41 protein-coding genes, 1 tRNA gene and 2 pseudogenes (1 of these 44 running past the window's edge) are annotated in these 57,671 nt (G+C 66.4%); 24 read left to right on the top strand and 20 right to left on the bottom strand.

Features of this window, described 5'->3' with window-relative positions; translation table 11 throughout:
* Positions 1-623: the 3' portion of a LacI family DNA-binding transcriptional regulator gene (locus KIH78_RS08500; protein WP_214314725.1), read on the top strand. The gene continues 397 nt to the left of window position 1, outside the view; 623 of the gene's 1,020 nt are visible here — the last part of the coding sequence; its start codon lies beyond the left edge, outside the window; its stop codon occupies positions 621-623.
* A 21-nt stretch (positions 624-644) separates the two neighbouring features.
* Here KIH78_RS08500 and KIH78_RS08495 read toward each other — a convergent pair whose 3' ends face one another.
* The 7 genes from KIH78_RS08495 to KIH78_RS08465 form a co-directional block, all read right to left on the bottom strand.
* Positions 645-2,963, bottom strand: coding sequence for an alpha-galactosidase (locus KIH78_RS08495; protein WP_219132008.1), 2,319 nt, complete (start codon positions 2,961-2,963; stop codon positions 645-647).
* A 276-nt stretch (positions 2,964-3,239) separates the two neighbouring features.
* Entirely contained in the window at positions 3,240-3,689 is a 450-nt protein-coding gene (locus KIH78_RS08490) for a hypothetical protein (RefSeq protein WP_219132007.1), read from the bottom strand.
* 29 nt (positions 3,690-3,718) lie between these two features.
* Positions 3,719-4,171, bottom strand: coding sequence for a nucleoside deaminase (locus KIH78_RS08485; RefSeq protein WP_219132006.1), 453 nt, complete (start codon positions 4,169-4,171; stop codon positions 3,719-3,721).
* A 159-nt stretch (positions 4,172-4,330) separates the two neighbouring features.
* Complete coding sequence (locus KIH78_RS08480) at positions 4,331-6,403, bottom strand: Na+/H+ antiporter (protein WP_214314719.1); 2,073 nt, start codon at positions 6,401-6,403, stop codon at positions 4,331-4,333.
* Positions 6,404-6,595: 192 nt separating this feature from the next.
* On the bottom strand, positions 6,596-7,504 hold the full coding sequence (locus KIH78_RS08475) for a sulfite exporter TauE/SafE family protein (RefSeq protein WP_338024133.1): 909 nt from the start codon (positions 7,502-7,504) through the stop codon (positions 6,596-6,598).
* A gap of 110 nt (positions 7,505-7,614) precedes the next feature.
* Complete coding sequence (locus tag KIH78_RS08470; protein WP_219132005.1) at positions 7,615-8,295, bottom strand: alpha/beta hydrolase; 681 nt, start codon at positions 8,293-8,295, stop codon at positions 7,615-7,617.
* 10 nt (positions 8,296-8,305) lie between these two features.
* Complete coding sequence (locus KIH78_RS08465; protein WP_219132004.1) at positions 8,306-9,178, bottom strand: hypothetical protein; 873 nt, start codon at positions 9,176-9,178, stop codon at positions 8,306-8,308.
* A gap of 421 nt (positions 9,179-9,599) precedes the next feature.
* Between KIH78_RS08465 and dcd the strand changes: the two genes are divergently transcribed.
* Both dcd and KIH78_RS08455 read left to right on the top strand, forming a co-directional pair.
* On the top strand, positions 9,600-10,181 hold the full coding sequence (dcd, locus tag KIH78_RS08460; protein ID WP_214314705.1) for a dCTP deaminase: 582 nt from the start codon (positions 9,600-9,602) through the stop codon (positions 10,179-10,181).
* Between the two features lie 73 nt (positions 10,182-10,254).
* Positions 10,255-12,072 (top strand): FIVAR domain-containing protein, encoded by a 1,818-nt coding sequence (locus KIH78_RS08455; RefSeq protein WP_219132003.1) that lies wholly within the window; start codon positions 10,255-10,257, stop codon positions 12,070-12,072.
* Between the two features lie 208 nt (positions 12,073-12,280).
* Here the strand turns inward: KIH78_RS08455 and KIH78_RS08450 are convergent, their stop codons facing one another.
* On the bottom strand, positions 12,281-15,280 hold the full coding sequence (locus tag KIH78_RS08450; protein ID WP_219132002.1) for a cation-translocating P-type ATPase: 3,000 nt from the start codon (positions 15,278-15,280) through the stop codon (positions 12,281-12,283).
* A gap of 283 nt (positions 15,281-15,563) precedes the next feature.
* Here KIH78_RS08450 and rlmB point away from each other — a divergent pair, with 283 nt between their 5' ends.
* Complete coding sequence (rlmB, locus tag KIH78_RS08445) at positions 15,564-16,580, top strand: 23S rRNA (guanosine(2251)-2'-O)-methyltransferase RlmB (RefSeq protein WP_214314699.1); 1,017 nt, start codon at positions 15,564-15,566, stop codon at positions 16,578-16,580.
* Positions 16,581-16,709: 129 nt separating this feature from the next.
* A complete protein-coding gene (locus tag KIH78_RS08440; protein ID WP_219132001.1) occupies positions 16,710-18,113 on the top strand; it encodes a DUF4032 domain-containing protein in 1,404 nt (467 codons plus the stop codon).
* Between the two features lie 271 nt (positions 18,114-18,384).
* Here the strand turns inward: KIH78_RS08440 and KIH78_RS08435 are convergent, their stop codons facing one another.
* Positions 18,385-19,512: an ABC transporter ATP-binding protein gene (locus KIH78_RS08435; RefSeq protein WP_214314697.1), complete on the bottom strand. Its 1,128-nt coding sequence runs from the start codon at positions 19,510-19,512 to the stop codon at positions 18,385-18,387.
* Between the two features lie 246 nt (positions 19,513-19,758).
* Entirely contained in the window at positions 19,759-20,889 is a 1,131-nt protein-coding gene (locus KIH78_RS08430; protein ID WP_274608288.1) for a glycosyltransferase family 2 protein, read from the bottom strand.
* Between the two features lie 558 nt (positions 20,890-21,447).
* On the opposite strand from KIH78_RS08430, the gene KIH78_RS10665 reads away from it, so the two are divergent.
* From KIH78_RS10665 to KIH78_RS08395, 7 genes are all read left to right on the top strand, one after another.
* A complete protein-coding gene (locus KIH78_RS10665) occupies positions 21,448-23,748 on the top strand; it encodes a serine/threonine-protein kinase (RefSeq protein WP_236034523.1) in 2,301 nt (766 codons plus the stop codon).
* Positions 23,749-23,894: 146 nt separating this feature from the next.
* Complete coding sequence (locus KIH78_RS08420) at positions 23,895-24,866, top strand: DsbA family protein (protein WP_219131999.1); 972 nt, start codon at positions 23,895-23,897, stop codon at positions 24,864-24,866.
* Between the two features lie 82 nt (positions 24,867-24,948).
* Positions 24,949-25,022, top strand: a tRNA-Thr gene (locus KIH78_RS08415).
* 273 nt (positions 25,023-25,295) lie between these two features.
* Positions 25,296-26,828 carry an aggregation-promoting factor C-terminal-like domain-containing protein gene (locus KIH78_RS08410; RefSeq protein ID WP_219131998.1) on the top strand — a complete coding sequence of 511 codons (1,533 nt, stop codon included), beginning with the start codon at positions 25,296-25,298 and terminating at the stop codon, positions 26,826-26,828.
* A gap of 94 nt (positions 26,829-26,922) precedes the next feature.
* Positions 26,923-27,924 (top strand): 16S rRNA (adenine(1518)-N(6)/adenine(1519)-N(6))-dimethyltransferase RsmA, encoded by a 1,002-nt coding sequence (gene rsmA / locus KIH78_RS08405; RefSeq protein WP_219131997.1) that lies wholly within the window; start codon positions 26,923-26,925, stop codon positions 27,922-27,924.
* Complete coding sequence (locus KIH78_RS08400; RefSeq protein ID WP_219131996.1) at positions 27,921-28,964, top strand: 4-(cytidine 5'-diphospho)-2-C-methyl-D-erythritol kinase; 1,044 nt, start codon at positions 27,921-27,923, stop codon at positions 28,962-28,964. The genes rsmA and KIH78_RS08400 overlap by 4 nt, the downstream gene beginning before the upstream one ends.
* Before the next feature lie 36 nt (positions 28,965-29,000).
* Positions 29,001-29,633 (top strand): LytR C-terminal domain-containing protein, encoded by a 633-nt coding sequence (locus tag KIH78_RS08395; protein WP_214314691.1) that lies wholly within the window; start codon positions 29,001-29,003, stop codon positions 29,631-29,633.
* Positions 29,634-29,843: 210 nt separating this feature from the next.
* Here the strand turns inward: KIH78_RS08395 and KIH78_RS08390 are convergent.
* Positions 29,844-31,250 (bottom strand): annotated as a pseudogene (locus KIH78_RS08390) (CCA tRNA nucleotidyltransferase); the annotation flags it as partial.
* A gap of 84 nt (positions 31,251-31,334) precedes the next feature.
* On the opposite strand from KIH78_RS08390, the gene KIH78_RS10770 reads away from it, so the two are divergent.
* From KIH78_RS10770 to KIH78_RS08370, 4 genes are all read left to right on the top strand, one after another.
* A complete protein-coding gene (locus KIH78_RS10770; protein WP_214314689.1) occupies positions 31,335-32,216 on the top strand; it encodes an NUDIX hydrolase in 882 nt (293 codons plus the stop codon).
* Between the two features lie 44 nt (positions 32,217-32,260).
* Positions 32,261-34,525, top strand: coding sequence for a DUF6049 family protein (locus tag KIH78_RS08380; protein WP_219131994.1), 2,265 nt, complete (start codon positions 32,261-32,263; stop codon positions 34,523-34,525).
* A complete protein-coding gene (gene murJ / locus KIH78_RS08375; protein WP_219131993.1) occupies positions 34,522-36,345 on the top strand; it encodes a murein biosynthesis integral membrane protein MurJ in 1,824 nt (607 codons plus the stop codon). The genes KIH78_RS08380 and murJ overlap by 4 nt, the downstream gene beginning before the upstream one ends.
* Before the next feature lie 122 nt (positions 36,346-36,467).
* Positions 36,468-38,360: a hypothetical protein gene (locus tag KIH78_RS08370; RefSeq protein ID WP_219131992.1), complete on the top strand. Its 1,893-nt coding sequence runs from the start codon at positions 36,468-36,470 to the stop codon at positions 38,358-38,360.
* A gap of 154 nt (positions 38,361-38,514) precedes the next feature.
* On the opposite strand, the gene KIH78_RS08365 is transcribed toward KIH78_RS08370, so the two are convergent.
* From KIH78_RS08365 to rpmH, 9 genes are all read right to left on the bottom strand, one after another.
* Positions 38,515-39,609, bottom strand: a complete 1,095-nt coding sequence (locus KIH78_RS08365; RefSeq protein WP_219131991.1) for an NAD(P)/FAD-dependent oxidoreductase — start codon at positions 39,607-39,609, stop codon at positions 38,515-38,517.
* A gap of 188 nt (positions 39,610-39,797) precedes the next feature.
* On the bottom strand, positions 39,798-41,138 hold the full coding sequence (locus KIH78_RS08360) for a ParB/RepB/Spo0J family partition protein (protein WP_219131990.1): 1,341 nt from the start codon (positions 41,136-41,138) through the stop codon (positions 39,798-39,800).
* Between the two features lie 5 nt (positions 41,139-41,143).
* The gene (locus KIH78_RS08355; protein ID WP_219132020.1) at positions 41,144-42,088 is read right to left on the bottom strand and encodes a ParA family protein; all 945 of its coding nucleotides are present in this window, start codon (positions 42,086-42,088) and stop codon (positions 41,144-41,146) included.
* A gap of 311 nt (positions 42,089-42,399) precedes the next feature.
* Positions 42,400-43,068: a 16S rRNA (guanine(527)-N(7))-methyltransferase RsmG gene (rsmG, locus tag KIH78_RS08350; RefSeq protein WP_219131989.1), complete on the bottom strand. Its 669-nt coding sequence runs from the start codon at positions 43,066-43,068 to the stop codon at positions 42,400-42,402.
* An 83-nt stretch (positions 43,069-43,151) separates the two neighbouring features.
* A complete protein-coding gene (locus KIH78_RS08345; protein WP_219131988.1) occupies positions 43,152-43,682 on the bottom strand; it encodes a Jag family protein in 531 nt (176 codons plus the stop codon).
* Between the two features lie 121 nt (positions 43,683-43,803).
* Positions 43,804-44,814, bottom strand: a complete 1,011-nt coding sequence (yidC, locus tag KIH78_RS08340) for a membrane protein insertase YidC (protein WP_219131987.1) — start codon at positions 44,812-44,814, stop codon at positions 43,804-43,806.
* A gap of 14 nt (positions 44,815-44,828) precedes the next feature.
* Positions 44,829-45,110, bottom strand: coding sequence for a membrane protein insertion efficiency factor YidD (gene yidD / locus KIH78_RS08335; RefSeq protein WP_219132019.1), 282 nt, complete (start codon positions 45,108-45,110; stop codon positions 44,829-44,831).
* A 17-nt stretch (positions 45,111-45,127) separates the two neighbouring features.
* Positions 45,128-45,493, bottom strand: coding sequence for a ribonuclease P protein component (gene rnpA / locus KIH78_RS08330; RefSeq protein ID WP_219131986.1), 366 nt, complete (start codon positions 45,491-45,493; stop codon positions 45,128-45,130).
* Positions 45,494-45,521: 28 nt separating this feature from the next.
* Positions 45,522-45,656: a 50S ribosomal protein L34 gene (gene rpmH / locus KIH78_RS08325; protein WP_214314673.1), complete on the bottom strand. Its 135-nt coding sequence runs from the start codon at positions 45,654-45,656 to the stop codon at positions 45,522-45,524.
* A gap of 312 nt (positions 45,657-45,968) precedes the next feature.
* On the opposite strand from rpmH, the gene dnaA reads away from it, so the two are divergent.
* The 8 genes and pseudogenes from dnaA to KIH78_RS08285 form a co-directional block, all read left to right on the top strand.
* Complete coding sequence (gene dnaA / locus KIH78_RS08320; protein ID WP_219131985.1) at positions 45,969-47,531, top strand: chromosomal replication initiator protein DnaA; 1,563 nt, start codon at positions 45,969-45,971, stop codon at positions 47,529-47,531.
* Positions 47,532-48,307: 776 nt separating this feature from the next.
* Positions 48,308-49,432, top strand: a complete 1,125-nt coding sequence (dnaN, locus tag KIH78_RS08315; RefSeq protein WP_219131984.1) for a DNA polymerase III subunit beta — start codon at positions 48,308-48,310, stop codon at positions 49,430-49,432.
* Between the two features lie 100 nt (positions 49,433-49,532).
* Entirely contained in the window at positions 49,533-50,714 is a 1,182-nt protein-coding gene (recF, locus tag KIH78_RS08310; protein WP_219131983.1) for a DNA replication/repair protein RecF, read from the top strand.
* Complete coding sequence (locus tag KIH78_RS08305; RefSeq protein ID WP_219131982.1) at positions 50,711-51,181, top strand: DciA family protein; 471 nt, start codon at positions 50,711-50,713, stop codon at positions 51,179-51,181. The genes recF and KIH78_RS08305 overlap by 4 nt, the downstream gene beginning before the upstream one ends.
* Before the next feature lie 194 nt (positions 51,182-51,375).
* A complete protein-coding gene (gene gyrB / locus KIH78_RS08300; RefSeq protein ID WP_420830144.1) occupies positions 51,376-53,478 on the top strand; it encodes a DNA topoisomerase (ATP-hydrolyzing) subunit B in 2,103 nt (700 codons plus the stop codon).
* 82 nt (positions 53,479-53,560) lie between these two features.
* The gene (gene gyrA, locus KIH78_RS08295) at positions 53,561-56,239 is read left to right on the top strand and encodes a DNA gyrase subunit A (protein WP_219131981.1); all 2,679 of its coding nucleotides are present in this window, start codon (positions 53,561-53,563) and stop codon (positions 56,237-56,239) included.
* 73 nt (positions 56,240-56,312) lie between these two features.
* Positions 56,313-56,924 (top strand): DUF3566 domain-containing protein, encoded by a 612-nt coding sequence (locus tag KIH78_RS08290; RefSeq protein WP_219131980.1) that lies wholly within the window; start codon positions 56,313-56,315, stop codon positions 56,922-56,924.
* Positions 56,925-57,488: 564 nt separating this feature from the next.
* Positions 57,489-57,671: pseudogene (locus KIH78_RS08285) on the top strand (carbohydrate ABC transporter permease); the annotation flags it as partial.

Below are 57,671 nucleotides of genomic sequence, written 5' to 3'. Positions count from 1 at the left end.
AGGCCGACACGCTGGCCGGCATGGACATGCCCATCGTCTCCGTGAACTCGCCGTACATCAGCTGCTGCCAGGCGTCCATCGCCATCGACGACGAGGCGGCGGAGGCGATGGCCGTACGCTACCTCGCCGCGATGGGGCATCGCCGCTTCTGCTACATCGGACGCGTGGACCCGCTCAACGGCACCGCATGGGGCTTCGACGCGCGCGCCCGCGGATACAAGGACGAGATCGTCTCGCTGGGACTGACCGACTGCGGCATCCACTACATCGACCCGCACGAACCGCAATCGGCCAAACGGGTCATCGCCACGATGCTCACGCAACCGGAACGCCCCACCGCCATCTGCGTGTGGTCGGACCACTACGCGCTGCGGGTGATCCACGAACTGCGGCAGGCCGGCGCGCGCGTGCCGGACGACGTGTCCGTGTTCGGATTCGACGGCTCCGACGTGGCCGATGCCATCGACCTGAGCACGATGGTGCCCACTCCCCCGCGCGAGATGGGACGCATCGCGGCGCGCAAGGCGCTCGACCTCATCGAAGGGAAGACGCTCGAGGAGCCGCACACCACCGTGCCGGTGGAGGTCCAGCCCGGCGCGACCAGCGCGCCGGTGCGGGAGTAGGGGCGACGTCCTACCGACGGCCTACTGACGGACCGCGGTGAACAGGACCGCCTGGGCCGGGTGCAGGCTCGGCGGGCGCAGGCCGTAGGTCTCCAGCGCACGGCCGGTCATGAGCACGCCGTCGGCGGTCCACCAGCCGAGCGGCGACTGACCATTGCCGAGGCCGAGCGCCGCAAGGTCAAGGTCGAGGTGCAGCGGCTGCACGCGGTAGACGGCGTCCGGGTCGAGGCCGGGCAGGCGGACCGGCGCGGCCGGATAGGTCTGGCCGGTGGTCAGCTGCGTGAAGCGGTAGAACGCGGCGGAACCGTCCGGCTTGACCATGCCGTCGAGACGCACGGCCGGGTCGGGGGTGTCCGCATGGACGCACGAGTCCACGGCGAACCATGCACGGTGCTTCTTGAACTCGGCGGTCCACTCGCCCAACTTGGCGAGGGCCTCCGCCGGCTCCTTGAGCAGATTCCATTCGATGCCCATGTGCCCGAAGAACGCGGTGGCCATGCGCATCTCCTGGCTGGTGGCGCGCTGCGTGGAATGCGCGGGGCTCGCGCCCACATGCTCGCCCATCATGCACGGCGGCACGAGCAGGGACGTGTAGCGCTGGATGTCGGTGCGCTCGACCGGATCGACGCAGTCGGACACCCAGATGCGGCTCGCGAACTCGAGGATGCCGAGGTCGACGCGGCCACCGCCCGACGAGCAGCTTTCGATCTCAAGCCCCGGATGGGCCTCGCGCAGGTCGTGGAAGATGCGGTAGACGGCGAGGGTCTGCGCGTGCACGGCGGGGCGGCCGGTGCGCGGGGAAACGGCCTCAGTGACGAGCTTGTTGTGGTCCCATTTGATGTAGTCGATGCCAAGCTCGCCGACGAGCGCGTCCATGGCCTCGTACAGGTAGGCGTACGCGTCCGGGTTGGTCAGGTCGAGCACCTGCTGGGAGCGGCCCTGCATCGGCAGACGGTCCAGCGTGGGCTTCAGCACCCAATCCGGGTGGGCGCGGTACAGGTCGGAATCAGGGTTGACCATCTCCGGCTCGAACCACAGGCCGAACTCCATGCCTTTGCCGTGGACGTAGTCGGCGAGCGCCTTGAGGCTCTTCGGGCCTTCGGGCCACACCTCGGGCGAGATCTGCCAGTCGCCCAGACCGGACGTGTCGTCGCGACGTGAGCCGAACCATCCGTCGTCCACCACGAAGCGTTCGACGCCGGACTCGACGGCCTTGTCGGCGAGCGCCTTGAGGGTGTCGTAGTCGTGCTGGAAGTAGACGGCCTCCCACGTGTTGAGGATGACGGGGCGCGGCTTGGACGCGAGTTCGGGGTGACGGTCGCGCAGGTACGTGTGGAAGCGCGCGGCGACCTGGTTGAGGCCGTCGCCGGTCGCACCGTACACCCACGGCGTCGTGTACGCGGGTCCGGAGGAGAGGATGACCTCGCCGCCGAACAGGACCTCGCCGCCGCCGATCACGCCGTCCGTGTACGGCTGGCGTTCCGCGGACAGCACGCTGTTGCCGCTCCAGCCGACGTGCACGGCGTACGCCTCGCCGTGTTCGAAGCCGAAGCCGGGCACGCCCGCGGTGAGGAGAAGGCTTGCGTCGAAGTCGGGACGCCCGGCCATCGCGACCTTCTCGAAGCGGCCGACGGTGAGCGGCTGGCGCTGCGGGCTGCGTTCACGCAGATGATGTCCGGTGGTGGTGAGGATCTCGGTGGCGATGGCCGGCAGCGGGAAACCGAGTTCGACACGGCCGATTTCGAGCGCGTCGGCCGCCGCGTCGGTCGTGTCGGTGACGGTGGCACGCTGGCGGACGAGGCCGCCGTGCAGCAGTTCCGCGGTCCAGACGATCCGCACGCCCAGTTCGGCGTCTTCGGCGGTGACGGTGACGACCGGGGTGTCGACGGTCACGACCGGCGCGTTCACGCGCGCTTCCGCCGGCGTGGATTCGGGGGCGTCGACGGCCTGCGTCACGTCGAGCGCGGGACGCGCGTCGAACGCCGTTGCGATGCCAATGACGGTGAAGCGCGGGAACAGTTCGACGCCGTCGCGGCGCACCTCGAAGCGCTTCTGTCCGATCCACGATTCGCTCTGCGTGGGCAGGATGGACGGCCATGCGGTCTCGTCGAGCGCGCCGGACACGCGTTGCGGCTTCAAGGCGTCGACTTGGGAGAGCAGGGTCTCGGGTGCGGTGACCGGCTTGCCCCAGTGCACAAAGCGCGGCAGGTCGTCGCCGGGGAAGGCGAGCGCGAACGCGACGGCGGCGTCCGGGCGTACGGCGGCGTCCTGTTCGGCGTAGATGAGGGTGATTGGCGTGCCGTCGGCTGCGGCGCCGGTGAATCGTTCGATGCGCGTCATTGCTGACCTCCTGGGGATTCGATTCGCGTCGGGGTCTGTATCGGTTCCGATGGTAGGGCAACAGGCCGTCCTTCAGAGGAATCTCGTGTGTTTTCCCGCTTGTGCATGACGATCACGCGGATAAGAGCCCCTCGGCGAAGCAAGTCGGCAGCATACCGCCGGACCGATTCGCGAACACCCCTCCTAGCGAAACGACCAGTCGTAGCCCCGCCTAACCGATTCACGGAGAGCGCATCCAGAACGAGGAACAGTCCGTCGGCGACACCACCGACAGCATCATCCATTGCCATGATCGACCGTCAGCCATCCGGTCCCATCCGTTGAATCGGATGGCTGATACATCAATCTGTACTCATACGAACCGTTTTGAGGAATCGACTTCTGTTCGTGCCCGCAATGGTAATACATCATGAATGTCGTCTGAGTCCCGGGTTTGTCTCTTCCATCTCTGCCGGCCACCATAGGATGCGGCTCGTGATACACAATCCTGTCTATACTGCATCCGCGGAAATCCGAAGCATCATTCTCGATATGCTTCGCTCCATCCAGAAGCGTCTCACGGGAGAATAACCGGGATTGCGATATCTCGATGACCGTTGAACTCGTATCGACCGTGAATTCCTTCCTGACAACCATTCCGAGACCGAACAGGATAACCGCAATCACGAGAACGACCGCAATCAGCCACACCACTGATAATCGAGTCCGACGAACCTTCATAGCCATCCCCCTCACCCCACCAAATCGTACTCATATCACCGCCGACCGGCGAAAAAGGCGGCGAGAAGCGCGGCGCACTCCCCCTCGCGCACGCCGCCATGCACCTCCGGCACATGCCCCACGTGCGGATCGCGCGGAATATCCCAAATCGAACCGCAGGCGCCGAGCTTCGCATCCCACGCGCCGAACACGATGCGCCCGATACGCGTCTGCAGGCACGCGCCCGCACACATCGGACACGGCTCCAACGTGACGACGAGCGTGCAATCGGCGAGATTCCAGTCGCCACGCGCGGCGGCGGCCTCGCGCATCGCGACGATCTCCGCATGGGCGAGCGGATCGCCGTCCGCCTCACGCGTGTTGTAGCCGCGGCCGATCACGGTGCCGGTCGCATCGTCGACCACGAGCGCACCCACCGGCACGTCGCCGGCGGCCGCCGCACGTCGGGCCAGCGCCAACGCCTCACCCATCTCCTCGTCGTATCGCATACCGACCAATGTACCGGTGGCCGGGTCCGTGAAGCCGGAACCCGACGCCTTTCCGCAGGGACATCACTCCGCAGGGATGCCTTCCGCAGCTTTCGGGCCTGCCGACCGGCAAACCCCGGAAAGCAGACACCGGAACCGACAGCCGACCCGGACGTGCCGTCAGATGCCGGAATCGGCATCCACCTGCATGACGTAGATGTTGCGCCTCAGCTCCTTGGCCTGGGAGCGGGAGATGTCGCCGGCCTCGAGCATGTCCTGCACCACGCCGAGCTCGATGGCGTAGCTTTGCTTCTTGACCTCCTCGGCCTGGCTGGCGGCCACGGCGCTGCCGGCCACGTTGGGCCGCGACTTGAGCGAGGCTTCGGCGCGACGGTAGTCGAGGATCAGGGCGGAGCAGAATTCGGTGTCGTACCTGTCGTACGTCATCTCCTCCTCGAGCATGGCGATCACGTGCTCGATGGCTTCGACCTGCAGCACGCGCGTGTGCGCGAAGATCTGGTCCTCGCTCACCAGCGGCGTGGTGCGGCGGATGCGGTTGACGGTGCGTTTCACGAGGTTCATGGTGCGGTGCCGCCATCCGCGCATGCGGCCGCTGATCTGCCATCCGAGCCTGCCGGAGTCCGGTCCGGCGGTGGTGTGGCGCAGCGTGTTCATGATCTGGTCGAGCATGCGTTCGCACGCCTCCACGTTGAGTTCCTGCGTGGCCTTGTCCATGCTGGGGTGCGCTTTGACGTCGAGGAGCCTGTCGTGCACGAATTCCTTCTCCCAGTTGAGCGCGCGGATCTGGAGGCGTCCGTAGCCCTGCGGGTCGAGTGCGCCGATGCGGTGCTTGAGCCGTCCGATGCGTTTCGTGTACGAGTCGATGACCATGAGCACGGCACGTCGGTTGTCCGGCGTGATGCGTCCGGTGAGTTCCTCGATGGTGCGTCGCAGCACTTCGATGGTGATTTCGGTGAGTTCGCCCACGTCGTCCTTGTGACGGTTGGGTGCGAGCAGCGGGAGCATGAAGTTGGCGAGCAGCAGCGTCATGACGATGACGCCGGAGGCGATGAAGATGAGTTCGTCGCGCATGGGGAACGGCGTTCCCGCGGCCAGATAGTAGGGGATGGTGAACATCAGCGACAAGGTGATGGTGCCTTTGGCGCCGCCGAACGTCATGACGGCGGCGGAGCGGAGGCGTTCGACGGTCATCTTGCGTCGTTTGCCGGTGTTCACGTCTCGTGCGATGCGCAGCATGGCCGTCACCCAGATGAACCGCAGCGCGATGACCACGCCGGTGACGAGCAGGATGACGCCGATGAGCAGCTGGTTGCTCACCCACGGATCGGACCAGCTGGCGGTCATGGCGCCGGGCAGCAGCATGCCGAGGAGGATGAACACGGCGCCGTTGAGCGTGAATGAGAGCACGCCCCACACGCTGGTGGCGACGATGTTGGTGCGCGCCACGTTGGGGCCGATGCCGGTGCGGTCGAAGCGGACCAGCAGGCCGGCGGCCACGACGGACAGGATGCCGGAGACGTGCACCTCCTCCGCGCCGAGGTACAGCAGGAACGGCAGGAACAGTTCCATGAGGATGCGCGTGGTGGTGGTCTCCCAGCCGAGCGAGCGGATGGTCTCGAACAGCCAGTTCGCGGCCAGTCCCACGACCACTCCGAACAGGGATCCGCCGATGAACGAGACGATGAAGTCGCCGGTGGCCTCGCCCACGGCGAATTCGCCGGTGACGGCGGCGGCGATGGCGAACTGGAAGCCGACGATGCCGGATGCGTCGTTGAACAACGATTCGCCTTTGAGCACGCCGCGTTGGCGCAGCGTGAGCGACGCCTCCTTGCCGAGCGAGCTGACGGCCACGGCGTCGGTGGGGCCGAGGGCCGCGCCCAACGCGAGCGCGGCGGCCAGCGGCATCGCGGGCCATATCGCGTGCAGCGCGAACCCGACGGCGGCCATCGTGGCGATGGCGAGGCCGATAGCGAGGGACAAACTGAGCTTGAGCGTCTTAAGCAGCGCGGACTTGTCAATCTCGTGCGCTTCGAGGTACAGCAGCGGCGCGATGAACAGCACCATGAACACTTCAGGGTTGAGGCTCACGTTGGGGAAGAACGGCAGCTGCGCCATGATCGCGCCCAACGCGATCTGCACGAGCGGCGTGGACACCTTGGGGATGAACCGGCTGAGGAACGACGACAGCACGACCGCCGCGATGATGCACAATATGAGTTCGACAACAGCCATGACGCTCTTTCCGGTTTCCTCGTCCCTCTCGTCGCCCGCTCTCCTCGGGCGTCGGCCAATGGTCCAGAGTATAGGAAACGGGTTAGGAAATCGTTAAGCACACGGCGTACGCGAGACGCGCTATGCATCCGCACCATGCACCCGGGCGGCGCACCCGCGCGGCGAACGTACGGTGCACCTGCGCGGAGCGCCTCACCGCGCGCGACGCGTGGCCTTCATCGCCACGAACACGGAACGCACGAGCAGCACGGACAGGTACACGGTGAACATGATCGCGCCGGTGCGCGGGGTGACCGCGGCGGCGAGCCAGGTGCCGAGCGGCGCGGTGACGGCGGCGACGACGCCGATGATGGCGGCCGCCTTGACATGCACCATATGCCGGCGCACGTTCGCCACGGACGTGGTGATGGAGTTGGGGAACATGGCGAGCAGCGAGGTGCCGCGCGCGATGAGGTCGCTCGCGCCGAACAGGATGGACAGCGCGGGCACGCAGATCGCGCCGCCGCCGATGCCGAGCAGTCCGGCCAGCACGCCGGCGACCAGGCCGAACGCGATGAGTCCGATCACGGTGCCGGCGTGCATGGCGATCTCGGAATCGCGCGACGGGTTCGACATGGCCTGGTTGACGATGACGAACGCGAGGAACACGACGAACACCCATCGCAGCACCACTTCCGGCAGCTTGGAGAGCAGCCACGAGCCGATCTGCCCACCGGCGAACATGCCGCCGAACACGAGCGCCGCGGCGATCCAGTCGACGTCGCCTTCGATCGCGTAGGAGATGACGCCGGAGACGGCGGTGGGCACGATGGCCATCATCGAGGTCGCGGCCGCATGCCGTTGGGTGAGACCGAGCCAGACCAGCGCAGGCACGATGACGGTGCCGCCACCGATGCCGAACAGGCCGGACAGGATGCCGACGAACACGCCGACGACGCCCATGATGATGAGGCCGCGCGGCGATTCGTCTAGATGGTTCTCGTCAAGGGTCCCGTCCCGGCTCTCCCGGTCCGCCCGGTTCTCACGGCTCTCCCGGTTCTCCCGGTTCTCGTCCCGGCCGTTGTCGTGTTTCTCGTCGATTGCTGCGATTGCTGCGTTCACGGCTTCAGTCTAAACGCGCCGTATGCGCCCGGCCCGTCCGGTTTCCACTTGTTGTCCGCCGGCCGCCCGCGACGCCGCCCGCGATACCGCACGCGACGCCGTCACCCCCGTCACAGGATGCCGGACGTGATGTCGTGGTCGAGCAGCCACTGCCGCAGGTCGGTGAGCTCCTCGAGGCTCACGTTGTGGTCGAGCGCGCGATAGCTCTTCGTGGTGAGCCACGTGTGCTCGTTCAGCCATGCCTGCGCGGCGAACAGCTCGTACTTGGGCACGACGTCGTCGTTCTTGCCGTACGTGTAGAAGACGGGGATGTTGTAGTTGTCGAGGATGCCGTCGGCCGGTGCGGTGCCGGGCACGGCCCCCGGCGCGAGATAGCCGGATAGGGAGACGGCGGCGCAGTACCGGCGCGGGTTGACGCGCAGCAGGTGCGTGGCGAGCAGGCCTCCTTGAGAGAAGCCGAGCGGCACGACCTGGCGTTCGTCGGCGAGGTTGTTGCCGACCCACCGGTCGATGGACCGGGCCATCTCGTAGGCATCGCGGTCGAGGTCCTCGCCCATGGGCACGCGTTCGGTGAACCATGCGTAGGCGCCGGGCGAGAACGCGTCGCCGCCGGACAGCCGGATGGGCCCGCGCAGGGAGGCGTAGTCGTTGTACGGCGCGATCTGGCGCATGAGGTCGGACATCTCCATCTCGTTCGATCCCCAGCCGTGCAGGCAGAGGAACAACGGGTGCGTGGGGTGGGTGGCCCCGCCGCCCCGCGAGTATTGGGCGATGGTCAGGTCGATGCTCATGGCGTCCACTCTATTCCTGTTGGCCTTGTTGCGTGCCTGTGGTGTCGGTTGTTCCGACGGTGTCGAGTTTGCCGCCCCACTCCTGTTCCAGCAGGGTCATCGCGTCCTTGCCGCCGAACGCCACCCACCTGCCGCCGGCGAGGAGGCTCCAGTCACCCTGCGCCTGCGTATCGTCGGCGTGCTCGTCGAGCAGTTCGACGACCTTCGTCTCGAGCGGCGTGCGGTACAGTCCGGCGGCGGTGTCCGATTCGAACAGCGCGTAGGCCACGCGCGTGGTGGGGCAGACGGCCACGACCTGCACGCCCGGGTAGGCGTGCACGTCCACGTCGGTCCAGCCGCCTTCGCAGGTTCCGGTGACGCGTTCGATGCTGTACCGCATGCCGTCCTCGCTGCCGACCGGCGCTTCGTCGCGCATGGCGGGACGGATCAGTCCGGCCGGAAAGAGGATGCCGACGACCACGCCGAGTGCGAGCAGCAGCACGGCGAGGAACATGGCGACGAGTCCCGTCGCCCCGGTGCCGCGGCGACTCGTGTTGCGCGGTCGGCTGGCTTTGGCCGCGATGACGAGGATGAGGGTCACGCCGATGAGGGTGGCGCAGGCGATGGCGATGAACCGTCCGGGGACGGTGCCGTTCGGGTCGAGGTAGGCGGGGGCGAGTTCGTGGGCCGCGGAGGCGCCTCCCAGCGCGATGGAGCCGAGGCCGGTGAGCAGGGCGAGTGCGGAGCATACGCGACTGCCGGTGTCGGCCCGCTCTCCCACGCGGTAGATGGTTTCGTGGGGCCGGATGCCGGGCGATGCGGTTGCAGGACGTGTCCGTCCGCGTGCGGGCACGCGTCCGGCCTGTTCGTAGTCGTCTTCCAGGTGGTCGAAATCGTCCGCCATCTATCGTCCCCTTCGTTCGTATGCCACATCGCCTTCCGCGTCCAGTCTAGCCCGGGGGCGCGGTTCCTCCATAGGTCTGCGGGATGAATGTCCGATGGAGAGGAGGCGACGATGGCGGAAACGGAAAACCCCGGCGGGGTCACCGCCGGGGCCAGAGAAAGGAGAGAGAAGAAGAAAGGTTCAGTTGTCGGGAACTTGCGCTCCGGGCCGGCGCTCTTGCCGACATGTCCTAGATAACCATACGTTCCTGTGCTTCCCTCCACCGTTGCCTGTGGATTTCCTGAAAGTCTCGGGCGCCCGGACGCCCGCCGCATGCGGGGAGGCCCGTGAATCCCGGGAAGCTGATGGGCCCATAGTTCCGGGTGGGCGTTAGACTGGCTGGTTAGGTGTATCCCGTCCATCGATTCGTTGAGGTGAGTTCATGCTGCTGTCCGACCGCGACATTCTGGCCGCGCAGGCCGAAGGTCATATCTCGCTTGAGCCGTGGACCCCCGAGATGGTGCAGCCCGCATCCATCGACGTGCGTCTCGATCGTTTCTTCCGCCTGTTCAACAACCACGCGTACACGTATGTGGATCCGGCGGAGAACCAGGGTGCGCTCACCGAGCAGTTCGAAGTGCAGCCGGACGAGCCGTGGATCCTGCATCCCGGCGAATTCGCCCTCGGCTCCACGTGGGAGTATGTCAAGCTCGATCCGACGATCGCCGCCCGTCTGGAGGGCAAGAGCTCGCTGGGCCGTCTCGGCATCCTCACCCACTCCACCGCCGGGTTCATCGATCCGGGCTTCGAGGGGCATATCACGTTGGAGCTGAGCAACGTCTCGACGCTGCCGGTGAAGCTGTGGCCGGGCATGAAGATCGGCCAGATGTGCTTCTTCCAGCTCAGCTCCCCCGCCGAGCATCCGTACGGCTCCAACGGCGTGGGATCGCATTATCAGGGCCAGCGCGGGCCCACCCCCAGCCGTTCGTACGTGAATTTCTACCGCGCTCACATCGACGACTGACCGCCGCCACCGGCATTCCGCCGCAGCGGCCGTCGCACGGGCCGCCGCCACGCATTCCAAGCATTGAGGAGACATGATGACCGACCCCACGATGGGTGAGTTCCACTTCGATTTCCAGAACAAGAACCCGCAGGACAAGACCGGGCGGGACGACCCGCAGGCCACGCAGGCGTTCACGCCCGATTGGCAGCAGTCCGCGGGAGCCGGTGCCGCCGCGCAGCAGTCACCGGTGACGCCGGCCGTCCAGCCCACGCCCGTCGCGCCGACCGCCGGCACGGATCCGCAGGCGACGCAGGCATTCACCCCGCAGTTCGACGTGTCGTTCGACATGCCCGGCGCCGTGTCCGCGCAGTCGCCTTTCGTCTCCTCCCCCGTCACACCGGTCACTCCCGTCACGCCGGTCACTCCCGTTGCTCCGTCGACGCCCGTCGTGCCGGCGTCGATGACCGCTCCGACCGCTCCCGCTCCGGCCTCCCTGCCCACGCCGTCGCTGCCGCCGGTACCGCTGCCCACGCCGCAGGAACGGCAGGAACAGGCCACGCAGGCCGTGCCGGTCCCGCAACCGACCACCGACCCCGGCCAGGAGACCCAGGCGTTCGTGCCGGACTTCGTCCAGGCGGTGAACGACGCCGCACAACGGCAGGCCGCGCAGCCCACGCAGGCCATCACGCCGACGCCCGCCACGGAACAGCCCACGCAGGCGTTCACCCCGGCCGACCAGCCCACCATGGCGTTCACGCCGGCGCAGACGCCGCAGCAGCCCCAGGCCGCACCGGCCGCCGGCCCCCAGCCGGGCGAGACTGTCGTCTTCAGCCCGCTGGAAGGTGCCACCACCGCCATGCCCACAACCGTCGAACCGGCGGAGCCCGCCGCCAGCGAGGCGGCCACCCAGGTGTTCCAGCCGGGCATGATGGACCGGATCGCGGCGGAGAACGCGGCGAAGCCGGTCTCCATGCCGCCGTCCATCGCCCCGGAGGACTTCTACGAGGACGACGACTCCGCCAACAACGGCGACGACGACGGACGCGACGGCGCCGAAGGCAACGGCAAGAACGGCGGCAAGCGCAAGCTGTCCAAGGGACAGATCGCCGGCATCGTGGCGGCGGTCATCGTCGTCATCGCGCTCATCGTGGGCGGCGTCCTCTGGTTCCGCTCCAACAGCGGCGACCTGACGGTCGCGGTGTGCAACAGCGCGAAGTCGAAGTACGAGAAGTCGTCCAAGGCGCTGACGGACGAGGCGGCGAAGGCCAAGCAGACCGCCGACGGCACCACGTCCACGCAGGTGAGCGACGTGAACACGCTCACCACCCTCAACCAGGCCATCACCGACGCGGGCTCCATCACCACGGACGCCAGCTGCAGCGCCGACATGAGCCAGTCGGACCTCAAGACGAACGTGCAGAAGTTCAAGGACGCCAAGAAGCAGGCCGACGACCAGCTCGACACCCTCAAGCAGGCCGAAAGCGCGGTGACCAAGAGCAAGACCACCAAGACCACCGATTCGCTGAAGAACGACCTCAACAGCACGATCTCCAGCGCGCAGAACCTGCTCACCTCCTCCGACGGCCAGGTGCAGGACGACAGCACGCGCACCGCGCTGCAGACCGCCATCACCAACGCGAACAACGTGGTGAACAACTCGAAGTCGTCCGACGACGACATCACCAACGCCAAGACGCAGCTGCAGACCGCCATCGACAACGTGAACAACTCCATCACCGCCAAGCAGGAAGCGGACAAGCAGGCCGAACTGCAGCGCCAGCAGGAGGAGGAGCAGCGCCGCCAGCAGGAGGAGCAGCAACAGCAGGACAGCCAGGACCAGTCCGGCGACGGCACTTCGGACGGCACCGCGGACAACGGCGGCGGCACCACCTACAGCGACGGCCAGTGAGCCGGCGTTGACGCGGGTGGGCGGCCTGCGCGGGCACCTGCCCACCCGCGCAGGCCGCATCGCGTCGGACCACGCGAACCGCAATCGCACGCATAGATCGCACGCTTAGCGTGCATGCCAACGAACGCGCATACGAAAAGGGGGAGGTCCCATACGGCACACGCCGTATGGGACCTCCCCCTTATGCGATGGCCCTACCACCGGGCGCTCACTTGCGCGCCATCGCCCGCAGCACGCACTTGCGCAGCTCGGAGGCGACGAGCACGAACGCGGCCAGACCGATGCATTCGAGCCATGCCATCGGCGAGAGCGGGGTCGTGCCGAACGCGCCGTTGAGGAACGGCACGTAGATCACGACGAGCTGCAGCACCACGGACAGGCCGATCGCACCCCACAGCCACTTGTTCGAGAACAGGCCCACGAATGCGGACTGCGCGTGGGAGCGGGAGGCGATCGCGTTGAACAGCTGCGCGAACACGAGGATGGTGAAGCCCATCGTGCGGGCCTCGACCATCTGCGCCTCATGGCCGAGCGCGTCGACGGAACGGTCGGTGAACAGGCCTCCGGCCAGGTGCATGTCCATGCCGATCAGCGTGACGGCGGCCATGATGACGCCGATGTAGATGATGTCGCCCCACATCGAGGCGTCGATGACGCGGTCGGTGACCTTGCGCGGGCCGCGGTTCATCACGTCCTCGGTCTGCGGGTCGACGCCCATCGCGAGCGCCGGGGCGGCGTCGGTGAGCAGGTTGATCCACAGCAGCTGGGTGGCGAGCAGCGGCACGGTGACGCCCTGCGTGCCCGGCTGGGTGATGCCGAGGAAGCCAGCGAGCACCACGCCGAAGAACACGGTGAACACCTCGCCCACGTTGCTCGAGAGCAGGTAGCGCAGGAACTTGCGGATGTTGTCGAAGATCACGCGGCCTTCGCGCACGGCGGCCACGATGGTGGAGAAGTTGTCGTCGGCGAGAATCATCTTCGCGCTCTGCTTGGTGACCTCGGTGCCGGTGATGCCCATCGCGACGCCGATGTCGGCGGTCTTGACGGCCGGGGCGTCGTTGACGCCGTCGCCGGTCATCGCGACGATGTTGCCTTGGCGCTGCAGCGATTCGACGATGCGCAGCTTGTGTTCCGGCGCCACGCGCGCGTACACGGACACCTCGGAGGTGGCCTTGTCGAACGCCTTCGTGCCCTTGCCGTCGCCGGTCGCGGCGTCGCGGGCGGCGAGCTCGTCGAGCTGGTCGCCGGTGAGGGCCTTGCCGCCCTTCTCGATGATGCCGAGGTCGGAGGCGATGCGGGCCGCGGTAAGCGGGTGGTCGCCGGTGATCATGACGGCGCGGATGCCGGCGCGGTGCGCTTCGGCCACGGAGTCGCGGACCTCGGTGCGCGGCGGGTCGATGATGCCGACCATGCCGTTCCAGATGAGGTCGGTCTCGATTGCCTCGGACTGGTCGGCGATGTCGGTCACCTGGCCGGCGGCGTTGGCGCGCACGCCGGGCACCTCGGACAGGTTGGCGGTGCCGAGCGGACGGTACGCCTCGCCCAGCGTGCGGTACGCCTCGGAGGAGAGGCGTTCGACGGTGGCGAGGATGGTCTGCCGGTCGCCTTCGGTGAGCGGACGCACCTGTCCGCCGACGGCGATGCGCGAGCAGTAGCCGAGCAGCACGTCCGGCGCGCCCTTGGCGAATACGGTGAGCTTGCCGCCTTCGGTGGCGTCCTTCGCGATGATCGACATGCGCTTGCGCTCCGACGTGAACGGCACTTCGGCGACGCGCGCGAACTGTTCGTAGCCCTTCATCGCGCCGGTTTTGCGGGCGGCGACGATGAGGGACACCTCGGTGGGGTCGCCGACGATCTCCCACGTGCCGTGCTCCTCGCGCAGGTCGCCGTCGTTCGCGAGCGTGCCGACGGCGAGCGTCGCGAGCGCCTCGGCCTTGAGGGCCGGGCTGTCAGCGAGCGGGGAGCCGTCCGCGGCGACCATCTTGCCTTCCGGCGCGTAGCCGGTGCCGGTGATCTGCACTTCGCCGCTCGGGGTGACGACGCGTTCGACGGTCATCTCGTTGCGGGTGAGCGTGCCGGTCTTGTCGGAGCAGATGACGGACGCGGAACCGAGCGTCTCGACGGAGTGCAGCTTCTTGACGATGGCGTTGTGCATGGCCATGCGCTGCACGCCGAGCGCGAGCACGACGGTGAGGATGGCGGCCAGGCCCTCGGGCACGGCGGCCACGGCGAGGGAGACGGCGAGCAGCAGGGAGTCGATGACGTCCTGCGTGGTGTGGAAGCCCTCAAGCAGGGCCAGGGCGGCGAGCACGACGGCCGCGATGATGCACACGGCGATGCCGAGAATCTTGGAGACGTAGTCCATCTCCTTCTGCAGCGGCGTCTGCTCGTCGTCGGTGGCGGACAGGAGGTCGGCGATCTTGCCGACCTGCGTGTTCATGCCGGTGCCGGTGACGATGGCGCGGCCGGTGCCCTGCGTGACGGACGTGCCGTTGAAGATCATGTTGGTGCGGTCGCCCAGCGCCTTGGCTTCGGGCAGCGTGTCCGGCTTCTTGCCGACGGGCACGGATTCGCCGGTGAGGCTCGCCTCCGCGATGCGCAGGCTTGCGGCGGAGACGAGTCGGCCGTCGGCGGAGACGGAGTCGCCTTCCGCGAGCACGATGATGTCGCCGGGGACGACGTCGGCGGTGTTGGTGCGCACGACCTTGCCGTCACGCAGCACGGACGTCTGGGGCGCGGTCATCTGGGCGAGCGCCTCGACGGCGGCCTCGGCCTTCGCCTCCTGGATGTAGCCGAGCACGGCGTTGACGATGAGGATGAGGACGATGACGAGGGCGTCGAACGGGAGCGGCTCACCGCCCTCGGCGCCCGCGTGGCCACGCTCGATGAACCACGCGATCACGGAGATGACGGTGGCGGCGAGCAGCAGGTAGACGAGCGGGTCCTGGAACTGGGCCAGGAACTTCTTCCACTTGGGCACGGGCGGCGCGCTGGCCAGCTCGTTGGGGCCGAAACGTTCCAGACGCCGCTTGGCCTCGGCCGAACTCAGGCCCCGGGCCGGGTCCACATCCAGCGCCTTGGCGACCGCGGCCGCGTCGGTCAGGCTCGGGTCGATGTCGTTGAGCAGCGCCTGCTGGGCGCGGGTTTCCTCTGATATGGCGCTCTCGTTCGTTGCGAGCGCTGCGGATTGATCCTTCTGATCAACCATGGTGTTCTCCTTGGTATAGCCGCGGAGTAGTCAGCCCGTCTCTCGTCTGCCGGTTGTCTCTCCGGTGCGCGACGGACTGCGCGGTTATGGGCACCGGCGCGACTGCCGCCGATGCATACGGTTGCCATTATTCCACATGGTCGATTCCCACCGGCGAAACATGGCGGGCCGCGTTGTCGAATAAGCCGCCGGACGGTCGCCGAATCAACCGCCGGGCGACCGGCCCGCACCCCGCGTTCCCCGTATGTTCCCTTAGGTTGGGCCTTGTGAGACAATGGCCCTTATGGTTACGAAGAAAGGACCGACCAAGGGGTCGGGTGGCAAGCATCGCAACGCGCTCCGCGGCAGGGGACCGACGCCCAAGGCCGAGGACCGCGTCTACCACAAGGCGTACGCGGCGAAGAAGGCGGCGGAACGCCGCAGGATGGCCGATCCGCGGCTGGCGGCCCGCCGTCGCGTCGACAAGTTCGCCTCGGCGGACACCACTGATCTGGTGTTCGGCCGCAACTCCGTGCTCGAGGCGCTGCGCGTGGGCGTGCCCAGCTCCACGCTGTACGTGCTCTCCCGCATCGAGCATGACGACCGCACGCGCGAGATCGTGAAGCTCGCCGGCACGCACAACGTGCACATGCTCGAGGCCGATCGCCTGGAGATGGACCGCATCGCCCGCTCCGGCAACCATCAGGGTGTGATCCTCAAGGTGGAGCCGTACCAGTACGCCTCGCTCGCCGAGCTGGCGGATCGTGCGGACCGCAGGTCGAAGGCCATGGAGGCCGCGAACTCCGAAGCCGCGCGTCTCGCCGCGCGTCCGCTGTTCATCGCGTTGGACGGCGTCACCGACCCGCAGAACCTCGGCGCGGTGATCCGTTCCGCGGCCGCGTTCGGCGCGAACGGCGTCATCCTGCCGGAGCGTCGTTCCGCCTCGGTGAACGCGGCGGCGTGGAAGGTGTCGGCCGGAGCGGCCGCGCACCTGCCGGTGTGCCGCGTGGTGAACCTCACGAAGGCCATCGAAAGCCTCAAGGAACGCGGCTACTACGCGGTGGCGCTGGACGGCGGCGGCAGCAGCCTTGTCGGCGGGACCGGCTTCGAGACCGACCCGCTGGTGGTCGTGCTCGGATCGGAAGGCAAGGGCGTGAGCCGTCTCGTGCGCGAGACGTGCGACGCCGTCGCCGGCATCCCGATCTCCAGCCAGGTCGAATCACTCAACGCATCCGTGGCGGCGGGCATCAGCCTGTACGCCGTGGCCGAGGCCCGACGCAAGGCCATCGCCGCAGCGAAGGCACAGGAGCAGCGGTCCTGACCCCACCGCACGGCCGGTCCGCGCACATGGAGGCGCGCGGACCGGCCGCGATGCGCTGAGGCATCGGACATCACAGAACACAGCAGTAACGAAAAACCGGAAGTGTAAGGATCGGCAATGCAATCCGCAATGAATCTTTCACAGTTGGACCCTCGCGCGGCGAAGGCCACGTCGGTGCAGGCCGCGGACGAATCGGCCGCCACGGCGGAGCCGCAGGCGTTGAAGATCACCGCAGCCAGCTCGAACCCGAAGATGTTCACGCTGCCGTGGCACAAGCCGCTGGCCACCTGGCCGGACGAGCTGCTCGCCAACCTGCCGCGAGGCATCTCCCGCCACGTGGTGCGCTTCGTGCACGTGGGCGACGAGGTGTACGCGATGAAGGAGATCACCCGTCAGATGGCCGAGCGCGAGTACGAGATCCTGCGCCGCCTGCAGAAGCTCGAACTGCCGGCCGTCCGCCCGATCGCCGTGGTGACGGGCCGCCACAGCAAGGAGGGCGAGCCGCTCGAGGCGATCCTGGTGACCAAGCACCTCAAGTTCTCGCTGCCGTACCGCGCCCTGTTCGCGCGCAACCTGCAGAACGACACCGCCGAACGTCTCATCGACGCGCTGGCCGTGCTGCTGGTGCGCCTGCACCTGGCCGGCTTCTACTGGGGCGACGTGTCCCTGTCGAACGTGCTGTTCCTGCGCGACGCCGACGCGTTCTCCGCGTTCCTCGTGGACGCCGAGACCGGCGACCTGCAGGTCAACCTCACCAACGGCCAGCGCAAGTACGATATCGACCTGGCGCGCACGAACATCATCGGCGAACTCATGGATCTGAGCTCCGGCAAGCTGCTGCCCGGCGACGTGGACGAGATCGAGGTGGGCAACCGCCTGGTGGAGCGCTACCACTCGCTGTGGAGCGCCCTGACCGACACCGACAAGTTCGGCCCGGACGAGATGTGGAAGATCGAGAAGCGCGTCAACAAGCTCAACGAGCTCGGCTTCGACGTGGACGAGCTGGAGATGAAGACCGAGGAGGGCGGCAAGCGCGTGCTGGTCCGTCCGCGCGTGGTCGACGCCGGCTACGCGAACCGCAAGCTGCTGCGCCTCACCGGCCTCGACGTGCAGGAGAACCAGGCGCGTCGCCTGCTCAACGACCTCGACGCCTACCGCGCCTCCACGTGGCGTGACGGCGAGGATCTGGAGATCGTGGCGACCGATTGGATGCGCGAGGTGTTCGAGCCGACCGTGCGTTCGATTCCGGCGAAGTACCGTTCGCAGATCGAGCCGGCGCAGTTCTTCCACGAGGTGCTCACCCACCGCTGGTTCCTCGCGGAGAAGGCCGGCCATGACGTGCCGATGAGCGAGGCCGTGACCAGCTACATCCAGGACGTGCTGCCGAAGCAGATGCTCGACAAGAAGGACATCGACACGCTGCTCGAGGAGGCGGATTCCGGCGTCATCGACGACGAGTCCACCTACTACGACAACGATGACGACGGCTACAATCCGGACTTCGATCCGGACGCGGCCGTCTGGGCGCACTGACGATCCGGTCTCGGCCGCGGTCCAGCCGCGCATGTCCCGCTGACGAAGGGCCCCGGCCGGACCGACCATAGCGAAGACCCCCGTAACGACGTCACGGGGGTCTTCGCATACGCATGCGCATCGGAGCCGCACGCATGACGTGTATACAAACGACGTGCATACAAAAGAAGCCCCGCGACAGAGCGGGGCTTCTCCAACGAGACGATTAGAGAGGAAGAGAGACGTCTCGTTTAATGGTTGACCGGGCCAACAACCGTCCGGCCAAGTGTTATCAGTTCAGACGCAGCTCGGTCGACGGAGCGAACAGGTGCATCTTGGCCGGGTCGATCTTGATCTTGACGGTCTGGCCGACCTTCGGCAGCGCACGCGGGTTCACACGGACCGTGGTGAGCTTGTTCTGGTCGGACATGACCTGGGCTTCCTCGGCGGCGGAGCCATCGGTGATGATGTTGCCGTAGATGTAGCCGTCGGAGCCGAGATCCTCGACGTTCACGACCTTCAGGGAGAAGGCGTTGGGGTCGTCGGACGGGGCCAGGGAGGCGTCCTCCGGACGGAAGCCGACGACGATCTTGCCGCCGTCCTCCGGGGTGAGCTTGTTGACGGCCTCGGCCGGCAGGTCCACGGTGTCCTCACCGATCTGGGCCTTGCCGTTGACGACCGGGTGGACGTTGATGTTCATGGACGGGGAGCCGATGAAGCCGGCGACGAAGACGTTGGCCGGGCGATCGTACAGCTCGGTCGGGGCGCCGACCTGCTGCAGGATGCCGAGCTTGATGACGGCGATGCGGTCGCCCATCGTCAGAGCCTCGGTCTGGTCGTGGGTCACGTACAGGGTGGTGACGCCCAGCTGACGCTGGAGGGCGGCGATCTGCGTACGGGTCTGGACACGGAGCTTGGCGTCGAGGTTGGACAGCGGCTCATCCATGAGGAAGACCTTCGGCTTACGCACGATGGCGCGGCCCATGGCGACACGCTGACGCTGGCCACCGGAGAGGGCCTTCGGCTTGCGGTCGAGGTACTCGGTGAGGTCGAGGATCTTGGCGGCCTCTTCGACGCGCTTGCGGATCTCCTCCTTCGGGGTGCCGGCGATCTTCAGGGCGAAGCCCATGTTGTCGGCCACGGTCATGTGCGGGTACAGCGCGTAGTTCTGGAACACCATGGCGATGTCGCGGTCCTTCGGCTGCATGGTGGTGACGTCCTTATCACCGATGAGGATGCGGCCCTTGTTGACCTCTTCGAGGCCGGCCAGCATGCGCAGCGTGGTGGACTTACCACAGCCGGAGGGGCCGACGAGGACGAGGAACTCGCCATCCTTGATATCAAGGTTCAGATCATCCACGGAGGGCTTGTCGTTGCCCGGGTAGATACGAGTGACGTGGTCGAAAATGACTTCAGCCATGGTTTGTTCATCCTTTCAGAGGCAGGTACGTGCCTCACGATCCGTTGTAAAGGGATTACTGCTTTGTGTTTCTTTACTGTGCTTTGATTCGTTCGTCGCCCTCGACCGCATCGCTGCAATCTCCGACAACCCGCAAACCTCGGCGTTTACTTATCGGATTCCGCACATCACTGCTCGGAATCTGTGGAACACTATACACGAATGTCGCCGCCCGTCAAAGAAAGCGCTTTCGCTGGGCGTTTCGTGTCACTCCGTCGCGTTGTCCCGACGGACTTCCACACGCTCGGAGCCCTTCTCGCGCATGGCCTCCTGCATGGCGCCGACCCACTGGACGCGCATCTGGCGCCAATCCTCGCGCATGTCGTGGAAGAGGTCCGCCAGACCGGGGTGGGCGTCGGCGGCCCGCTCGTCGGAGCCCTTGGACATGGCGAGGCGCAGCAGCCCCAGCAGGTCGCGCAGCGTGTCCGGGATCGTCTCGTCGCCGTCGCCATGCTCCACGTCCCGGCGCAGGCCCTCGATGCGCCGACGCATCAGGTCCGCGTCCTCCGGGTCGATCTTGAGCCCGGCGATGAGCGACTGGCGGATGGTCTCGTAGTCGAGGTTGGCGAAGAAGTTGAGCTGCTGGAGCTTCATGAACCCCTTAAGTTCGGGGAACCGGCCGACGACGTACGCCTCGCGGTCGTCGGCGGCCTTCATCCAGTCGCGCATCAGCTGCGGGTCCAGGCCGGCGGTGATCGACCCCTCGCGCATGCGGTAGTGGTACAGCGCCTCGGGGATGCGCACCACGCGTGTGGCGGCGCCGATCACCTCGCAGATGCGCGAGAGATCCTCGATCTTGCGCCCCACGGGGAACGAGAACCCGCTGCCCTGATAGGTGGACGCCGGCGCGAGGAACGCCCAGAAGTAGCCGTCGATCTCGGCCTTGACCTGCATTTTGACGGCCTCGACGGGCGTGAGCACCTGCACGTGCGAGAAGTCGTTGTGCCGGTAGTCGGAGAGCAGCGGCCTGCCGGAATCGGAGATCGTGTCGAACTGGAACATCACCAGGTCGGCGTCGTACTCGTGCATCGCCTTGAGGCAGTCCTCCACGAGGTTCGGGGCGAGGGTGTCGTCGGAATCGGCGAAGTAGATGTACGCGCCGGTCGCCTGGGCGATGCCGGCGTTGCGCGCGTCGGACAGGCCGCCGTTGGCCTTGTGGATGACGCGCACACGCGGGTCGCGTGCGGCCCACGCGTCGCACATCGCGGGGCATTCGTCGGGCGAGCCGTCGTCGACAAGCAGGATCTCGAGGTTCCGGTACGTCTGCGCCGTGACCGACGCGACGCACGCGTCGAGGTACGCCGCCACCTTGTATACGGGGATGACGACGCTGACCAGCGGTTCGCCGACGGGCGCCGCCGCCGGCGTCACCTCCGGCGCGGCGGACGATGCGGACGGTTCCTGCTGCGACTCACGTTCCATGCGCACCAGCGTAACGCCGTCGGGCGAACGGGACGTGAAGAGAGGAGGCGAACGCGGGCGCGGGCCATGGGCACGCCCATCCCGCATCCGTCACCGTCCCACCACCGTCGGATCCGTGCCACCACCGTCGGATCCGCGCCAACACCGTCGAGTCCGTGCCAACGCCGTCGGCGGAAAGCCAACGTCATCTGCGGCCATACACCCGTTGGCACGGAAACGACGCCTACGGAGCCCCCAGCGTCGTTTCCGTGCCAAGATCGGCACACATACGCCGCTGATGACGTCATCAGCATCGCCGGCGTGCCACAGAGTGGCCGGAAACGCCGCGCAAACCTCCTAAGCGTCGGTTCCGCACCAGGCTTGGCACGGAAACGACGCCTACGGAGCCCGGAAGCGCCACGGACGGCACCGTGCAACACGCATGGCCGGCGACGGCCGGCACATATGCTCCGGCATACCCGGGCCATGGATAGGATGGGTGCCATGAGTGATTTGAGCGCGTTGAACCTCCGTCCGGGCGAGGTGGTGGGCGGCTACACCCTCATCTCCCGGCTGGGTTCCGGCGCGATGGGTTCGGTGTGGCGCGTGCACGACGACGGCGGACAGGTGTATGCGATGAAGATCCTGCGCGATTCGCTGTCCGACGAGGCGTCCGGCGACGGCGCGGACCCCGGCGTGCGGACACCGCAGGACCCGAACCTCAAGGAGAACGTCACCGCGCGCGAGCGCCTGCGCCGCGAGGCGATGGCGCTGAAGCGCGTGGACCATCCCGGCGTGTGCGGCATCGTCGACATGGAGCTCGACGACGCGGTGGCGTTCATCGTCACCGAACTCATCGAAGGCAAGAACCTCAAGGACGACGTGGCCGCGAACGGCAAGTACGTGGGCGACGACCTGGAGCGGCTCGCCCGCAAGCTCATCGACGCGGTGCGCGCCGTGCACGCGGCGGGCATCATCCACCGCGACATCAAGCCGACGAACGTGATGGTGTCCGCGTCCGGCCCGGTGCTCGTCGACTTCGGCATCGCGATGGGCGAAGGCGAAAGCCACGTGACGCGCACCGGCCTGGTGATGGGCACGCCGGGGTTCATCGCCCCGGAGATCATCGACGGCGCCGAATCGAGCGAGGCGACCGACTGGTGGTCGGTCGCCTCGGTGCTCGCGTTCGCCGCCACCGGCGAGCCGGTGTTCGGCACAAAGCCGATGATGGCCGTCCTGGAGCGTGAGGCGTCCGGCAACGCGAATCTCGCCGGCCTGCCGGTGCATACGCTGACCGCGTTCCGCAGCGCCCTCAATCCCGATCCCGCGAAGCGGTGCACGCCCGATCAGCTGCTGCACGCCATCGCGTTGGACGCGCTGATCCCGTTCGCCGCGCTCGACGACGACACGCTCGACAGCACCCTGCCTCATACGACGGGCGACGCCACCGAGGTGATGCGCCCTTTTGACGGCGACGCCACGGCCGTCCTGTCCGACGCCCCGTCCGGTCTGTCCGGCACGGCGGCGCTTCCCGGCACGCGGATGATGCCGGCGACCGCCGCCACGGCCGTCATGCCGCCCGCCGCGTCGGCGCGCGCCGCATGGCGCGACGGCGATGACTGGGACGCCGTGACGGACGCGACGCGCGCGTTGCGTCCGGACCAGTGCACGGTGGCGTTGGCCAGCGATCCGCTCGACGCCGACGACGCCACGGCCATGCTCGCCGACGATGGGGTGCCCGACGTCCCGGCCGTCCTGCCGTCGCGTACCCGGGTGATGCCCGCGATGCGGCATGGCTGGGACATTCCGGACGGTTCCGGACGGACGACGGACGAATCGCGTCGCCGGTTGCGACGGCTTGCGGGCACGTCGGACGACGACGGGACGGCGGCCGCCGAAGAGCCGGAGGAGACGGACGGACCGGAGGAGATGCCGCCCGCCTACGTGCCGTATCGCCCGCAGCAGGAGACGGCATCGGACGGAGGCGTCGGTTCCGCGACCGCCGCGTTGCCGCCGCAGACCCCTGCGACGGACGCCCGTCCGGGCGTCGCGCCCGTGACGGGCACGGTGCCGGCGTTCCTGCGTGAGCCGGCGACGCAGGCGACCGCCGTCATGCCTCCGACCGGGAACGGCGCGCCCGCCACCATGCCGGTCACGCCGATGCGGCCCATGCCGATGCAGTCCGCACCGATGCCGGTCTCGGGATTCCCGCAGCCGCCGCGGATGGGACCGCAGATGGGACCGACGGCGCCCAACCCGGCCGTCGAGGCGCGCATACGCTATCTCCAGCGAGGCAAGGCGCCGCTGTTCGCGTTCACCGTGGTGCCGGCCGTCGCGGCGGTCATCACGCCGACCGCCGGCGTCGTGGCGGCCGCCGTCATCTTCTGGGTGCTGCTCACCATCGGGTGCAGCGCCGACGCGCAGCTCACCCGCGAGGAGCGCCGCGGCGGCGAACGCAGGGGCTCGGACGCGGCCATGCGCGCCGTGCAGATGCCCTGGCATCTGCTCAAGGCGCTGGCCATGGCCGTGGCGCGCACGCTGCTGTTCCTGCTCGTCGACGTGGCCGGCATGACCGCGCTCGTCCTGGTGTTCCAGCTGCCGGTCACGCCCACGCCCACGCCGGGCGGCATCTGGCCATATCAGGTGCCCTGGCCGGTCGAGGGGCCGCTGTCCGCCACGGGCGCGGCACTTGCGTTCATGGCCGCCGCGGCATGGCTCGTCGCCGCGTTCTGGCCGTACACGGCCACGTTGCGGCTCGGTGCCGGCGTGACGCGCGGCAATCCGCCGGTGGCGTAGTTCACCCGGAATTCAACGATGGAGCCCCGTATTGTGCGGGGCTCTGGGCTAGACTGGCGCTCAATGCCCGTCCACACCCCGCATCGCGGCCGTCTGTGGACCGGGGCTGGTCTTCGGTTTGATATTGGGGAAAGGACATACCACCGATGGCATCGAACGCGAACAAGACGGACAAACGCAAGACGCGCGCCGCGCGCCGCGCGGCCGAGGAGGCCGCCGCGAAGGCGAGGGCGGAGCAGGCGGCGAAGGAACGCCGGCAGCAGACCATCATCGGCGCGATCGTCGTGGCCATCGTGGCCGTCCTGGCGCTCGTCGCCGGCATCGCGCTGTGGAAGGCGCACACCTCGGCCGCCGGCAGCGACATGACCGTCCAGGAGGCGTACGACGCGCTGCAGAAGGTGGAGGACAAGCCGAGCACCGCCGACGACAAGGGCGGCGTCATCCTGTCCAAGGACGGCGTGGGCAAGACCGTGGACGACGCCCCCACCGTGGCCGTCTACATGGACTTCATGTGCTCCGGCTGCGGCAACTTCGAACGCACCGCGGGCGAGACGATCACCAAGCTGGTCGAGGCCGGCCAGATCGACCTGGAGCTGCATCCGATGTCGTTCGGCGACCGCTGGAGCTCCGACGAGTACTCGACGCGCGCCGCCAACATGCTGCTGTCCATCACCGAGCAGGACAAGGACGCCAGCCACATCCTCGGCTTCATCACGAACATGTACGCCGAGGACTTCCAGCCGGCCGAGAACTCCGGCAAGAAGACCTCCGACGACCAGATGAAGAAGCAGGCCGTCAACGCGGGCGTGGCGCAGAAGGTGGCCGATGCCGCCGTGACCGACAAGTACACCAAGTGGCTGGACGCCATCGACACGTACACGCCGAAGCGCACCGAGCTGGCGAACGTCTCCGGCCAGCTCAAGGGCTCGATGACCACGCCGACGGTCACCATCAACGGCCACTTCTGGGACATGAACCAGCTCTCCACCGCCTCGCTGACGGCGGACAAGGGCCTGGTGGAGGCCCTGGGCCTCACCGATGACCAGGTGGGCCAGGAGGGCACGCTGCCGTCCATCGGCGCCAGCGGCAAACCGATCTCCCTCACCACCGGCAAGTGACGTCGTCATGGGCCGCCCGCTCGGGCGGCCCATGGTGTATGCTGGTCTCCCGCGCGTGTGCCGCGAAGGGCAACACGCGCATGCCTCTTTAGCTCAGATGGCCAGAGCGGCCGCCTTGTAAGCGGCAGGTCGTCGGTTCGATCCCGACAAGAGGCTCGTCGTGTTCAGGGATGGCGTATACTAGTTGTGCGCCGGGGGCGCGATACAGACTTAACACGGGTAAGCGTCTAGGAGCCTTCCCCCGATTTTGGTTCCCTAGACAGGGCAGGAGTGTCCCCCAACCAACTCCTGTCCCGGTTACAGGGGCGGGAACTTCCCCTTCTCTCCCGCCCCCTTTTTTCTTTTTCTTTGCACTTGTTGCGCTACGATGGCACCGGTATGCCCGGTCGCGCCAACGCGCCGAATTCCGGGCGGGAAAGAGGTATGACTATGGCACGGCGATGGACCCCGCAACGATTCGTGATGTTGCGCCGTATCCGTGTGGCCGTGTGCGTGGTGGCGGTGGTCGCCGCCTCGGCCGCGGGCTTCGGATTCTCCACCCGCAAGGCGGTGGCGCTGGACGTGAACGGCAAGACCACCACCGTCGAGACCTACGCGATGACCGTGGACCGTCTGCTCGAGGAGCAGGGCGTCGACGTGAAGACGCACGACGTGGTGAAGTCCTCCTCCGGCAGCACGCTGACGGACCATGCGGTGGTGAGCGTGCGCAGCGCCTATCAGACCACGGTGAACGTGGACGGCGAGGAGATCCCGTTCTGGACCGTGGCGGACAGCGCCGACCAGCTCATCGGCTTCTTCAAGGCGAACGAGAAGCAGGCGCAGCAGGTCACCGTCAACATCGACAACATCTACAACCAGCTCACCGGCGGCCTGGTCATCAACAAGGAGGGCCCGGTGACGGTGATCGCCGACGGCAAGACCTCCGTAGCCCCGAACGGCAAGCTGCCGGCCGCATCCATCCTCGATTCCAAAGGCATCAACGTGGGCAAGGAGGACCGCGTCAGCGTCACCGAGGACGGCGGCAAGACCATCCTGCGCGTGCAGCGCGTGACCCACGGCCAGGAGACCCGCGTCAAGACGGTGCCGTACGGCACGCAGACCGTCATCGACTCCTCCCTGGATCCGGGGCAGACGGTCATCCAGCAGGAGGGCCAGAACGGCGAGATCACGCAGGTGTACGACGTGACGTACGTGGACGGCGTGGCGGAGAGCGAGACGCTCGTCAGCGAGACCACCACGAAGATCGCGCTCGACAGGATCGTGGCCGTCGGCCCGGAGAAGGTCGAGGACCCGCAGGACACCAGCAACGGCCAGGCGGACGCCGGCAAGAACAACTCGAAGAACGACGACTCCGACACGTCCAAGAACGACAAGACGGACAAGAACGACTCCGGCAAGGACGATTCCAAGAACGACTCCGGATCGAACAACTCGGGCAACTCCTCGAACTCCGGTTCGAACAATTCCGGCAACTCGGGCAACTCCAACAACTCCAATAACTCGGGCAACTCGAATTCGGGCAGCTCGAACAAGCCCAACAACTCCGGCAACTCCTCCAATTCCAACAACTCGGGCAACTCCAACTCCGGCAATTCCGGCAATTCCGGCAACTCCGGCAACTCGGGATCCTCGTCCAACTCCGGCAGCGGCCGCCTGTGGCACCCCACCGTGGCGCAGGCGCAGACCTACGCGGCCGCGGCCGCCGCGCAGCGCGGATGGACCGGCACCGAGTGGGACACGCTCGTGTGGCTGTGGAACAAGGAATCCGGCTGGCTGTGGTACGCCGACAACCCCTGGTCCGACGCCTACGGCATCCCGCAGGCCCTCCCCGGCTCCAAGATGGGCACCGGCTGGAAGGACGACGGCGCCGTCCAGATCGACTGGGGCCTGAGCTACATCGCGCAGCGCTACGGCTCCCCCACCAAGGCGAAGACCTGGTGGCTCGCCCACAACTGGTACTGATCGGCGGAGCGTTCCGCGCGCCATCGCACGAACCGGCATCGCCACCACCCATCGCAGACCCCAACGCATACCCATCGCAATCGCGGAAGGTGATATGAACACCACGACATCGACACGTCACGCATCCGAGGAACCGGACTCCCCCGCCGCAACCGCCGCAACCGGACACCTGCTCGGCGCGGCCGACATCCGCCGCATCGCCGCGGAGGCGGGCGTCAGCCCCACGAAGAAGTTCGGACAGAACTTCGTCATCGACCCGGGCACGGTGCGCCGCATCGTGCGTGAGGCGCACGTCGACGCCGACACGCACGTGCTCGAGGTCGGGCCCGGACTGGGCTCCCTCACGCTGGCCATCCTGGAGACCGGCGCGCGCATGACGGCCGTGGAGATCGACCCGCCGCTGGCGGAACGCCTGCCGCAGACCGTCGCCGAATTCATGCCGGAGGCGTCCGGACGCCTCGCCATAGTGAACCGCGACGCCCTCACCGTCTCCCCGGAGAACCTGACGGACTTCGCCGACGGCGAGCCGTTCACGCTCGTCGCGAACCTGCCGTACAACGTGGCCACGCCGATCATCCTCACCCTGCTGGAACGCTTCCCGAACCTCGAATCGTTCCTCGTCATGGTGCAGAAGGAGGTGGCGGACCGTCTCGTCGCCACGCCCGGCAGCAAGATCTACGGCACCCCCAGCGTCAAGCTCGCCTGGTACGGCGAATCGAGCCGCGCCGGCGTCATCGGACGCAACGTGTTCTGGCCCGCGCCGAACGTCGATTCCGCACTCGTCGCCTTCCATCGCACGCACACGGACGACGGCGCCGACGACGTGGCGCTGCGTCGCGAGACGTTCCGTCTCATCGACGCCGCGTTCGGGCAGCGGCGCAAGACGCTGCACGCGGCGCTGAAGAAGACGGTGCCCGCCGGCGCGTTCGAGTCGGCCGGCATCGACCCGACCCGCCGCGGCGAGACGCTCACCATCGGCGAGTTCACCGCGTTGGCCAAGGCGTGCCTCGCGCAGGCGGCCGACGACGACGCAGACGCCGCCGCGGGCGCCGCGGGCGCCACGGCCGACGACGGCGATGGTGAGGTGACGGCATGACCTCCGCCGTCGCGTCGCCTGCGGACCTCGCCGCCGCGAACGGGCCGCTCGGGACGGCGGGAACGGCTGGAACGGCCGATGCGTCGCACGGACGCCGGAACCACGACGCCCTTCCCGTGTCCGTCAGCGTGGACTGCCCGGCGAAGACGAACCTCACGCTGGAGGTGGGACCCGCCCACGAGCAATGGGGCGGCCGCCACGAGCTCGACACCATCTACTGCGCGCTGAGCCTGACCGACACGGTCACCGCCGACGCGAAACCGGCCGGATCCGGGTTCTCGCTGGACCTCGCCGGCAGGCATCTGGGCGATCTGGCGTCCGGCGCCGCCGACATGCGTCGCAACCACGCGGTGCTCGCCCTGTTCGCGATGGCCGAGGAGGCCGGACGCACGCCGGACGTGGCGCTGTCCATCGACAAGCGCATCCCCGTGGGGGCCGGTCTGGCGGGCGGCTCCGCCGACGCCGCGGCCACGATCCTCGCGCTCAACGTGCTGTGGGGGCTCGACTGGCCGGTGGCGCGCCTGCGCAAGGTGGCGGCCACGCTCGGCGCGGACATGCCGTTCTGCGTGGCGGGAGGCTACGCGCGCGGCACCGGCTACGGCGAGATCATCACGCCCATCGAGGAGGGCTCCGATATGGACCGCGCGCTGCGGGCCGAAGGCTACTGCGGAGAGGTGCTCGTCGGTGCCTATCAGGCGCAGCTGAGCACGCCGAAGGTGTATGCGGCCTTCGACCGCGTCGGCGCCGGGGACGGCCACCGCAACCATCTGCAGCGGGCCGCGGTGGAGCTGCATCCGCGCAGCGGCACGGCCGTGGACGAGGCGCTGCGGGCGGGCGCGCGGCACGCGTTCGTCTCCGGATCGGGCCCTTCGGTGGTGGCGTTCGTCCCCACCACGCAGGTCCGGGAACGGGTGGCCGAGACGTGGCGGCGCAGCGGCGCGGTGGACCGCATCATCGCCGCCGAGGCGCCTGCGAAGCCGCTCATCCGGCCGCATTACGCCTCCATGGACTCCGCGGGCAGCGTCACGGTTGCACGCTAAGGTATTGACAGCACAGCGAACGAAAGGGTAAAGCGCATGGCGGAACAGTATGACGAGCGCGAGGCACGCAAGGCGTATGTACGACGCCGTCAGCAGATCGTGTTCTCCATCACGGCGGCGATCCTCGTGGTGGCGCTTGTCGTGTCCTTCCTGTTCTACTTCAGGATCATCGATGTGGACGAGCAGGTCAAGAAGGAGGAGAAGCCCAACTACGGCGTGGCCGTGGCGTGCGCCGCGAAGAACGAGGACGGCAGCGCCATGGCGTGGGCCGAGCCCGCCACCGTGCCGGTGCGCGTGCTCAACGGCACCAGCTCGATGGGTCTGGCCGGCGCGGTGAAGGAGGCGCTCACGGACCGTCAGTTCAACGTGGTCCTGGCCGACAACTTCACCTCCACGAAGGTGCGGCGCACCACCATCTACTACGGCGTGAACGCCATCAACCCGGCGTACACGCTCAACTCCTACTTCACGGACGCGGTCATGGTGATGGACGACCGCCAGGACCGTCTGGTGGATGTGGTGATCGGCGCCACGTTCAACGATTTCAAGACCGACGCGCAGCTCAAGAAGCGCGGTTCGACCATCAAGGACTTCGAGGGCTGCAAGAGCGCCGAGGCCATGCAGAAGGCCGGCCTGCCGAAGGCCGTCAAGCACACCGAGGTCAACTGACGCGGCGTTCGGCGGCCGTACGCACGCGCGCACAGCCGCCGAGCGGATCCGATGACGATATGACGAAGCCCGGAACCATTGAGGTTCCGGGCTTCGTCATATCGTCGGCGCCGCGTGGGCTCAGTTCTGTGCAGGCTGTGCGTCTGGTGCGTCCTGCGTGTCCGGTGCAGGCTGTGCGTCCGATTCGTCCGATTCGTCCGTCAGCCCATTCTCCCCCGCCCAGCGCCGCAGCTCGGCCACGGCCACGTCGTGCTCCACCGGGCCGTTGTCCAAACGGTATTCGAGCATGTGCCGGTACGCGCGGCCCACCTCGGGTCCGGGGGCCAGTCCGAGGATCTCCATGATTTCGTTGCCGTCCACGTCGGGACGGATCGCGTCGAAGTCCTCCTTCTCCTTGAGCTCCTTGACGCGCGCCTCCATCTCGTCCATCGCGGTGGCGAAGATGTGCGCCTTGCGGCGGTTCTGCGTGGTGGCGTCGGCGCGGGTGAGGCGGTTGAGCCGTTCGTAGAGGTGTCCGGCGTCCTTGACGTAACGACGGACGGCGGAGTCGGTCCACGGCTCGTCCACGTAGCCGTGGAAGCGCAGGTGCAGGTTCACCAGTTCGCTCACGTCCTCGACGATGTGGTGGTCGAAGCGCAGCGCCTTGAGGCGCTTGCGCGTGAGTTTCGCGCCGACGGCGTCGTGATGGTGGAAGCTCACCTTGCCGCCAGGTTCGAAACGTCGGGTCTTCGGCTTGCCGACGTCGTGCATGATGGCGGCGAGGCGCAGCGTCAGGTCGGGCCGCGGCACCGGTCCGTCGTCGCCGGTTTCGAGGGCGACGGCGCGGTCGAGCACGATCATCGTGTGCTCGAACACGTCCTTGTGACGGTGGTGTTCGTCGATCTGCAGTTCCAGCGCGGGGATCTCGGGCAGGACGATGTCGGCCAGGCCGGATTCGACGAGCGCTTCGACGCCGTCGCGCGGCCGGTCGCTGAGGAGCAGTTTGGTGAGTTCGTCGCGCACGCGTTCCGCGGAGACGATGCCGATGCGTTCGGTCATGTCGCTGATCGCCTCGGCGGTCTCGGGCGCGATGCGGAAGCCGAGCTGGGCCACGAACCGCACGGCGCGCATCATGCGCAGCGGGTCGTCGTCGAACGACTGCCGCGGGTCCACGGGCGTGCGCAGGATGCCCTTCGCGAGGTCGTTGGCGCCGCCGAACGGGTCGACGAACTCGAGGTCGGGCACGCGCAGCGCCATCGCGTTGACGGTGAAGTCGCGACGGGACAGGTCGCCTTCCAACGTGTCGCCGTAGGCGACCTCCGGCTTGCGGGAGTCGGGATCGTACGTGTCGGAACGGTAGGTGGTGACCTCCACCTTCACTTCGGTGCCGTCGGGACGCCGGCGCATCGCGCCGAGCGTGCCGAACTTGCGTCCCATGTCCCAGAAGCCGTCGTGGCCGAAGCGCCGCAGGATCGGCTCGAACTGTTCCGGGCGGGCCGACGTGCAGAAGTCGAGGTCGTGGCTGCGGCGATGCAGCAGCAGATCGCGCACCGGACCGCCGACCAACGCCAGCTCGTATCCTTCGGCGGCGAACATGCGCCCCAGTTCCATGGCTTCAGGCCATACTTCGAAATTCACGACAACCCTTTCGGACCGTTTCCTCTTGCCGCTACCAGCATACCGTCACTCGACATGCACACAGACTTGAGTAAGGTGGAAGGCATGATTACGCCCGCGGACCTAGCGCGCATGCTGAGGCATGCCGACGATGCCGCGGCCAACCGTACCCAAAACGGCTTGGAAGAGGACGTGCTGCTGTACACGTCGGTCTCGTCGCCACGTCCGGATGTGACGGGCGGGGGACGTGCCGCAGCCGTCGACGGGACCGTCGCCGACGACGACTCCGATGACGTCGCACCGGCCGACGACGGCCTTTCCGTTCGTATCGCGGACATCATCGCGGACATGCTGCCGCCGGACGACGGCGACGCCCACATCACCAGCATCGACCGGCGTGACGCCTCCGTCACCTCGGTCGTCACGCCGGCCATCATGGCGGGACCCGCCCAACGCGCGGCCCGCCGCTCCCCCACGCCGGCCATGATGCCGCGCCGCCGCACCTCGGACGGCCCCACCACGTTCGCCTCGCTGGACGCGCAGGAACTGCCGGTGGTGCGCGAATACTCGGCCGGCGGCCTCGTGTTCGACGAGACCGGCCGCGTGGCGATCATCGCCCGCCACTCGCGCAGCGGGCATCTGGAATGGTGCCTGCCGAAGGGCCACATCGAAAAGGGCGAGACGCCGCAGCAGACGGCGGTGCGCGAGGTCCACGAGGAGACCGGCATCCTGGGCGAGGTGGTGGATTCCATCGCCACCATCGACTACTGGTTCACCGGCACCACGCAACGCGTCCACAAACTCGTCCACCATTTCGCGCTCCGGAAGATAGGTGGCGACCTCACCGTGGAAGGCGATCCGGACCACGAGGCGGAGGACGCCATCTGGGTCGATTTCAAGGATCTGGACGACGTGCTCAGCTACCCTAATGAACGCAAGATCGCGTGGCTATACGCCAGGAAACTGAACAGGCAGGCAGACGAGTGAACCGATACGCCCCAGCACGGCGCGCGCACCTGTGGTGGCGCGCCATGTCCGGACTTCTTCTCGCCGTGGCGTTTCTGGCGGGAGCCGTGGCGCTTCCGGCGTTCGCCGACGATGCGTCCGGAACATCAGGAACGTCCGACACGGCCTCGACGTCCGACGCATCCGGTACGGACGGCACGCAGGACGCCGACGCGCGGCAGGTCATCGCCCTCAACGGCACGACGTCGCCGGTGACGGCCACGTCCGGCTACCATCTCATGGCCACCGTGACCAACACCTCGCAGGACACCTGGTCGGCCGGCACGTTCACGCTGTCGCTCAACCCGAAGTACTCGTTCACCTCGCGCACGGACATCCAGGAGTGGGCGCAATCGGGCGCCGCCATCCCCACGCGCTCCGTGCTCGGCGAGGTCGATGTGCCCGAACTGGCACCCGGCGACAGCACGGTGGTGAACGTGGACGCCTCCGCAGGCACGGACGCGCTCGAGGCCATCACCGTATGGGGGCCGAAGCCGCTGCTCGTCTCGTACGCGCACGACGGCGCCGTCGAGGAGCTCCACACGTTCCTGACGCGTTCCGCGGAGGGCCTCGCCAACGCGTCCACGCCGGCCATGCAGATCACGATGGCGATGCCGCTGACGAGCGGCCACTGGACGGTGGACACGCAGTCGCTGGAATCACTGGTCACGAACGGCACGACGTCGACGGCGACGACGTCATCGGACGGTTCCGACGCGGCGGACTCGTCGTCGTCGGACGACGCGAACGGCACCGTACGCCGCGACCTGTCCGCGGCCGTCCTCGACGGCGACCACACGCGTTTCGACACCACGCTCTCGCAGACCCTGTCCAAGCACCCTGGGCTGCAGACCGTGGCCGACCCCACGTATCTGTCCGCCCTGGCCATCCCGCCGAAGGTCACCGCCATCAGCCAGCCAGCCGGCTTCGACATCACCGCCTACGCGGCGATGGACGACGCGGACGGCTACACGAACGCCGGCGTCACCACGGACTCGTGGAACGCCGACACGGCGACCGCCTGGTACCGTGCGGCCCTGGGCGACCAGAAGGCCAAGTCCACGGCCATCGCATGGCAGGGCAAGGCCAAATGGACGTTGAAGGCGCTCACCGAGGCGCGCCGGCAGGGCTATTCCACGGTGGTGTCCACGTACGACTTCGAATCGACCGGCACGGACACCGTGCACACCGGCACCACCATCGTGCCCACGGACGCCGGCGACGTCACCGTGCTGGTGGAGCAGCGCGAGCTGGGCAACCTGGCCAAGGGCGAGGCCACCAGCCGCAAGGCGCTGGCGGAATCCACGGAGGCGGGGCGTCTGGCGCGCTTCGTCGCGCAGAGCGCGTTCTATCAGATGGAGCAGCCGTACACGGCGCGCAACCTGCTGGTCTGCTTCTCCGCGGACGCCGCGGCCTCCACCATCGACGCGTTCATGGGCGCGGTGGAATCGTCGCCGTGGCTCGAGCTGACCGACTTGGACACGCTGGCCTCGACCACCCCGTACACGACGGGCGAGGAGGCGAAGGCCGCCGTGCCGGACGCGTCCGGCCTGAGCGACACGGACGCCGCTTCAATCCATGACGCGCTGTCCGCGCTGGTGTCCGCCCGCAACGACATCGTGCGTTTCCGCGACGCCATTTTGGCGAAGGACGAATCGTCGTCCGGTTCCGGCAGCGGCTCGTCCAACGCGCAGGCGCTGGCCCGTCAGGACGCGAAGGCCACCGCCCGGCTCACCGGTTCCGCCCGTTGGGCGGCCGACCTGCTGGCCGCGCACGACCAGCTCGCGTTGCACGCGATGGCCGCCGACGGCGGCTCCTCCGCGTTGGGCACGGATGCGACGAGCGTGCTGCAGGGCGCGCGACAGCTGTCGTCGGACGTGATGTCCGGCGTGACGCTCACGCCTTCGGAGGCGGTGACGATGCTTTCCGAGACCGCCTCGATGCCGGTGACGGTCAGCAACGTCACGCCGTATCCGGTGACCATCCAGGTCTCGTCGATCACCGATTCCCCGGAGATCGTCACTTCCCGCCGCGTCACCGTCACCGTGCCGGCGCGTTCCGAGGCGCAGGTCACGTTCTCGCTGCGCGCGGCCACCTCCGGTTCCACCTCGGCGAGCGTGTCCCTCGAGGACCGTGAGGGCCGCTCGTTCGGTTCCGTCCAGCACACGGACGTCACGTGCGTGCTCAAGATCAGCGACAAGACCGGCTTCGTCATCATCGGGTTCGCCGTGCTGCTCGGCGCGTTGGGCCTGTGGCGTCAGTTCAACCGCAAGAAGGATCCCGACGAATGAGTTCCAACGTCGGCCGCAATTCCCTGATCATGGCATCGGGGACCATGGCCTCTCGTATCACCGGACAGGTGCGCACCATCCTGCTGGCCGCGTGCCTCGGCACCACCGGCATCGCCGCCAACGCGTATCAAACCGGTTCGATGATTCCGCAGGTGCTGTTCACCGTCATCTCCGGCGGCATCTTCAACGCGGTGCTCGTGCCGCAGATCGTGCGCACGCTCAAGGCGCATGACGCGCAGGAACGGCTCAACAAGCTCATCACCCTGGCCGTGGTGATCCTGCTGGCCATGACCCTGCTCATGATGGCCGCCACGCCGCTGCTCACCCTCCTGTACCTCAACTCGAGCTGGGACCCCGCGCAGCGCGCGTTGGTGAACGCGTTCACGCTGTGGTGCATGCCGCAGATCTTCTTCTACGGGCTGTACACCGTGCTCGGGCAGATCCTCGCCGCGCAGGACAAGTTCACCGCCTACGCGTGGAGCTCGGTGGGCGCGAACGTCATCAGCTGCGCCGGCTTCACCGTGTTCCTCGTCCTGTTCGGCCCGGCCAGCCGCCAGCCGCTCCAGTTCTGGGACGAGGGCAAGATCTTCCTCACCGCCGGCACCTGGACGATCGGCGTGGCCTTCCAGGCGCTCATCCTGTTCGTTCCACTGATGCGCAGCGGTCTGAAGTACCGTCCCCAGTGGGGCGTGTCCGGCATCGGCCTCAAGGCCATGGGCCCGGTGGCCGCATGGAGCATGGGCGTCATGGGCATGCAGGAGATCACGAACATCGTCAACGCCCGCATCTCCAACGGCGCGCCGTTTGCCGGCGGGGACCTGTACGGCATCGCCGGCAACGGCTCCTACCAGAACGCGTTCACGCTGTACATCCTGCCGTATTCGCTCATCGCCACCTCGGTGGCCACCGCCATCTTCCCGAAGATCTCGCGTGCGGTGGCGGACCGCGACATGGACGGGGCGCGCACCGACCTGAGCGGCGCCCTGCGCAACGTGCTCGTCCTCATGATGTTCTTCACGATGGCGATCCTCGTCATGCCGGTCGAGATCACCATCGCGCTGCTGCCCAGCGTGAGCGTGCCGGAGGCGCAGCTCATCGCGGGACCGATGATGGCCCTGACGATCGGCCTGCCCGCCACCAGCGCGTACCTGCTCATCCAACGCACGTTCTACGCGTTCGAGGACGGCCGTTCGCCGTTCCTGTTCCAGCTCATGACGAACACCATCCAAATCGTCATCGAAGTGGGCATCATGCTGCTCGCGCCGCCGCAGTACTGGACGGCGGGCATCGGACTGGCCATCTCGCTGAGCTACCTGCTGAGCTTCCCGTTCCTCGTGGTCATGCTGCGCAAACGGTTCGACGGACGCCTGGACGGCCGCCGCATCGCCTCCACCGGCCTGAAGACGCTCGTCGCGGCCGTGGTGGCGGGAGTGGTCGCCAAGCTGCTCTCCAGGCCGATCGAGGCCCTGCTGGGCTCGTCGCTGGAGCCCGGTCACGAGCACCTCAACTGGATGCAGGCGTTCCTGTTCTGCGCGATCGTGACCGCGGTCACGGCGGTCGTCTACGCGGTCATGCTCATGGCGGTGCGCTGCGAGGAGTTCACCGCGCTCTCCTCCTCCGTGCTGCGCCGTGTGACGGGCCGTCGCGACGCGGCCGCGGCGGCGCCGGCGCCGGCGTCGTCGGCCGCGTCGTCGGCGTCCGAAGCCGTCCACAGTGACGACGCCGGAAACGCGGACATCCCGATGCCGCAGGACGCCTCCGGAACCGCACCCCACACACCCCGCACGGTGTCGTCGCACCCCCACGACACGCAACTGTGAAGCAAGGGCAAAGCCCCGACGAAACCGCTTTCGACACGGGCATGCCCATGGCTAGAATGTCTACAGCGCCATCGGAAGTCATGCATGGCGCGGCCGTCACGCATCACGGAGTCGAAGGAACTATGAAGCCTCAGCTGGGAGACACGCTTTTCAACCGATACACACTGGTCACCCTGCTTCGAGACGTTTCGTACCTGCAGGCGTGGAAGGCCACCGACCGTGTGCTGGCGCGCGAGTGCCAGCTGTTCATCGTCACCGATCCCGCCGTCATCGGATCCGTCTCGTCCATGGCCACGGAAGTGGGCCGCAAGGCCGGCGTCAATCCGGTGCTCCAGTTCCGCAAGGCCGGCCAGACGGCCGTGCTCGTCACACAGATCGAACAGGGACTGTCCCTGCACGAATACCTGCTCGGCAAGGCGAGCGGCACGTTCAGCTTCGAAGCCATCCGCACGGTGATCGGCGAGGCCGCCGGCATCGCCTCCGGATTGCAGGAGCCGCGTCTGAGCGTGGACACCATCCGCATCTCCACCAGCGGCGTGGAATTGGCCGACGCGCCGTTGGCTTCGCTGCTCGTCGACATGACCCGTCCCGCGACGGGCGAGGCAGCCAAGGAGGAGGAGCAGCTCCCCGTGGAGCAGCTCGCCATCCGCCAGCTCGCGTTCGTGATGGCCGCGCTGGTCATGCGCGCGCCGGCGCTGTCCATCGATCAGGTGGACCTGCACGCCATGCCCGACGATCTGCCGCCCGAATTCAAGGTCATCATGGCCCGCGGTCTGGAGCTGCCCGATGAGGCCGGCAACGCCAGCGAGCCGATGCTCACGCTGGGCGAGCTCACCGCGCTGTTGGGCGAATGGACGCCGCTGGGCAAGCTCTCCGGTCACGATCTGGCCGTTCCCGGCGAGTCCGGCAACGGATCCATCGCCATGGCCGCGCTGGTCGAGGCCGATCCACAGTTCAAGCCGGTGTCGCTGCCGGACGACGTGGTGACCCGGGAGAAGCTGCGCAACCTCACCATCGACCACGCGCCCACCGAGGCGGAGGCTGCCGAACACGCGGACCGCGTGGTGGCCCGCCAGAACCGCGAGGCGTTCGAATCGCTGCCGGCCGATCCGGTCATCGACGTGAACGGCCCCCGTTCGCTGTGGCATCTGGCCGCCGGCGCGACGGGCGGCCCGCTGGGTTCCGACACGTCCACCGGAGACATCCCGCTGCCGGAACGCAGGAGCCAGCGTCAGCAGCCCACGGTCGCCATCCCCCGTGCGGCGATCGGCCGCGACATCGATGCGACCATTCCCGGCGATGCCTCGGCAGACCTGTTCCACGAGTTCTCGTTCCAGACATATCCCGCGCCTGCGCCGATGCCGAACACGTTCGGTCCGGGTGAGGAGACCACGCGCATCCCCATCATGTCGGAGAACCAGCCGACGATGGCGTTGGACATGTCCGCGATCCGCAGCGAGCTGCCGCCCCGTCCGGAAGGCGCGTCCGCATCCGGTGCGTCCGGCTCGCATGATGCGTCCGGTGCCGTTGCGCCGGGGGCGTCCGGTGCCGCGCCGTCGTTCCCGCCGCATGCGATGGATGATTCGACGATCGTGACGGGTGATGCGGAGCGCACCTCCCGCACCGGGAACGTGGAATCGTACGTGATGTCCCCGGTGGGTCAGCTGCCGCCGAGTTTCGTGCCCCGTCCCGCACAGTCCGTGGAGGAGTCTTCGGAACCGGACGACAACCTGTCCGACCATCGCCTGTTTGGCAATGTGCGAATCACCGTGGCGGTGATCACGGTGGCCGTGGTGCTCATCGCGGCCGCGCTGACCGTGGCGCTGGTGACGTTCCACAACAATTCGAACTCCGGCAACAAGGGCGACGATGCGAACCAGTGGCCCGAACAGAACCTCAACGACGTGCCGTTCGGCGACAGCGGTTCGCAGAAGAAGACGTCCACGAATGCGCATGGCGCGGCCGCGGATGACATCGTGCTCGTCGATGTGACCGCCGCCTATTACCGTCGCTGAACCGGCTCACGTCGACCGTAGACCGCGTATAAGCGGCGGCACGTACGCGTCAGTACGACGGAACCCCTGCCAGGAGCGAAAGACTCCCTGGCAGGGGTTCTGCGTATGTTTCGGCGCCCGACCTGGAACCTGTCCTGTGCGCGTCGGGCCGCGCCTACGCCAGATAGGCCTGTGCGTCGAGCGCGGCGCGGCATCCCATGCCTGCGGCGCTGATGGCCTGACGGTACACGCGGTCCACACAGTCGCCGGCGGCGAAGACGCCCGGATGCGAGGTGCATGTGCCGGTACCATCGACGAGCACATAGCCGTCGCTGTCCTTGTCGACCAGACCGCCGAGGAATCCCGTGGCGGGCGTGTGGCCGATCGCCACGAACACGGCCGACGTGGTGAGCGTACCGGTCTCGCCGGTCACGGTGTTGCGGATGTCGATGCCGGTCACCTCGCCTGCCGTCGGTACGGCGAGCGGCAACGACAGACCGCCACCGAGCGACAATCCGCCGGCGGGTCCGCCGAGGTTGAGGTTCAGTCCGCCCGGAGCCGGCGTGGATACGGTCGAAGCGGCCGACACCGACGGCGTCGCGGCCGGAACGCCGCCATGGATCGCGGTGACGACCGTATCGGTGAGCAGCGTGAGTTTCTCGTTCGCACGCGCACGTTCCACCATGATGGCCGACGCGCGGAATTCACCGCGGCGATGGATCAATGTGACCGACGAACCGAAGCGCGTCAGGTACAGCGCCTCCTCGAACGCGGAATCGCCGCCGCCGACCACGACGATGGGCTTGTCCCGGAAGAAGAAGCCGTCGCACGTGGCGCAATAGGAGACGCCGTGACCGGAGTACTTCTCCTCGCCGGGGACGCCGAGCTTGCGGTAGGTGGATCCGGTCGCGACGATCACCGCACGGGCATCCAGCCCCTCCCCCGTATCCAACGTGAGACGGAACGTCGGCTTGTCCGCGGGAACGTCATTTCCGTCGGCAGGCATCGCTTCGACGGATTCGACGTCGGCCTGCACGAATTCAGTACCGAACTTCGCGGCCTGCGCCTTCATCGCGTCCATCAGGTCAGGGCCGAGGATACCGTCCGGGAACCCCGGATAATTCTCCACCTCGGTCGTATTGACGAGCTGCCCGCCCGGGGTCAGCGCGCCGGTCACCATGACCGGCTGAAGCCCCGCACGGGAGAGATAGATCGCCGCCGTATATCCGGCGGGTCCGGAACCGATGATCACCACGTTACGCAAAGTCATGTTCCCCACCCTATCAAAGCGTCGGTCCGTCCCGGCGTCTTTCGGCGCTACGCATACGCCGGGTGGCATGAACGTCACGTGGAACGTCGCATATGACGCCACATATGACAGTGAGGGTGATGCGACATGAATCATGTCGCATCACCCTCACTGGACGGCGGTCGGAACGTACGGCGTATGGAGCCGAATCAGACCCACTGCCCCTTGCCATCGGACGACGAGGAGGCGTCGCCCTTGTCCGGCATGAGCAGGCCGAGAATGCGGTCCATGTCCTCCGGCGAGGAGAACACGATCTCGATGCGCCCATGCTTCGGCGTGCCCTTGATGCTGACCTTGGTGTCGAAACGGTTCTCTAGGTTCGTCTGAATGGGTGAGCCGGCCCACGGGTTGTTCTTGTTCGTCTTGGGCTTCTTGGGTTCCTTGCTTTCCAGGTTCGCCATGGAGACGATTTCCTCGGTGCTACGCACGGACAGCCCCTCGGCGATGATCCGGTTGGCAAGCTTGTCCATGCTCGCCGTGTCGTTCAGGCCGAGCAGTGCGCGCGCATGGCCGGCGGTTAGGATGCCCGCGGCGACCTTCTTCTGTACGGAAGAAGGCAGGTTGAGCAGACGCAGGGTGTTTGCGATCTGCGGACGGGACTTCGAGACCGACTTGGACAGCTGGGCCTGGGTGAGGCCGAACTCATCGATCATCTGCTGGTAGGCGGCCGCCTCTTCGAGCGGGTTGAGGGCCACGCGATGCAGATTCTCAAGCAGGGCGTCGCGCAGCATGTCGTCGTCGGCCGTCGTCTTGACGATCGCCGGGATGGTGTCGAGTTCCGCAAGCTGGGACGCACGCCAACGACGTTCGCCCATGATGAGCTCGTACGGGCTGTCGAGATGGCCGTCGAAGCGGTTGGCGGGCTTATGCCCCTCCTGCTTCCTGCGCGCCTCATCGATCTGCGCCTGCGGACGCTTGCGCACGACGATCGGCTGCAGTACGCCGACTTCCTTGATGGAGGCGGCGAGTTCGTTGAGGTCGTCCTCGTCGAAGACGGTACGCGGCTGATGTGCGTTCGGTCCGATTTCGTCAAGCTTGAGTTCGGCGAGGTATCCGCCGACGACCGGCTTGAGCTCCGGCTCCTTGTCCGTATCCTTATCGCCCTTGGCATCCGTTGCGGAGGACGGTGTTTCACGTGAAACCTTGTCGTCCTTCTCTCCGGCATCAGCGGATGACGACGGCTCGACAGCCGTAATCGCCTTCTTCGCCGGCGCCGGCGTGATGCCGACGGTATCACTGAAGAACATGTCGCTCGGATGCGCGATGTCGTCGAGCGTCGGCATGGCGGCGCGACGGTTCTTGGAGGAGGTCTTCTTCGCGGGCTTGGCTTCGGTCTTCGATGCAGGCGCAGGGGCGATGGGCTTCACGACAGGCTTCACCGCGGACGGTGTTTCACGTGAAACCTTCAGCTCCTTCTTCTCGGACTCCTCCCCCGGCAGGTCGGGGAACAGTGCGCCCAGGCCCTTGCCAAGACGGGATTTCGATGCCATATCGATCAGGCCTCCTTCATGCGTGCTGCGATGGCGTCCAGAACGGACGGCGAACGACGTGCGATTTCCAGTGCGGCTTCAGCGTATGAAATCGCGCCCATGCCATGCGGATCGTAGGCGATGACGCTCTTGCTGAAGCTCGGAGCCTCGGAGATCTTCACCGTGCGCGGGATGGTGGTGTCCAGCACGATGGACGGATAATGCTGCTTGACCTCGTTGAACACCTCACGGCTCAGCAGCGTACGACGATCGAACATGGTGACCAGCATCGTGGAAACGGTGAGACTCGGGTTGAAGTGGTCCTGTACCAGTCCGATCGTGTTGATGAGCTGGCCGAGACCTTCGAGTGCGTAGTACTCCGCCTGAATCGGAATCAGCATCTCATGAACCGCGCACATCGCGTTGATCACCAACAGGCCAAGGCTCGGCGGGCAGTCGATGAACACGTAGTCGTAGTGGACCTCGGAAGCATCGAGATAAGCGTCGAGCGCCTCCTTGAGCAGGGTGTTGCGATTCGGCAGATCGGCCACCTCGAGTTCAGCGCCGCTCAAGTCGATGGAGGCCGGCACGACATCCAGGGTCTCGAAGTCGGGGCACTGATGCTTCACCTCGGCCAAGGACAGACGGCCTTCGAGCACGTCGTACACGGAGGGCTCCCCCGAGGCGTGACGCACGCCGAGTGCGGTGGAGGCGTTGCCCTGCGGATCCATGTCGATGACAAGAACCTGCGATCCACTGTTCGCAAGAGCCGCGGCGATGTTCACCGTGGACGTGGTCTTGCCGACGCCGCCCTTCTGGTTGGCAACCGCGATGAGTCGCGTACGCGACGGCTTTGGATAGGTCGCCTGCTGCAGGCGGGCGTACCGGCTGGACTCCTGTGCGATTTCAGCTCCGACCGACGAACTTCCCTCGCTGAAGATGCGCTTCAGCGTCTGTTCGGCGGACTCCATAGGCTCCTGATGCTCAGCCACGACTCCTCCTTGGCAACATAACTCGCTCCAGTTTCTCTATGCACATGGACAGGAATCCACATGCCACGAAGTTATCCACAAAAATGTGGATAACTGTGGATAACTCGACTCCCGGTTATCCACACGATGTTTTCCACAACGTCTTTGGTCAATATTTCCAACGATTTTAGGTTTCGGCCGAGTGAACGTTGAATTGTGGATAACTTTTCGGCAGTCTACAAATTGTGGATAACTGCCTCCCTTATCCACATCAATCCGCGTTCACATCGACCTGCTCAGACCGTCCCATGTCATTGCTTGTCCACCAGCACGATATGCGTGGGCTCCAGGCCGGGGCCGACCGGGGCTTCGCAGACACGCGGGTTGGCGCCGTGACGCTTGGCGATCTCCTTGGCCGCCTTGTCGATCTCCGCCTGTGCCGAACGTCCTTTCAAGGCGACCAGTCGCCCATGCGGCTTCAACAGCGGCAAGGTCCATCCGGACAGCTTCGTCATCGGCGCGACGGCACGGCAGGTCACCACCGCATACGGGTGCAGCTGACGGTCATGCCGCATCGCGTCGATGACCTCTTCGGAACGTGCGCGGAACACGCTCACGTTCTTCAGACCCATCTCGTCACGGCATTCCTTCAGCCATGCGACGCGACGTTCCATCGGTTCGATCAGTGTGAACTCATGATCGGGCAGGCAGGCGGCCGCGACCAGACCGGGGAACCCTCCCCCACTGCCGACGTCGGCGACCGTCTTGAATCGGACACCCTTCGTCGCCTCACGCACGAACGGCACGATGGCCGCCGAATTGAGGATATGCCGCTCCCAGATGATGTCGACGTCACGCGGGCCGATGAGTCCGCGCGGCTCTCCCTCCTGTTCGAGTTTCACGTGAAACACCTGCAATGCGGGCAGGGCGTCCCCCAGCACTTCGGCAAGAATCGGCGAGCCCTCAAGTTGATCCGTCATATCACTCCGCTTTGGTCAGGCCGCACGCGGCGGCATCAGAACGGCCCCTCGCCTGAAGGTGAGGGGCCTCGATGAAAACCCGGTCACTCCTCGATGTCGTCGTCACCCTCATCCGTCTCGGCGTTCGCCCGCAGATAGATGGTGACGTAGCGATGCGGTTCCTCGCCATGGGAGCGGGAACGCAGCCCCTCCTCGCGCACGACGTCATGGACGACCTTGCGCTCGAAGGAGTTCATCGGCTTGAGGTTCACCGGTTCGCCGGTCTCCTTCACCTCGTCCACCGCGTCAAGGGCGATGTCATGCAGACGCTGACGCTTGCGCTTGAGGAAGCCGTCGACGTCGACGATGAGGCGCGAACGTTCGCCGGTCTTCTGTTGGACCGCCAGTCGGGTGAGCTGCTGCAGGGCGTCGACGACTTCGCCGTTGCGTCCGATGAGATGCTTGATGTCGGTATCGTCGTCGGCGACGATCTGCACCATCGGACGACCATTCCTCACGCCCATCTCGATGTCGCCGTCGTAGTCGGCGATGTCCAGCAGACCTTCGAGGTAGTCGGCCGCGATATCGGCTTCGTCATTGAGCTGATCGACGGTCTTGTCGTCTTCCTGGGTCATGGATTCCTCCTTGTTTCGAGGGTTCTATGGTAACAGTCTAAACCAGCGGCACTTGGGTCCCCCGCCGTGTGCCGGGATAGTTCGGCCCGATGTTCCACGTGAAACATCGGGCCTAACTTACTCACTTCTTTTTGCTGCGCTTGCGCTGCGGCTGCTGACGCTGGAATCCCTGCGTCGCCTTCTTGTCCGCTTCGTCCTTGGCCTTGGCGAGCTCCTCTTCCTCGAGGGACGGCAGTCCGGCCTTGGCGCGGCGGACGTTCTCGTTCTTGTGGTCGCGGATCTTCTTCTCGTCGGCGGCGGGCGAGCCCGGCGTCGGGAAGGCGTACAGCTGCCAGAACGTACGCAGCAGGTTGCACACGTTGTTGGTCAGCCAGTAGACGAGCACGGCGAACGGCATCGTGAAACCGGAGAAGATGTACATGAGCGGCATGATCCACAGCATGGTCTTCTGCATGGTGGCGGCCTGCCCCTGCATGGTGGCCGGGTTCATGTTCCGGTTCATGTTGAGCCACTGCATGTAGAACATGCAGGCGCACATGAGCACCACGAAGGAGACGATGACGACCTTGCCGACCGTGTCCGCGGTGCCGAACATGTCGGTCACGCTCACCAGGCCGAACACCTTGGACTTGGCGAACTCCTGCGCGGTGGCCACATCGAAGGCGCCGAGCGCGGCGCGCTTCCCACGGGCGATGAACGGGATGGCGGAGAGTACATAGAACATGCACATGAACACGGGGCCCTGCACCAGCAACGGCAGGCACGAACCAGCCGGATTCGCGTCGTTGTCCTGGTAGAGCTTCATCATCTCACGGCTCATGGCCTCTTTGCTGGCCTGATCCGTCTTGCCCTTGTACTTGTTCTGGATGTGCTGCATCTTCGGCTGCAACGCCTGCATCTTGCGCATCGACTTCATCTGCTTGTAGTAGATGGGGAAGATGCACGCGTGCACGACGAGCACGAGGAAGATGATCGACAGCACCCAGGAGACGCCGACGCGCGGCATGAACAGGGAGAGGAACTCGTGGAACAGGTTCATGATCTGCGTCATGAGCCATTCCACCGGGGTCAGCAGCTTATACAGCCATCCCCAGAATCCGCTGTCCAGCATGAATTGGTTTTGGTTAAACATCGTTCGGGATTACCTCACTTATCGGCCGGCAACGGCGTCAATCGCGGCTCCTCATGGCACGACGACCATGAAAAACGATAGAACAGGGAAAAGCGCTGCGGCACATCATCGATGCCGCCACGATTCCACGGTCGGCATCTCAGCAGCCGCAACACCGCCAAAGTCCCCCCGCGGACGGCACCGAAACGCTCGATGGCCTGAATCGCATAGTTCGAACAGCTGGGGTAATACCGGCAGCAGGGCACGGCGCGCCGTGCGGAGAACGTGCGCTGATACCAGCGCACCGCCCGCAGCATGCCATCCCCCAACGCGCTCATGATTCCTGCGTCACCTTGCGGGACACTTTGGCGAAACCGGAGGCCATTTGCTCGTCCAAGGACTGGAACGACGCGGATGCGGCGCTTGGCTTCGCGCGAAGCACGATGTCGATGCCCTCGGGAAGTCGGTCCTCATACCGCGCGGCCAGCACGCGGAAACGACGCTTCACCGTATTGCGGGTAACCGCGTTACCCACCGCTTTGGATACGGCAAGACCCACGCGCCGTGCCTGCGGCGTCACATTCCCGTGAACGACCGAATCGCCGCGCACCAGATAGTGCACGACGATGTCATTGCGGGATATCTTGTGACGGCGCTTGAGCACGGCGACGAAATCACCGTGGCTTTTCAGCCGTTCCAAACGAATCTCAGCCGTCGAAAACCGGAAATCAGGCGGCCAGGGTCTTGCGGCCCTTGGCGCGGCGACGGTTGATCATGGCGCGGCCGGAACGGGTGCGCATGCGCGCGCGGAAGCCGTGCTTCATGTGACGACGACGGTTGTTGGGCTGGAAGGTCCTCTTCATAATCGCTCCTAAGTCTTTCGGCCACGCTTACGCGCGGCTCACACGTGAGTCAAGCTATACCAAACTACCCTCACCCCTCCCCAGACGTCAACATGCGGGCATTTTATTCACAATTGGCCCCTTGGACGCACTGCGTTCACCGTGCCGGAACGTTGGTATGACGCCACTGCGCGCATGGAAGTTATCCACAAATTACACTTGTGTTATTCACATTCCAATGATTGCAACACGCAAGCCTGTGGATAACTTCCCCGGTCTTGAGTAAAAATAGTACGCGCACTGTATTCGCGCACGGACGGAGAAAGGAACGGTATGGCCGCAGAGTCGAACGACCCCGTAGCGCAGGCCAACCGTATCTGGTCCGACACGCTGCGACTGCTCAAGCAGAACTCCTCCCTGTCCCCCCGGGACAAGGGGTGGCTCGAGGGTGTGTACCCAGAGGCGATGTTCGGCACGACGATCGTGCTGTGCGTCGAGAACGCCGGAACCCGTCAGGCGTTGGAGAACGAACTGCGCAAACCCCTGCTCGATGCCCTTCGACTCGTGACCGGCCAGGACATGTTCCCCGCCTTCAAGATCACGCCGCGCGAGCAGCATGCCGAACCGGCGCCGCAGCCCCAGCCGGCGAAACCGGCCAAGCCGAAGGTGCCGACCCCGGCGGACGTCGTGGGGCGCACGCCCTCCATCGCCGATCTGGCCAGACAGCCGTTCGGCTCCCGAGGCCCCGTCCCCAAGGTGCCGACCACGGTCCCGACCGCTGCGCACCAGCCGCAGCAGACCACGGACTATCCGATCAGCCGCAACAAGGTGGCCCGCGATCCGGAGACCCACCTCAACAAGAACGCCACGTTCGACACGTTCGTTCCCGGCGATTCCAACCGTTTCGCGCGAACCGTGGCCCTCGCCGTGGCGGAGGGCTCCGGCCGCGACTTCAACCCGCTGTGTATCTACGGCGGCTCCGGTCTGGGCAAAACGCATCTGCTCAACGCGATCGGCAACTACGCACTCGTCAAGGATCCGAGCCTCAAGGTCCGATACGTGAATTCCGAGGAGTTCACCAACGAGTTCATCGAGGCGCTGCAGAACCCGAACCAGTCGCAGGGGCAGATCGCGGAATTCAACCGCCGCTACCGCGAGGTCGACGTGCTGCTCATCGACGACATCCAGTTCCTCGGCGGCAAGGAAGCCACCCTGGAGCAGTTCTTCCATACGTTCAACGCGCTGCACCAGGCGAACAAGCGCATCGTCATCGCCTCCGACGTGGCGCCGAAGAACCTCAAGGGCTTCGAGGCGAGGCTCATCTCCCGCTTCGATTCGGGTCTCACGGTGGATGTGAAGCCGCCGGACCTGGAGACGCGCATCGCCATCCTGCGCATGATGGCCTCGATGAACCACAGCAACATCCCCAACGATGTGCTCGATCTCATCGCCGAACGGTTCACGGAGAACATCCGCGAACTGGAGGGCGCGCTCACCCGCGTGACCGCGGTGGCGAGCCTGAGCAACCAGCCGGTCACGCGCGCGATGGCCGAGCAGACGCTGCAGGATTTCTTCACCACCGACGTGGAGGTGAAGCCCACCGACATCATCAGCCAGGTGGCGAAGTACTTCCATCTCACGTTCGACGACATCGTGGGCCGCTCGCGCATGAAGAGCATCGCCATCGCACGTCAGGTGGCCATGTACCTCACCCGCGAGATGACGAGTCTGAGCCTCGTGGACATCGGCAAGGTGTTCGGCGGCAAGGACCATACCACGGTGATGCACGCCTGCGACCGCATCAGCAACGAGATGCAGGAGCGCCAGGAGGTCTACAACTACGTGATGGAGCTCACCGTGCGCCTCAAACAGGGCAACGCCGACATCGACAAGTAGCACGCTCGTCCAGCAGAATCGTTCTGGGCGAGCGTTTTTCGCATGTTGCCCGCCGCACGGCGAAAACCGCCGGAAACGTTCGTCAGGAGCGATCCTGCGGGCCGGCGCGTGTCCGGCGGCCCTGGCAATCGTCCATTCCGGGACGTCCGGACGCCGCCCGCATGACCATTCCATGCCATTCCCACCGTCTCCGCCCGGAGGCCTCCATCCGGGAGAATCACGCACAGCGAACGTTTTCGGGGGTTTTCGGAGCCGCTCGGGAAAACCGTCGAAATCGTTCGTCAGGAGCGATTCTGACGGACGGAAGCCCCCGCAACACTCCGAGCGGACGACGATTTTACGGAAAAGTTATCCACAGCGTTATCCACAAATGTGGGTAACCGCGGTGTATAACCGGTGGATTACCCCGGGTTCCGTTGTGGAAAACCGGTGGATGAGACCCATCCCATTGTGGATTACCGCGTGATGAGCATGAGCCTGTGGATAAGTCGGCCAGTTATCCACATTACTTGGCACCAGTTATCCACAATCGGCACCCCACCCTGAAGCCAGTCGGCAGAACGGGCGCGCGACGTTTTCCACACTATCCACAAGCCTTATTACGACTACTACTTACGTTCTCTCTCCACTCACCATCACCTGTACCCTCACCTTCCCCGCGCGAGGACGGCGGCAGCCGCCCGAGTCGCTAGAATGAGACCCAGCCGGACAACCGCACGCCGAACCGTGTGAGAACCGATCGCGTGAACGAAACCGAACCACCGAAAGCAGGAACCATGAAGGTCGAAATCGAATCCGCCGCACTTGCCGACGCCGTGGCATGGACCACCCGCGTCATCGACGCCCGTCCGTCGAACCCGATTCTCGCCGGCATCAAGCTCGAAGCGGTCGACGGAACGCTGCAGTTGTCCGCGTTCAACTACGAGATTTCCGCCCGCCACCACATCGAGGCCGGCGTGGATGAGCCCGGAACCGTGCTCGTGCTCGGCAAACTGCTCGCCGACATCACCAAATCGCTGCCCGCGGAGAAGACCTACCTCGCCACCGACGGCTCCACGATGACCATCACCTCCGGCAAGTCGACATTCACGCTGCAGCTCATGCCTGATGCCGAATACCCGGATTTGCCCGGAATTCCGCCGAAACTCGGCCAGGTCGACGCGCCGACGTTCGTGCAGGCCGTGGCTCAGGCGTGCGTCGCCGTCTCCCGCGAGGAGAACCGCCCGGTGCTGACCGGCGTGCGCATGCAGTTCGACGGCGACAAGGTGATCATGACTTCGACCGATCGTTTCCGTCTGTCGCGCGCCAGCTTCACCTGGACCCCGATGGACATGGACACGAACACCACCACGCTGGTCCGTGGTTCGCTGCTTCGCGACATCGCCCGTTCGCTCGACGAGCACCAGAACGTCGTCCTCGATTTCGACGTGGAAAGCCCGTCGTTGCTGGGATTTGAGAACGCCGGACGAGTCTCCACCTCGCAGCTCATCGATGGTGAGTTCCCGGCGGTCGATCGTCTGTTCGCCGACGAATATCCGATCCAGGCGGTGCTCAACCGCCAGCAGCTGCTCGGCGCGATCAAGCGAGTGGCCCTGGTGGCGGAGCGCAACGCCCCGATCCGCATGGCGTTCGCCGGCCAGGAGCTCACGCTTTCCGCCGGTGCGGCCGATGAGGCCCAGGCCACCGAGGTGCTGGACATCGACATGGACGGCGAGGACATCACCGTGGCGTTCAACCCCGCCTACCTCATCGAGGGTCTGAGTGCGATCACCGAACCGTTCGTCCGCATGAAGATGACGACCGCCGTCAAGCCGGTCGAATTCAACGGCCAGCAGGAGTCCGATTCCGACGAATCGATGGACTACCGCTACCTGCTCGTCCCGATGCGCCTGAGCGCCTGATTTTCGCACGACTTTTCGCTTACGTTTCGCAATGTTTTCGCACTTGCGAAACGTAAGCGAAACTCATTTCGACCAAAGAAAAATCCGAAAGGCATCCACCGTGTACGTTTCGCGTCTCGCACTCGACCACTACCGCTCCTGGGGAAGCGTCGTGGTCGACCTCGAGCCCGGCGTGAACGTGCTCCACGGCGAGAACGGACTCGGCAAGACCAACATCGTCGAGGCGGTGGAGGTGCTGTCCACCGGCACCAGCCACCGCACGTCCTCCTCGCTGCCGCTCGTCGAACGCGGCGCCTCCAAGGCCGTCATCCGCGCCAACGTGACCGAGCCGGCGGAGGACGGCTCCTCCCCCGCCCGCGTCACCACCTACGAGGCCACCATCGCCGCACGCGGCGCCAACCGCGCCCGCGTCAACTCGGGCGCCTCGCAGTACCTGCGCGACATCGTCGGGCGCGTGCCGTCCGTCGCGTTCACCCCCGACGACCAGCGGCTCGTCGCCGGCGAACCCGCCGTACGCCGCAACTTCCTCGACCAGGCCGGCGCGCTCCTCGTGCCCCGCTACGCCGAACGCCTCCAGCAGTTCACACGCATCGCCCGCCAGCGCGCCGCCCTGCTCAAGCAGCTCGGCGCCCGCGAAGGCTCGTTCGACGCCGCCCTCAGCGGCCTGGAGGTGTGGACCGGACAGTTCATCGAGACCGGTGTGGAGCTCACGCGCGTGCGCGCCGGAGTCGTGGAGCGTCTCACCGGGCCGTTCGCCCGCATCTACGGGCGGTTGGCGTCCGGACGCGGCGAGGCCGCACTCTCCTACGTGCCGTCGTTCGCCGAGGTGACGGACGCGGGCGATGCGGACGCCGATCCACGTCCCGCCATCGCCGCCCACTTCCAGCGTCTGTACGCCGGCGAGGTGTCGCGCGGCGTGAACCTCATCGGCCCCCAACGCGACGACCTCGCGCTCACGCTCGACGGCATGCCCGCGCGCGACTTCGCCTCCAACGGCGAGATGTGGACGATGGCGTTGGCGCTGAAGATGGCGTTGTACGAGGCCACCGCCGCGGAGCGCGGCGTCAGGCCCATCGTCATCCTCGACGATGTCTTCGCCCAGCTGGACGAGCGTCGCCGCGAGCAGATCCTCGGCTTCGCGTCCGCCCAGGACCAGGTGCTCGTCACCGCCGCCGCGGCCGGCGACATCCCCGGCAACCGGGAGGCGCACATCATCGACGTGGCCGCGCTGCGGCGCGGCATGGATACGGACATGCCGAACGCGGCCGAGGGCGGCGCATGAGACCGCCCGTCGCCGTGACGCTGAAGCTCGACCAGCGTGAGCTGCCCGCGCAGGTGTTCGAACGGTACGCGGCCCGGCAGGACACCCGCAAGGCGCGCGCCGCCAAGGCCGAGGCGGCATGGGAGAGCTTCGGCAAACCCGGGCGCGACCCGGCGCGGCTGGGCGGCGTGGCGGCGCTGCTCGCCCGCAACGGCGACTGGATCCCCCATCTCAAACTCGCGCAGCTCAACAACCATTGGGACCAGGTGGTGGGGCCGGTCATCGCCCAGCACTCCCACGTGGTGTCCCTGCGCGAGGGGACGCTCATCATCGGCACGGAATCGCAGGTATGGGCCACTCAGCTCACCTACCTCATCCCCCAGCTCACCGACACCATCCGCCGCAATCTCGAGGGGCTCGACATCCGCGAGATCCGTGTCACCGGCCCCTCGGCCGGGTACACGCGCCGCTGGGCCCGCCGCCGCTGAGTGGGCACCCGCCGAACCCGCGTCGGAATCGCCCGACGAAGAAGGAAAAGGGCCCTATATGGCGTTCGTCGTCCAAAACGAGTAGAATCACAGGCAGTATGGTCAAAACGCTCCTAAGGCCCTTAGCGGGCGATTTTGGGGCATGGGCCCGCGAGACAACCCCTCGCGTTGAAGTGAAAGCAGGAGGGAGCCCTGTGGCGGATTCGTTGGACAAAGCCGAGAGCAAGGAAGCACAGCTCAAGGCCGCGGACGAACACATCAACAGCACCGAATTGCAGGAAGGCGAGCTCGACGAGTCGATGACCCCCGAGCACTACGACGCCTCCGACCTCAAAGTGCTCGAAGGCCTCGAGGCGGTGCGCATCCGCCCGGGCATGTACATCGGTTCCACGGGCCCGCGCGGCCTGCACCATCTCGTCTACGAGATCGTCGACAACTCCGTCGACGAGGCGCTGGCCGGCTACGCCAGCCATATCGAAGTGTCCATCCTGCCGGACAACGGCATCCGCGTCGTCGACGACGGCCGTGGCATCCCGGTCGACATCGTGCCGGGCGAAGGCGTCTCCGGCGTCGAGACGGTCATGACCAAGCTGCACGCCGGCGGCAAGTTCGGCGGCGGCGGCTACGCGGTCTCCGGCGGCCTGCACGGCGTGGGCATCTCCGTGGTCAACGCGCTCTCCACGCGCGTGGACGTCGAAGTGCGCCGCCAGGGATTCCACTGGACGCAGACCTACATCGACCAGCACCCCACCGCGCGTCTCGCCAAGGGCGAGCCGATGGCCGAAGGCGAATCGACCGGCACGTCCGTCACCTTCTGGGCCGATCCGGCGATCTTCGAGACCACCGTGTACGACTTCGAGACCCTGCGCTCCCGCTTCCAGCAGATGGCGTTCCTCAACAAGGGCCTCAAGATCACGCTCACCGACCTGCGCCAGGCCGACCAGGCCGGCGACGAGGTCGCGGGCGACGGCGACAACCCGCTCGAGGAGACCCACCAGACCGTCACCTACCAGTACGCGAACGGCATCAAGGACTACGTGGACTACCTTGTCAAGTCCCGCAAGGCCACGCCCGTCGAGGACGAGGTCATCAACTTCGACGCCGAGGACCTCAAGCTCGGCATCTCCGCCGAAATCGCCATGCAGTGGACCACCGCCTACTCCGAGGCCGTCCACACGTTCGCCAACACGATCTCCACCACCGAGGGCGGCACCCACGAGGAAGGCTTCCGCGCGGCGCTCACCGGCCTCATCAACCGCTACGCGCGCGAGAAGAACATCCTCAAGGACAAGGACGAGAACCTCTCCGGCGACGACGTGCGCGAAGGCCTCACCGCCGTGGTGTCCGTCAAGCTCACCACCCCGCAGTTCGAAGGCCAGACGAAGACCAAGCTCGGCAACTCCGAAGCCAAGACCTTCGTGCAGCGCGTCATGACCGACAAGCTCGGCGACTGGCTCGACGCCCACCCGAGCGAGGCCAAGAACATCATCAGCAAGGCCATCGAGGCGTCCCGCGCCCGCATGGCCGCCAAGAAGGCCCGCGAGAACACGCGCCGCAAGTCCATCTTCGAATCGGCCGGCATGCCGGACAAGCTCAAGGACTGCCAGTCCTCGAACCCGGAGGAATGCGAGCTGTTCATCGTCGAGGGCGACTCCGCAGGCGGCTCCGCCATCCAGGGACGCAACCCGGAGACGCAGGCCATCCTGCCGCTGCGAGGCAAGATCCTCAACACGGAGCGTGCCTCCATCGACCGCATGATGAAGTCCGACACCATCGAATCGCTCATCACCGCGGTGGGCGGCGGCTACGGCGAGGACTTCGACGTGAGCAAGGTGCGCTACCACAAGGTCATCATCATGGCCGATGCCGATGTGGACGGCGCGCACATCGCCACGCTGAACCTCACTCTCTTCTTCCGCTACATGCGCCCGATGATCACCGCCGGCTACGTGTACGTGGCCATGCCGCCGCTGTACCGCCTCAAGTGGACGCGCGGCGACCACGACTACGTGTACACCGACCGCGAACGCGACGAGAAGCTCGCCGAAGGCAAGGCCGCCGGCCGCCAGCTGCCCAAGGGCGAAGGCATCCAGCGCTACAAGGGTCTGGGCGAGATGACCTACCAGGAGCTGTGGGAGACCACCATGGACCCGGAGCGCCGCATCCTCAAGCAGATCCACATCGAGGACGCCGCCGCAGCGGATGAGACCTTCTCCATGCTCATGGGCGACGACGTGGAACCGCGTCGCCTCTTCATCCAACGCAACGCGAAGGATGTTCGCTTTATCGATGCCTGACCGGCATCGAACCGGACCCCACGCCGCCGCCGTACAGGCGCGCGGCGACGACCCTGTGTAAGCAACCAAAGGAAACAGTCAAGTGGCAGACGAACAGAGCACCGGCGGCAACGACTTGCCGGAGCAGAACGACGAGCGCGCCGAACGCTCGATGGAGCCCACGAGCCCGCAGGCCAACGAACAGCTGGTCCTCGACGAGCACCGCGTGGCCCATACCGACATCCAGAAGGAGATGCGCCAGTCGTACCTCGACTACGCGATCTCCGTCATCGTGGAACGCGCCTTGCCGGACGTGCGCGACGGCATGAAGCCCGTCCACCGCCGCATCGTGTACGCGATGTACGACGGCGGCTACCGTCCGGACCGCGGCTACTCCAAGTGCGCCCGACCCGTCGCCGACGTGATGGGCAACTACCACCCGCACGGCGACGCCGCCATCTACGACACCCTCGTGCGCATGGCCCAGCCGTGGTCGATGCGCTACCCTCTCGTGGACGGCCAAGGCAACTTCGGCTCCGCCGGCGATGACCCGCCCGCCGCCATGCGTTACACCGAGTGCCGCATGATGCCGCTCGCCATGGAGATGGTGCGCGACATCGACAAGGACACCGTCGACTTCGTGCCCAACTACGACGGCCGCACGCAGGAACCCACCGTCCTGCCCTCGCGCTTCCCGAACCTGCTCGCCAACGGCTCCGCAGGCATCGCCGTCGGCATGGCCACCAACATCCCGCCGCACAACATGCGCGAGCTGGCGGACGGTGTCCACTGGGCGCTCGACCATCCGGACGCAAGCCGCGAGGAGCTGCTCGACGCGCTCATCGGCATCATCAAGGGACCGGACTTCCCCACGGGCGCCACGATCCTCGGCCACAAGGGCATCGAACAGGCGTACCGCACCGGCCGCGGCCTCATCACCATGCGCGCCGTGGTCAACACGGAGGAGATCAAGGGGCGCATGTGCCTCGTGGTCACCGAACTGCCGTACCAGGTGAACCCGGACCGTCTCGCCGCCTCCATCCGCGAAGGCGTGCGCGACGGCAAGATCCAGGGCATCGCCGACATGCGCGACGAGACCTCCGGACGCACCGGACAGCGCCTCGTGCTCGTGCTCAAGCGCGACGCCGTGCCGAAGGTCGTGCTCAACAACCTGTACAAGCACTCCCAGCTGCAGCAGACGTTCGGCGCGAACATGCTGGCGCTCGTCGACGGCGTGCCGCGCACGCTCAGCCTCGACGCGTTCATCCGTCATTGGGTGACCCACCAGCTCGAAGTCATCGAACGCCGCACCCGCTACCTCAAGCGCGAGGCCGAGGAACGCGACCACATCCTGCAGGGCTACCTCAAGGCCCTCGACATGATCGACGAGGTCGTGGCGTTGATCCGCCGCTCCCCCGACGCCGACGCCGCACGCACCGGCCTGATGGAGCTGCTCGACGTCGACCAGGCGCAGGCGGACGCCATCCTGTCCATGCAGCTGCGCAGGCTCGCCGCCCTGGAACGCCAGAAGATCCTCGACGAGCATGAGGAACTCATGCGCAAGATCGCCGACTACAACGACATCCTCGCCAAGCCGGAACGCCAGCGCGCGATCGTCGGCGACGAGCTCGACGAGATCGTCGCCAAGTACGGCGACGAACGCCGCACGAAGATTCTGCCGTTCAGCGGCGAGATGAACGTGGAGGACCTCATCGCCGAAGAGAACGTGGTGGTCACCGTCACGCACTCCGGCTTCATCAAGCGCACCAAGGCCGACGAATACCGCGCCCAGCACCGCGGCGGCAAGGGCATCAAGGGCGCCAAGCTGCGCGAGGACGACGTGGTGGATCACTTCTTCCTCACCTCCACGCACAACTGGCTGCTGTTCTTCACGAACAAGGGCCGCGTGTACCGCCTCAAGGCGTACGAGCTGCCCGAAGGCTCTCGCGACTCCAAGGGCCAGCACGTGGCCAACCTGCTGCAGTTCGGCCCCGACGAGACCATCCAGGCCGTGCTGTCCATCCCGAACTACGAGGTGGCCAAGTACCTGGTGCTCGCCACCCGCTCCGGCAAGGTGAAGAAGACCGCGCTGGCCGAATACGATTCGCCGCGTCAGGGCGGTCTCATCGCCGTGCGTCTCATGGCCGACGAGAACGGCGAGACCGCCGACGAGCTCATCGGCGCCGCGTTGTGCAACGCCGAGGACGACATCATCCTCGTCTCCAGGCAGGGCATGAGCCTCAAGTTCGAGGCCGACGACGCCCAGCTGCGTCCGATGGGCCGCCAGACCGCCGGCGTGCAGGGCATGAAGTTCCGCGACGGCGACGAGCTGCTCGCCATGGACGTGGTGCCGAGCGAGACCGACAAGGACCTGCTCGTCGTCACCGACGAGGGCTTCGCCAAGCGCACGGCGATCTCCGAATACCGTCTCCAGGGACGCAACGGCTACGGCGTCAAGGCGCTGCAGCTCGCGGAAGGCCGCGGTTCGCTGGTGGGCGCGCTCGTCGTGTCCGAGGACGACCAGGTCATGGCCATCATGAAGTCCGGCAAGGTGATCCGCTCCGATGTGGCCGAAGTCAAGCGCACCGGGCGCAACACTCAGGGCGTCACGCTCGCCAAGCCCGACAAGGGCGACGTCATCATCTCCATCGCGCTCAACGCGGAGAAGGACGATGACGAGGACGAGACGGCGGCCGAACCGGCCGACGGGCGGGACGGCGCGACGACGGCGGACGTGGCCGCGGACGTGGAGAATGTGAACAACCCTGCGGACGGTGAGTAATCGTCGGCGAAGATTGCTAGTCTCGGCTACAGATTGCGGACAGAGACCAGCGGAAGAACCGTGAAGGAGCAAGATGAACAACGAAGAGCAGCATGAGGAGAACGCGCCCGAGGTGAGCCTGCCGGAACGCCCCGAGCCCGTCGCACCCGTCGAGTCCGCCGCGCCCGCCGCCGAGGAGAACGGCGAACGCCGCGCCCCGCGCGTGGCCCGCTCCGTGTCCAACGCGCCGCTGGCCGGCGATTCCCGCACGCACGTGCATGAATCGGACGAGAAGGTCGGCTCCGGCGTGCCGGTGCGTCCGGCGAAGCGCCGCGGCACCCCGCGCGCCCGTCGTATGAACCTTTCGCTCACCCGCCTCAACGTGTGGAGCGTGGCGAAGGTGGCCTTCATGATGTCGATCGCCGGCGCGATCATCGAGATCGTCGCCGCGGCCCTCGTCTGGGTGCTGCTCAACGCGGTCGGCGTGTTCGGCCAGATGACGGACATCGTCTCCTCCACCGGCCTCGACGCCGGCGGCTTCGACATGGCGAGCATCTTCTCCCTGCCCACGGTGCTGTCCGTGGTGACGATCCTGGCGATCGTCGGCGTGGTGCTGTTCACCCTGCTTGCGGTGATCATCGCGGCCATCTACAACGTGGTGAGCGCCTTGGTCGGCGGCATCCACATCACGCTCGGCGACGACTGATCGTTCCGCTCGCCGTTCCGGCCGGCCCGTCCGGCTGTGCCGGTCGGTCGACGGTTTCTGTTCCGTCAGGTTGTGCTGTCCGGTTGTTCCGGATGGTGTACGACTTTCACGAGGCCCGCTTCGGCGGGCCTTCGTCGTATATACGGTTGGTTGTGTGTGCGTGCGGCGCGCGTGCGTGCGGTTGTGTGTGTGCGTGCGGTTGTGTGTGTGCGTGCGGCGTGTGTGCGGCGTGCGGTTGGTTGTGCGGTCGGTGTTCGCTTGCCGGGCGATGGGCGGTCGATGACGTCGGATGGGTATGTGATCGCCATGCGATTGGGCGCGGCGGGGTGCGATTGGGGTGCGGCACGCCGGAGAGGCGGACGGTTGTTGCCGTCGGCGTGCGGCTGATTCGGGGATTTGACGCCGATGTGTGCGTTTTGACGGATGTTGTGGCAGAAAAATTTCGAAGAATGTGCTGTTTTGTGCATGTAACCGGTCACAATAGTGCTATACTGTTCAGTGTGACCGGTCGGACGGTCCGACAGGATAAAACAAGGATGTATTCCTTCGAAGGAGAGGGTCGATATGGCTTCAGCCGATGTCGCAGCCGTGTCCTCCCGCCATTCCGCAACGCCGCAGGTGAATAGGCATAAGGCGGATTGGCGTGGTTGGAAGTTCATGTGGCCGTTCGCGGTGGTGTTCGTGTTCGTGTTCATCATCCCGATCGTGTACGCCATCTATATCAGTTTCTTCAAGAAGCAGATGATC

It is taken from the genome of Bifidobacterium saguinibicoloris, assembly GCF_019331725.1.
GTDB classification, from domain to species: Bacteria; Actinomycetota; Actinomycetes; order Actinomycetales; family Bifidobacteriaceae; genus Bifidobacterium; species Bifidobacterium saguinibicoloris.
Note: the sequence above shows the minus strand (reverse complement) of the source record. Positions and strands in the feature narration are given on the sequence as shown.

Bases quoted from the DNA above. Each gene is read 5' to 3' on its own strand.
- KIH78_RS08495 (WP_219132008.1), bottom strand. From the start codon at position 2,963: ATGACGCGCATCGAACGATTCACCGGCGCCGCAGCCGACGGCACGCCA.
- KIH78_RS08490 (WP_219132007.1), bottom strand. From the start codon at position 3,689: ATGGCTATGAAGGTTCGTCGGACTCGATTATCAGTGGTGTGGCTGATT.
- KIH78_RS08485 (WP_219132006.1), bottom strand. From the start codon at position 4,171: ATGCGATACGACGAGGAGATGGGTGAGGCGTTGGCGCTGGCCCGACGT.
- KIH78_RS08480 (WP_214314719.1), bottom strand. From the start codon at position 6,403: ATGGCTGTTGTCGAACTCATATTGTGCATCATCGCGGCGGTCGTGCTG.
- KIH78_RS08470 (WP_219132005.1), bottom strand. From the start codon at position 8,295: ATGAGCATCGACCTGACCATCGCCCAATACTCGCGGGGCGGCGGGGCC.
- KIH78_RS08465 (WP_219132004.1), bottom strand. From the start codon at position 9,178: ATGGCGGACGATTTCGACCACCTGGAAGACGACTACGAACAGGCCGGA.
- dcd (WP_214314705.1), top strand. From the start codon at position 9,600: ATGCTGCTGTCCGACCGCGACATTCTGGCCGCGCAGGCCGAAGGTCAT.
- KIH78_RS08455 (WP_219132003.1), top strand. From the start codon at position 10,255: ATGATGACCGACCCCACGATGGGTGAGTTCCACTTCGATTTCCAGAAC.
- KIH78_RS08450 (WP_219132002.1), bottom strand. From the start codon at position 15,280: ATGGTTGATCAGAAGGATCAATCCGCAGCGCTCGCAACGAACGAGAGC.
- rlmB (WP_214314699.1), top strand. From the start codon at position 15,564: ATGGTTACGAAGAAAGGACCGACCAAGGGGTCGGGTGGCAAGCATCGC.
- KIH78_RS08440 (WP_219132001.1), top strand. From the start codon at position 16,710: ATGAATCTTTCACAGTTGGACCCTCGCGCGGCGAAGGCCACGTCGGTG.
- KIH78_RS08435 (WP_214314697.1), bottom strand. From the start codon at position 19,512: ATGGCTGAAGTCATTTTCGACCACGTCACTCGTATCTACCCGGGCAAC.
- KIH78_RS10665 (WP_236034523.1), top strand. From the start codon at position 21,448: ATGGGTGCCATGAGTGATTTGAGCGCGTTGAACCTCCGTCCGGGCGAG.
- KIH78_RS08420 (WP_219131999.1), top strand. From the start codon at position 23,895: ATGGCATCGAACGCGAACAAGACGGACAAACGCAAGACGCGCGCCGCG.
- KIH78_RS08410 (WP_219131998.1), top strand. From the start codon at position 25,296: ATGGCACGGCGATGGACCCCGCAACGATTCGTGATGTTGCGCCGTATC.
- rsmA (WP_219131997.1), top strand. From the start codon at position 26,923: ATGAACACCACGACATCGACACGTCACGCATCCGAGGAACCGGACTCC.
- KIH78_RS08400 (WP_219131996.1), top strand. From the start codon at position 27,921: ATGACCTCCGCCGTCGCGTCGCCTGCGGACCTCGCCGCCGCGAACGGG.
- KIH78_RS08395 (WP_214314691.1), top strand. From the start codon at position 29,001: ATGGCGGAACAGTATGACGAGCGCGAGGCACGCAAGGCGTATGTACGA.
- KIH78_RS10770 (WP_214314689.1), top strand. From the start codon at position 31,335: ATGATTACGCCCGCGGACCTAGCGCGCATGCTGAGGCATGCCGACGAT.
- KIH78_RS08380 (WP_219131994.1), top strand. From the start codon at position 32,261: ATGTCCGGACTTCTTCTCGCCGTGGCGTTTCTGGCGGGAGCCGTGGCG.
- murJ (WP_219131993.1), top strand. From the start codon at position 34,522: ATGAGTTCCAACGTCGGCCGCAATTCCCTGATCATGGCATCGGGGACC.
- KIH78_RS08370 (WP_219131992.1), top strand. From the start codon at position 36,468: ATGAAGCCTCAGCTGGGAGACACGCTTTTCAACCGATACACACTGGTC.
- KIH78_RS08365 (WP_219131991.1), bottom strand. From the start codon at position 39,609: ATGACTTTGCGTAACGTGGTGATCATCGGTTCCGGACCCGCCGGATAT.
- KIH78_RS08360 (WP_219131990.1), bottom strand. From the start codon at position 41,138: ATGGCATCGAAATCCCGTCTTGGCAAGGGCCTGGGCGCACTGTTCCCC.
- KIH78_RS08355 (WP_219132020.1), bottom strand. From the start codon at position 42,088: ATGGAGTCCGCCGAACAGACGCTGAAGCGCATCTTCAGCGAGGGAAGT.
- rsmG (WP_219131989.1), bottom strand. From the start codon at position 43,068: ATGACGGATCAACTTGAGGGCTCGCCGATTCTTGCCGAAGTGCTGGGG.
- KIH78_RS08345 (WP_219131988.1), bottom strand. From the start codon at position 43,682: ATGACCCAGGAAGACGACAAGACCGTCGATCAGCTCAATGACGAAGCC.
- yidC (WP_219131987.1), bottom strand. From the start codon at position 44,814: ATGTTTAACCAAAACCAATTCATGCTGGACAGCGGATTCTGGGGATGG.
- yidD (WP_219132019.1), bottom strand. From the start codon at position 45,110: ATGCTGCGGGCGGTGCGCTGGTATCAGCGCACGTTCTCCGCACGGCGC.
- rpmH (WP_214314673.1), bottom strand. From the start codon at position 45,656: ATGAAGAGGACCTTCCAGCCCAACAACCGTCGTCGTCACATGAAGCAC.
- dnaA (WP_219131985.1), top strand. From the start codon at position 45,969: ATGGCCGCAGAGTCGAACGACCCCGTAGCGCAGGCCAACCGTATCTGG.
- dnaN (WP_219131984.1), top strand. From the start codon at position 48,308: ATGAAGGTCGAAATCGAATCCGCCGCACTTGCCGACGCCGTGGCATGG.
- KIH78_RS08305 (WP_219131982.1), top strand. From the start codon at position 50,711: ATGAGACCGCCCGTCGCCGTGACGCTGAAGCTCGACCAGCGTGAGCTG.
- KIH78_RS08290 (WP_219131980.1), top strand. From the start codon at position 56,313: ATGAACAACGAAGAGCAGCATGAGGAGAACGCGCCCGAGGTGAGCCTG.